The organism is Rathayibacter sp. AY1A2, from assembly GCF_002930935.1.
Lineage (GTDB): Bacteria > Actinomycetota > Actinomycetes > Actinomycetales > Microbacteriaceae > Rathayibacter.
Genome location: NZ_PSTP01000010.1, coordinates 1 through 55,657 on the forward strand (window position 1 = coordinate 1; position 55,657 = coordinate 55,657).

Sequence of the window (55,657 nt, forward strand, 5' to 3'; positions counted from 1 at the left end):
CCCCCCACCCCCTCGGCCACACAGCAGGCCGCCGAGCAGCCCTTTCCAGGGTAGGGGCGGTGCGCGCACATCCCCGGAGGTCGGGAGGACGTTCCGCCCTCGAGGCGAACGCGGGAAACGCGTGTCAGCGTTTCCCGCTAGCCGGTCGCGACCCGCTCTCCGAATCGCGACCCCTCGCGAAGCCGACCGCGGTGAGGAGAGCGCAAGCGCTCTCCTCACAGTTCAGAACAGATCCGGCGACGGCGTCGACGCGTAGCGGATGGCGACGTCGGCGTGGCGGTCGAAGCGGTAGCCGACTCCGCGGACGGTGCGCACGATCTCCTCGTAGCGGCCGAGCTTGGCGCGGAGGCGGCGGACGTGGACGTCGATGGTGCGCTCGTTCGGCGCGTCGTCGTCCGCGGCGCCCCAGAGCGAGGCGATGAGCTCGGCGCGCTCGATGGTGCGGCCCTCGCGGAGCACGAGGTACTGGAGGAGCTCGAACTCCTTGTAGGTGAGGGGGGTGGTCTCCTCGTCGAGGATGACGCGCTTGCGGGAGATGTCGATGACGACGCCGCCGGGTGCACGGTCGGGGTCGGGCTCGGCGTCGGAGCGGCGCTTGGCGACGGCGGCCGGGTCCTGCAGCGCGAGGCGGACCACGTCCACGTCCCGGCCGCCGGCGCCCTGCGGGGCGAGGGCGACGGAGGCGTACGTCTCGGCGTCGGGGGCGAGCTGCGCCGTGACGCGCTTCAGCTCCTCGACCAGGCGGCCGAGGTCGACTCCGGCGGCGCGGGCCTTGGCCTCGTCGATGCCGACGTAGAGGGCGAAGCCGCGGGCCTCGGTGCCCTGAGGGACGGCGCGGAGGCGGGGCGCTGCGGGCGCGGCGTCGGCGACCGGCTGGAGGCGGGGCGCCTCGGTGGGGGCGGTGGCGGTGGCGGTGCGGGTGTGGAGGAGGGTCATGACGAGTCCTTGGCTGGTCGGATCCGGGACGAGTGTCCGAGGGTGCGGATCCGGGTGTGCGCGATCGAGCCGGCCCGCGGTGCGCGGTGGCGGCAGAGACGGATGCGGGGCATCCAGGGGATCGTCCGCGCCTCGGACGCTCAGCCGATCGTGACGATCAGCGGGCGGAGGCGGTGCGGGGATCCGGCGAGGTCAGTTCCTCATGCACACATTCGACAGCACATGACGGGGCCACCGGCCATCATCATGCCGGCATTCCCGATGGCCTCGAGGGAGGTCAGGGCGTGCAGGGTGTCAGTCATGTCCGTCAGTAAAGCGGAGGCCGGTGCACGGCGTCAACACTTCCGTGGGGATGGACGGCGCGTCGGGGGTGGTTCCGGTGCTCGGGAGGAGGCGCGAGTCGTGACGGGGGATCGCGATGCGGCCGCTGCGCGGGCTGCTCGATCAGCAGGACGGGCGGTGCAGGACGGTCTCGCTGAGGGGGTGTCGAGACCCTCGCTGCGCCGGCCGACCGGCACGGCTCAGCGGGGCTCCCTGTTCCGGGGCGCGACGCGAGGCCCGCTCGTCCGGGGGCCGGTGGGCTCAGCCCGCGAGGCCGTAGAGGCGGTCGCCCGCGTCGCCGAGGCCGGGGACGATGTAGCCGAGCTCGTTGAGCTTCTCGTCGAGGGAGCCGAGGACGATGGTCACGTCGCGGTCGCCGAAGGCCTTCTCGACGGCGGCCAGGCCCTCGGGGGCGGCGAGCAGGCAGACGGCGGTGACGTCGACCGCTCCCCGGTCGAAGAGGAACTGGATGGCCGCGACGAGCGAGCCGCCGGTCGCGAGCATCGGGTCGAGGACGAAGCACTGGCGGTTCGACAGGTCGTCGGGCAGGCGCTCCGCGTACGTGGTCGGCTCGAGCGTCTCCTCGTTGCGCGCCATGCCCAGGAAGCCGACCTCGGCGGTCGGGATGAGCTTGACCATGCCCTCGAGCATCCCGAGGCCGGCGCGGAGGATCGGGACGACCAGCGGCTGCGGGTCGCTGAGCGCGAGGCCGGTGGTCTGCGTCACGGGGGTCTCGATGGTGACGGTGCGGGTGCGGACGCCGCGGGTGGCCTCGTAGGCGAGGAGCGTCATCAGCTCCTCGGCGAGCTGACGGAAGGTGGGGGAGGGGGTGCGCTTGTCACGCAGCACGGTGAGCTTGTGGGTGATCAGCGGGTGGTCGGCTACGTGGACGCGCATAAGCTCAATCTACTGGCCGGAGCGGCGCCCCACCGGCCGCAGCGGGCCGCCGCAGGAGGGGGAGCGATGCGCGACAGCGATCTCCGCGTCCCCCGCCGCTCCGAGGAGTGGATGGGCCTGGCGCTCGACGAGGCGCGGCGGGCCGCGGGCTGGGGCGACGTCCCCGTGGGCGCGGTGGTGCTCGACTCGGAGGGTGCGGTGCTCGGGCTCGGGCGCAACGAGCGCGAGCTGCGGCGGGATCCGACGGCGCACGCCGAGGTGGTCGCGATCCGCGCGGCGGCCGAGGCCCGCGGCGACTGGCATCTCGAGGGCTGCACGCTGGTGGTCACGCTCGAGCCGTGCGTGCTCTGCGCCGGAGCGATCCTGGCGGCGCGGATCGACCGCGTCGTCTTCGGCGCGTGGGACGAGAAGGCGGGCGCCTCCGGATCCGTGCACGACCTCCTCCGCGACCGCCGGCACAACCACGTGGTCGAGGTGTACCCCGGGGTCCGCGCCGCGGAGAGCTCGCGGCTCCTGCTCGACTTCTTCGCCGACCGCCGCTGACGCCGAGCGCCGCCGAACCCCTCAGCTCGGAGCGCCCAGCCACTCCGTCAGCGCGAGCCGCGTCGCCGCGTGCATCCGCTCGAAGCGCTCCGCCGCGACGTCGTCGGCGAGCGCGGCGGCGTCGTAGCCCGCCGCTCCTGCCCACTCCCCGTCGCCCTCGAGCCACTGCGCGGCCATCGTGCCGGTCAGCTCGGGGTGGAACTGCACGCCGAGGAGCCAGTCCTCCACGGCGAACGCCTGCACCTCGCCCGCCGGCGACGACGCCAGCAGCGCCGCTCCGCTCGGCAGCGCGAAGGTGTCGCCGTGCCACTGCATCACGTGGACGCCGGCCAGGTGCCGGAGCGGGGAGCCGGCGCCCTCCTCCGTGAGCACGACCGGCCGGAAGCCGACTTCGCGGGCCGATCCGGGATGGACGGACTCGCCCAGGGCGGTCGCGATCAGCTGCGCTCCGAAGCAGACGCCGAGCGTGGGACGGCGGTGGTGCATCCGGTCCTGCAGGAGCGCGATCTCGGGGCTGATGAAGGGGTGCCGCGAGGTCTCGTAGACGCCGGCGCTGGAGCCGAGCGTGACGACGAGGTCGGGGGCGAGGATGTCGATCGCGTCGAGGTCCGTCCCTGCGACGGCGTCGACGGCGAACCCCCGCTCGGTCAGCATCGGCTCGAGCGCGCCGAGCCCGGCACCGCGCTCGTTGACGATCGCCAGGGCCCGGCGCATCTCAGGCGCTCCCGTGCGGCGCGGCCGGCGGGGAGGCGGCGGGCGGAGCGGCGGCGGCCGGAGCGGCCGCGGCGGCCGTCCCTTCCGCCTCCGTCACGGCCGGACGGGCCGCCGGCGGTCCCGCGCGTCCGCGGTCGACGTCGGGCTCGAGGTAGATCGTGGTGGCGGCGGGAACGGCCTCGCGGATCCGCTTCTCGGCGGCGTCGATCCCGGCGGCCACGTGCTCGAGGGTCTCGGCGGCCGGGAAGGCGAGCTTCGCGGCCACGAGGATCTCGTCCGGTCCGAGGTAGAGCGTGCGCATGTGGATGACGCGCTCGACGTCGCGCCCGGCCTCGAGCGCGGCGCGGATCGAGGCGGCGTCGGCGGGAGTCGCCCCCTCTCCGACCAGCAGGCTCTTCGTCTCGACGCCCAGCACGATCGCCACCACGATCAGCAGGGTGCCGATCATGATCGTTCCGATCGCGTCGTAGACCGAGTCGCCGGTGATCACGGTCAGCCCGACTCCGAGCAGCGCGAACGTCAGACCGGTGAGCGCGGCGACGTCCTCGAGGAGCACGACCGGCAGCTCCGGCGCCTTCGCCCGGCGGATGAACTGCAACCAGGACTGCGAGCCGCGGACCCGGTTCGACTCCTTCACTCCGGTGCGCAGCGAGTAGCCCTCGAGGCAGATCGAGATCACGAGGACCAGGATCGGCAGCCAGGAATTCTCGAGCTCGTGCGGCTCGGCGATCTTCTCGATGCCCTCGTAGAGCGAGAAGACGCCGCCGACGGAGAACAGGATGATCGACACCACGAAGGCGTAGACGTAGCGCTCCCGTCCGTAGCCGAACGGGTGCTCCTCGTCGGCGGCCTTCCGCGACTTGCGGCCGCCGAGCAGCAGGAGCAGCTGATTGCCGGAGTCGGCGAGCGAGTGCACGCCCTCGGCGAGCATGGAGGCGGATCCGGAGAAGAACCAGGCGACGAACTTCGTCAGGGCGATGCCGAGGTTGGCCGCGAGCGCCGCGATGATCGCGGTGCCGCCTCCGGATGCGCTCACGTGGTCTCCTCGGGCTCGCCGCTGGATGGTCGGGCCATCCTACGAGGCGCCGGACCGCCCCTGGACCCCCTTGCCGCGGGCTCTTCGTAGGATGAGCGGCGTGACCGATGCGCCCGTCCTGCTCCCGTCCATCGCCGTCCTCGGCCTCGGCTCGATGGGGGGTGCGATCCTCCAGGGCCTGCTGGCTCCCGGCGTGCGCGTCGAGGGGGGCGTGCGGGTGACCAACCGCGACTCCGCGAAGGCCGCCGCGTGGGACGGCCACCCGGTGGTCACCGCCTTCGCCACCGCGGACGACCCGGAGGCCAACCGGCGTGCGGTCGAGGGCGCGGCGATCGTGCTCGTGGCCGTCAAGCCGCACATGGTGCCGGACCTGCTCGACGAGATCGCCGACGCGCTCGCCCCGGGCGCGGTCGTCGTCTCCGTCGCCGCCGGCGTGACCGCGGCCACGTTCGAGCGGCACCTGCCCGCGTCCGTCGCCGTGCTCCGCTCGATGCCGAACACTCCCGCGGTCGTGGGCCGCGCCGTCACCGGCCTCAGCGCGGGCACGCGGTCCGGCGACGAGGACCTGGCGCTCGTGCGCCGCCTGTTCGAGACGGTCGGCGAGGTGGTCGAGGTGCCGGAGTCGCAGCTCGACGCGCTCTCGACGATCTCCGGCTCGGGGCCCGCCTACGTGTTCCTGCTGATCGAGGAGCTCGTCGCGGCCGCTGTCGCGAAGGGCTTCACCCCGGAGCAGGCGTCGACGATGGTGGTCGGCACGTTCCGCGGCGCGGCCGAGCTGCTCGCGGACTCCGGCGAGGAGCCCGCGGAGCTGCGCCGGCGGGTCACGAGCCCGAAGGGCACCACCGAGCGGGCCGTCGCGGTCCTGCAGGAGGCCGACCTCGCCGCCCTCTTCACGCGGGCGACCGACGCCGCGCTGGCCCGCGCCCGCGAGCTCGCCGCCTCCTGACTCCGCCCTCCTCTCCGCGAGACGCCGCTCGGGTACGCGACACCCCGGAGCGGGCGTACCGGAGCGGCATCCCGCAGAGGAGGAGGAGGAAGGGGGCGCGGGTCAGGAGCCGAGGGCCGCGAAGCGCTCGATGTCACTGGGGGTGCCGCTGACCACGATGAGGTCGTGGTTCGAGACGACGGTCTGCTCGGTCGCGTAGGTGAAGGGCTTGCCCGGGCTCTTGACGCCGACGACGGTCACGCGGTGCTTGCGGCGCACGCCCGACTCCGTGAGCGTCAGCCCCCGGATCGGCTTGGGTGGGTACATCTTCGCGAGCACGAAGTCGTCGTCGAACTCGATGAAGTCGAGCATGCGGCCCGAGACAAGGTGCGCGACGCGCTCGCCCGCCTCCGCCTCGGGGTAGATCACGTGGTTCGCGCCGATCCGCTCGAGGATCTTGCCGTGCGAGCGCGAGATCGCCTTCGCCCAGATCTGCGGGATCTTGAGGTCGACGAGGTTCGCAGTGATCAGCACGGACGCCTCGATGGAGGAGCCGACCGCGACGACGGCGACCTGGAAGTCCTGCGCGCCGATCTGCGCGAGGGCGTCGAGCGAGCGGGCGTCGGCCTGCACCGCGTGGGTGACCCGCTCCGACCACTTCTGCACGAGACCGGCGTCGGCGTCGATGGCGAGGACCTCGCGGTCGAGGCGGTCGAGCTGGCCGGCCGTGGCGGCTCCGAAGCGCCCGAGGCCGATCACCAGCACCGGGGCGTCGTACCTGATGCGGTCAACCAACGATGGGCCTCTCTTCCGGTCGTCTGAACAACTGCCTCCGCTGGCTCGCGGCGAGCGCGGCGGCGAGAGTCACGGTACCAACGCGGCCCATGAACATCGTCAGCGCCAGGATGTAGACCCCGGACGGCGGCAGCTCCGCGGTGAGCCCCGTCGAGAGCCCGGAGGTCGCGAAGGCCGAGATCACGTCGAAGAGCACGTGGTCGAGCGAGGCCTTGGTGATGTGCAGGATCAGGACGCTCGACACGGCGACCGTCGTCGCGCCCCACAGCACGACCGAGACGGCCAGGCGCAGGACGTCGTTCGGGATCCGGCGGCCGAACGCCTCCATGTCGTTGTTGCCTCGGGCCTCGGCGAAGGCGGCCAGGAACAGGATCGCGAGGGTTGTGACCTTGATCCCGCCGGCCGTGGAGGCCGATCCTCCGCCGATGAACATCAGCATGTCCGTCACGAGCAGGCTCGAGCCGTTGAGGTCGGGAACCGAGATCGTCGAGAAGCCGCCCGACCGCGTCATCGTCGAGAGGAAGAAGGACTGGAAGACGGTGTCTCCCGCATCGAGGCTGCCGAAGGTCCTCGGATTGTCGAACTCGAGCACGATGTAGAGGACGGCCCCGGCGACGAGCAGGATCACGGAGGTGACCAGCGTCAGCTTCACGTGCACCGACCACTTGCGCGGGCGCCGCCAGCCGCGGGAGAAGGCGTAGATGACGGGGAAGCCGATCGAGCCGAGGAAGACGCCGAGCATCAGGATGCCGAGGAACCAGTAGTCGTCCTCGAACGGGGTGAGTCCCGCGGCGTTCGGGGCGAAGCCGGTGTTCGTGAACGCCATCGCGGAGTAGTAGAAGGAGTGCCAAACGGCCTCGCCGATCGGGATCCCGTCGATCAGCATCCGCGGGAACAGCAGGAGCGCGACGATGATCTCGATCGCGGCGGCGCTGATCGCGACGGTGGCGAGCAGTCCGCCGATCTCGCCCAGGCGCACGGCCTGGCCCTCGGCGACGGGGCCGGAGTGGATCCGCAGCGGGTTCGAGTCGCTGGCGACCATGAGCTTCGCCCGGAGCCCGAGGCGGCGCGAGATCGCCAGGCCCATGATCGAGGCGAGCGTCAGCACTCCCAGAGCGCCGATGTTCACGCCGACGAAGATGATCGAGTGGCCGAACGCCGACCAGTGCGTCGCCATGTCGACCGTCGCGAGGCCGGTCACGCAGATCACCGACATCGCGGTGAAGAAGGCGTCGTGCAGCGGAGTGACGGTGCCCGTGGTGCTCGACACCGGCAGCGAGAACAGCAGGGTGAAAACGAGCACGAGCGCCGAGAAGATGAGGATCGCGAAGCGGGACGGCGAGCGTCCGGCGAAGTCGTCGATGAGGTCGCGGGCCCGCTCGAACCCCGACCAGGGGGAGACGGGCGAGACGCCCACGGGGCTGCGGAACTGCTGCCGAACCACCACGGCGGATCCTCCACTCGATCGCGGCCATGCTACCCGCTCGGTGCCGGGCCCCCGGGGCGCTGACTAGCCTGGGCGCATGGCTGACATCTTCGGGGTGATCGCGGACGGGACCCGCCGGGACATCCTCGCCCTGCTGCTCGAGCAGCGGCGGGACGGCTCGGCCGAGGGCATGAGCGTGTCGCGGATCGTGGCGCGCCTCGAGCTGAGCCAGCCGACCGTCTCGAAGCACCTCAAGGTGCTGCGCGAGACCGGCCTCGTCACGGTGCGCGAGAGCGGACAGCACCGCTTCTACGCGCTCGAGTACGCGCCGCTGGCGGAGGTCGAGGACTGGCTGCTGCCCTTCCTCGCCGAGGACGAGGCGGCCGGCGCCCTGCTCGACGCTCCGACCGCGGCCCGGGCGGAGTCGCTGGGTCGGGCGCTCGCCGAGCGCACCCACCAGGTCAGCACCGTGGTGCAGGACATCCAGCGGGGCGTCAGCGAGGGAGCGACGAAGGTGGCGGAGGCGCTGCGCATCCGCAAGTGAGGGGCGCCGAGGAGCCGGAAACGGTGGAGCCCCGGGTCGTGTAAGCTCGCGGGAGCCAGTTTTTCGTAAGCGGCCGCCCGTCGGGCGGTCGACCCCCTGAACGTTGTGAGGTCTTCGTGGGTTCTGTCATCAAGAAGCGTCGCAAGCGTATGGCGAAGAAGAAGCACCGCAAGCTGCTTCGCAAGACTCGCCACCAGCGTCGCAACAAGAAGTAGGCTCGCGCCTCTTCCCACTCGAGCGTCCGCCCTTCCGGGGTCGGGCGCTCGTCTGCGTTCACGGATCATCCCGGCGGCGCTCGCCGTCTCGGCGCCCGTCGCCGGGGCCGCCGTACACTGACCGCATGGTGGACGTGGAGCTGACGCTCGTGGGCAAGCCGGGCTGTCATCTCTGCGACGACGCGCGGACCGTGGTCGAGCAGGTGGTCGCCGACCTGGGCGCCGAGGCGTCGGTCGCCGTCTCGGAGGTGTCGATCCTCGACGATCCCGAGCTGCACGAGCGCTTCGTCGAGGAGATCCCGGTGGTGCTGATCGACGGGCGCGTGCACACCTTCTGGCGGGTCGATCCCGTGCGGCTCCGGCGGGCCCTCCTCGATCGCGGGTGAGCTTCGACCGGGCCGTCCGGACGGAAGCACGACCGCGACGTCCCTCTGACGGGGGACAGGACGGCTCGCGATAGCTCGCCTCTCGCCCTTACCCTCGTGAGGGGGGAGTGCGCTCCTCCGTGCGCGGACGCAGATCGTCGCCCGTGGAGGAAGGAACCGCCATGCCGTCATCCCGCCGACTCGCCCTGCCCGCCGCCGCTCTCGCGGCGCTCGTGCTCGGCCTGGCCCTCCCCGGAGCGGCCGTCGCGGCCCCCTCCGCCTCGACGGTCTCGACCACGGTCGAGCAGCCGGCCGCGACGACCATCCCCGGCGTGCCGGAGGATCCCGAGCAGCCGGGCGACGGCGGCTCCGACCCCGTTCCCGGCGTCCCCGAGGAGCCCTCCGTTCCCGGAGTGCCCGAGGAGCCGGCAGAACCCGAGCAGCCCGCTCCCGTCGACCCCGCGCCCGTGGACCCCGCGCCCGTGGACCCCGCGCCGGTCGATCCGGCACCGGTCGACCCCGCGCCCCAGCAGCCGAGCCAGCCCTCCACCGGCGGCGGATCCACCGGCGGCGGATCGACCGGCGGCGGCGGCCAGCAGGGCGGCTCCGGCGGCGGCCAGCCCTCCACCGGCGGCGGATCGTCCTCCGGCGGCTCCGGCTCCGGCGGCGGCACCACCGGCGGAGCGACGTCCGGCGGCACCTCCGGCGGCGGCACCACCTCCGGCACCACCACGTCCGGCACCGCCGGCTCCTCCGGTGCGGGCGCCGTCACTCCGGCGGCGTCGGCCCCCGGACGCACCGAGCTCGGCACCTCGACCGAGGGCGCGAAGCCGGCGGCCGGTGCCGCGACCGCGGACGTCTTCCTCACCCGCGAGCTCGCCGTCCAGCCGGAGGCGCTCACCGTCGAGCTCGCCCGCTTCTACGGCGTCGGCTTCTCGTACACCGGCTTCGCGAGCGGCGAGGCCGTCTCCGCGGTCCTCCGCGACCCGAACGGCACCAAGACCCCGCTGACCCTCGAGGCGGGGAGCGGCACCGCGACCGTGCCGACCGCGCTGATCACCAAGTCGGGCGCCTTCACGGTCGACCTCACGGGCGACCAGGGCTCCGCCGCCAAGGTCGTCTTCCGGCTCGCGCCCTCCACCGGCAACGGCCTCCTGCTCGAGCCGCGCGAGCTCGGCGACGGCAGCACCGAGGCGCCCCGCGGCGCCGTCTGGGGCTTCGACGCCGACGAGGAGGTCGCCGTGGGCGCCTTCGAGACCTCCGGGGCCCGCGCCGACCTGGCCGCCGGCGACGTCGCCGTGCAGTCCGACTCCATCGGCTGGGCCGAGCTGGCGCTGGGCGACGCGGTCGTCGCCGACCCCGACCCCTCCGTCTACTGTGTCGTCGCCTTCGGTCGCGAGTCGCACCGCACGGCAGCCGTGACCGTCTCCTACCGTGACAGCGACACCACGGCCGCACCGTGGGAGGCGCAGCAGGTCTGCGGCACCGCGATCAGCGCCGCGCGCACCGCCTTCCTCAGCACGGCCGCCTCGGCGGGACCGGCCGGCATCACGCCGACCACCGCGCTGATGATCGGCGGCGGTGCGGTCGCCGCGTCGCTCGTCGCCTGCGCGGCCGTCCTGGTCGTGATGCGCCGCCGGCGCATGAACACGGACCTCTTCATCGGCGGACCGCTGCCGCGCACGCAGAGCGACTGACGCGTCCCGAGGACGAGGGAAGGCCCGCGGGACGCGATCCCGCGGGCCTTCCCTCGTCCTCTCCAGGCGCTCAGCCGGCCGCGGTGAAGCGGAGGAGGATCGTCCGCGCCTCCGGCCGCAGCTGGAAGTCGGGCCACACGTCCGGACCGCACGCGCGGGAGCCCAGGCCGTGCTGGGCGGCGTCGATCACGAGGACCGCGCGCTCCGATTCCGGCAGCTCGTGCGGGTGCGCGGCGGCCGTGATCTCCTGCGGCGTGTGCCGCGCCAGGGTGAAGCCGGGGAGGCGCCCGTGCAGGTCGCGCGCGGCTTCGATGCGGAGGCGGGGCGAGCCCGCCTCCGTCAGCGTCAGCTCGCGCACGCTGCTGCGGTGACCGCTCTCCTGCGGGCGGGCGTACGGAGTCGTCAGCCGGTCCATCTCCGCCGTGAATCGCCCCACCCGCGCGGCCCGGAGGCTGTCGGGGTAGGACTCGAGTGGGCCGGTGCCGAACCACTCCGCGCCGTCGATCGACGCGGGCAGGTCGATCAGGATGCCCAGCCGCGGCCAGACGGAGTCCCAGCCCCGGGTCGGCACGAGGTCGACGCGGAGGACCGTGCTCTCCCCGTCGACGCTCCAGCGCTCCTCCATCAGGAGTCCCGCGTCGAAGTCCGCGGCCGAGAAGCGGGTCACGCAGCGGAGCCCGGCGGAGGCGTCGACCTCCTGCACGCGGCCGACCAGGCGGTCGAGTCCGGCCTCGCGCCAGCGGGCGGCGGAGGAGGGGGCCGGCATCCCGCGGCCGTCGCCGTCGTACGGGTCGCCGGTGACGTAGCCGGGGAAGCCCGCGCCCTCGTCGTTGTCGGTCGGGGCGCGCCAGAGCTCGGCGCGCGGTCCGTCGACGGGCAGGCCGGCGAGGGAGGCGAGCCGACCGTCGCGGAACCGCGCGACTCCGAGCGCGCCGCCCTCGAGGGGCGGAGCCGAGCGGACGGCGCGGGTCCACGCGGGCACCGCCGACGGCGCGGCGAGGAGGTGCTGACCGGTGGAGAGCACGTGGCCCTCCTCCGCCCAGGCGGTCGGGGCGTCGAGGACCGCGTCGACGGTGAGCCAGGTCTCGCCGCCGGGGCGCACCTCGAGCGGGGGGAGCTCCACGTGCACGGCGTCGCCGGCCGCGATGACCGGGGCGTCGAGCACTCCCTCCGAGGTGACCCGCCCGTCCCGCTCGACCCGCCACGCGAAGCGCAGATCGGCGGTGGAGGCGTCGTGCCGGCGGTTCTCGATGACGACGCCGTCGCCGCGGACCGTGAGGCGCACCGGAGCGACGATCTGCTTCCACTCGAACAGGCCCGGGCTGGGCGTGCCGTCGGAGAGCACCATGCCGTCCATCACGAAGTTGCCGTCGTGCACCACCTCGCCGAAGTCGCCGCCGTACGCGTAGTACTCGACGCCCTCCGGCGTGCGCGCCCGCAGGCCGTGGTCGCGCCACTCCCAGACGAAGCCGCCGTGCAGCCGCGGGAAGCGGTCGACGAGGTCCTCGTACTGGTCGATCGCTCCCGGGCCGTTGCCCATCGCGTGCACGTACTCGCAGAGCAGGAAGGGCTTGGAGCGCTGCCGAGCGGACTCGCCGGGGGAGCAGCCGAGGAGCGGAGTGAGCGAGCCGTCGGTGCCGATCCGCTCGGTCTCGGGGATCGAGGAGTACATCCGCGAGTACACGTCGGTGTACGCGCCGGTGTAGTCGCCCTCGTAGTGGACGGGGCGCTCCGGGTCGCGCCCGTGCACCCAGGCGGACATCGCGGCGAGGTTCGCGCCGGTGCCCGCCTCGTTGCCGAGGGACCAGAGCACGATGCTCGGGTGGTTCTTGTCGCGCTCGACGGTCCGCTCGATGCGGTCGAGGTACGCCTCGCGCCAGGCGGGGTCGTCGCTGGGGTTGCCCGCCCAGCCGACCCGCTCGAAGCCGTGGGTCTCGAGATCGCACTCGAGGACCACCCAGAAGCCGAGCTCGTCGGCGAGGTCGAGCAGACGGGGATGCGGCGGGTAGTGGCTGGTGCGGATGGCGTTCACGTTGAAGCGCTTCATCATCGCGAGGTCCTCGCGGGCGGAGTCCTCGTCGAACGCTCGACCGCGGTCGGGGTGCGTCTCGTGGCGGTTGACGCCGTGGAAGACGACGCGCTCGCCGTTGACCAGGAAGCGGTCGCCGCGGATCTCGACCGTGCGGAAGCCGAGCCGCAGCGAGACCGTCTCACCGGCGGAGGCGAGCGTCGCGTCGTAGAGGCGCGGAGCCTCCGCCGACCACGGCTCGACCTCGGGGACCTCGATCGCGGCGATCTCCTCCGCCGAGGCCCAGACCGTCTCGATCCCGAGCCCGGGCACGCGCAGCGTCAGCGGGAACGCGTCGGCCGCGGCGGTCACCTCCGCCTCGATCCGGCCCGCGCCGCCGGTGAAGGAGGAGCGCAGCCACACGTCCTCGATCCCGCCGACGGGGCGCGCGAGCAGGTGCACCGAGCGGAAGATCCCCGGCAGCCACCACTGGTCCTGGTCCTCCACGTAGCTCGAGGCCGACCACTGGTGCACGCGGACCACGACGAGGTTCTCGCCCGGGCGGACGACGCCGGTGACGTCGAACTCCTGCGCGAGCCGGCTGCCGGAGCCGATCCCGATCTCGACGCCGTTGACCCAGACGCGGTACCGCGACTCGACGCCGTCGAAGCGCAGGACGACCGCCTCGGCGGAGTCCCACTCCTCCGGGACCACGACGGTGCGGCGGTAGTCGCCCGTCGGGTTCGCGTCCGGAACGAACGGCGGCTCGGTCGGGAACGGGAACTGCACGTTCGTGTAGGCCGGCAGTCCGTAGCGCCCGTCGCCCTGCAGCACCCAGTGCGAGGGCACCGGCATCAGGTCCCAGCCGGAGTCGTCGAACGACTCGTCCCCGACGGCGTCCACGCCCTCGCCCTCCGGCAGCACGCCGGCGCCGCCCGGGGTCCCCGGAGCGGCGGGGAGCAGGCGGAAGCGCCACTCCCCGTCCAGCGGGAGCGCCGGGGCGTCGGTGTGCAGCCACGAGCGGGGGGCCCGGCGGCGGCCGGAGCCCGGTCCGGTGTCCGTCAGGTAGTGGGAGGTCGTCGGGGGAGTCGTCACTTCACGGAGCCTTCCGTCAGGCCGCCGCGCCAGAAGCGCTGCAGCACGATCATGGCGATGGCGAGCGGGATGATCGACAGCAGGACGCCGCCGGTCGTCAGCTCGTAGAACTCGGGCAGGCGGTCGACCTGTCCGAGCCAGTTGTTCAGTCCCAGTGTGATCGGGAACAGGTTCGTGTCCGAGAGCATCACCAGGGGCAGGAAGTAGTTGTTCCAGATCCCGACCAGCTGGAAGAGGAACACGGTGACCAGCGCGGGAGTCAGGATGCGCAGCCCGAGCGTGTGGAAGATCCGCAGCTCCCCGGCGCCGTCGATGCGCGCCGCCTCGATGATCGCGGTGTCCACGGTCGCCTGAGCGTAGATCCGGCAGAGGAACAGCCCGAACGGCGAGACGAGCGAGGGGATCAGCACGCTCCAGTAGGTGTTCGCGATGCCCATCTGGCTGAAGAGCAGGAACAGCGGCAGAGCGGTCGCGGTGCCCGGCACCAGGACGCCCGCGAGGATCGTCCCGAACACGAGCCTGCTGCCGCGGAACTCGTACTTGGCCAGCGCGTAGCCGCCCGCCGCGGCGAGGTAGGTCGCGAGCAGGGCGCCCACTCCGGCGTAGAGGACGGAGTTGAGGAACCAGCGGACGAAGATGCCGTCGCCGTAGGTCAGCACCTGCGTCAGGTTGTCCCAGAGCGCGAACGTCGGGGCGAACCAGAAGCCGTAGGTGGCGAAGAGGTCCTCGGTCGTCTTGGTCGCCGCGACGACGACCCAGTAGACGGGGATGAGGAAGTAGACCGCCACGACGACGAGGATCGCGGTGACGATGATGGTCGAGGCGCGGTTGCGGCCGGCCGAGCGGTCGGGCCCGCGTCCGGCCTTCACGGGGCGGTCGGCGGTGACGACTCCGGTGGTCGTGGTCGGCGGGGTCTCGGTGCGGCTCATGACGACCTCCTGTTCGAGATCGAGAGGAACGTGAAGGAGAGCAGGAACGCGACCAGCGCGATCAGGACGGCCTGGGCGGCGGCGACGTTGTAGTCGTTGTAGGCGAAGGCCGTGGTGTACGCGCTGAGGTTCGGCGTGTACTGGCTGTCGATCGCCGGAGCGACCGTCTTCAGCACCTGCGCCTCGGCGAACAGCTGGAGCGTTCCGATGATCGAGAAGATCGTCGTCAGCACCAGCGCGGGGCGGATGAGCGGCAGCTGGATGCTGCGGGCGACGCGCCAGGTGGAGGCGCCGTCGACCTTCGCCGCCTCGTAGAGCTCGACCGGGATCGCCTTGAGCTGGGCGACGATGATCAGCATGTTGTAGCCGGTGTAGCTCCAGAGCGAGATGTTCGCGATCGACCAGAGCACCGTGTCCGCACCGAGGAAGTCGGGCTGGAGCCCGACCACGTTCGCCGCGTCGATGAGCGGGCTGAGGCCGGGCACGTAGAGGAACGACCACAGGATCGTCGCGATCACTCCGGGCACTCCGTAGGGGAGGAAGTAGGCCGCCCGGAAGAAGCCGGGGAACTTCGCCGACGCCGACTCGAGCATCAGCGCGAGGACGGTGCAGAGGGCGATCATCACCGGCACCTGGACGACGCCGAAGAGGAACATCCGCCCGATGGAGGCGATGAAGTTGCCGTCGGCGAGGGCCTGCGCGTAGTTGTCGAAGCCCGCGAACCCGCTGGTGACCCCGGCCTCGCCGAAGAGGCCGGAGCGCGTCACCTTCGTGAAGCTGGAGCCGACGGCGACGACGATCGGGACGATGAACGTGAGGACGAACAGGGCCAGGAAGGGTCCGAGGAGGATCCACGGGGCGCGGGCGACCGCGCGGCTGCGCCGGGGCGCGCCCGGCGTCCGCGTGGTGGCCGCGACCGCGGCGGCGGCGGGGGAGGTCGTGGTGGTCATGCGGAGGCCCTCCTGATGCTCAGGCCCTTGTTCTCGAAGACCGTGATGATCTGCTGCTCCGCCTCGGCGACCGCGTCCACGAGCGAGAGCCCGGACGCCTTCTTCCGGAAGCCGTCGCTGAGGATGTTGAAGGACTGCTGCGTGACGGGCCACCAGGACCAGTCGGGGTTCTGCTCCTTCGATGCGGGCACGAGGACGTCCTCGTTGTAGTTCTGCCCGCTGAAGAAGTCGCTCGGACCCTTACGGGCCGTGCCGATCTCGCCGACCGCGGGAGACCAGCCGATGCCGCTGTTGGCGATCATCGCGTCGATGCCCTCCTGCGTGGTGGTCATCCAGACGGCGAACTCGATCGCCTCCTCCGGGTGCTTGCTGCTCGAGAACACCGACGCGGTCGATCCGCCGAGGAAGCTCGAGCCGAAGCCGGTGTCGCCCCAGACGGGCATGGGAGCCGCGCGCCACTTGCCCGCGCCTCCGCTGACCCCCTCGATCAGGGCGTCGCCCCAGCTGCCGGTGGCGCAGGAGGCGATGCCGCCCTTCGCCGCGGCCGCGAACCACGCGGGGGAGTAGGCGCCGTAGCCGGTCTGCACCAGGTCCTGGTCGATGGCCGTGTCGAAGAAGGAGGCGACGCGCGTCGTGGCGTCGTCGGTCATGTCGATGACCCAGCCGTCCTCCTCCGGGCGCAGCCACTGCGCGCCGGCCTGCGTCGCGAACGCGGCGAAGACCGAGGCGTCGGCGAGCGGGAAGCAGTCGATGTAGGAGCCGGCTCCGCGCAGCTCCGTCGCCACCGCAGCCCAGTCGTCCCAGGTCGTCGGCGGCTCCGCACCCACCTTCCCGAACACCTCGGGCTGGTAGAAGAGCGCCATCGGGCCGCTGTCCTGAGGGATGCCGTAGACGCCGCCCGTGTAGCTGACCTGGCCCCAGAGCGTGGGGTCGTACAGGTCGCGGTACTGCTCGACGCCGTACCGGGTGAGGTCGACCAGGCCGTTGACGAGCATGAACTCGGGGACGGAGCGGATCTCGACCTGGCCGAGGTCCGGCCCGCCGCCCGCGGCGAGGGCCGAGTAGAGCTTCTGGTACCCGCCCGCGTTGCCGCCGGGGATCCAGACGGCCTCGACCTGGATCTCGGGGTGCGAGGCGTTCCAGACGTCGCAGACCTTCTGCAGGTCCTTCAGCCAGCCCCAGTACTGCAGGCGGACCGGGCCGGTGGCCGGGGCGATCGTCGGCGCCGTGTTGACCGACACGGTGCCCGGTGTCGCGCAGGCCGTCAGGCTCCCGAGTGCCGCGGTGCCGAGACCGGCGGCGATGAGCTGTCTCCGGGTGAACGGATGCATCTTCCCTCACTTCGTCGTGGTGGAGAGCCGGGGAGTCTCACCCGGCGATGATCGGGACGCTACCACGAATTCGAGTAGGTACTCGAAATTGGAGGCACTGCTCCTCCGCCGCCGCTACGCTGGCCGTTCGAGGGGCACGGCGAGGCGCCTCCAGTGCTGAGGAGGGGTCGATGGCGGAGGCGACGAGGCGACGCGGCCCGTACGCGAAGTCGGCCGAGCGCCGGCGAGCCATCATCGAGGCCGCGCACCAGGTCTTCGCCGCGCGGGGCTACGCCCGCGGCTCCCTCCAGGAGGTCGCCGACCGCGTCGGGCTCAGCCAGACGAGCCTCTTGCACTACTTCCCGTCGAAGACCGACCTGCTCTTCGCGGTCCTCGAGCACCGCGACCTGATCACGGGCGACGGTTCCTCGCCGCCGGACCCGGAGGAGGGGCTGGTCGCCGGCATCCTGCGGCAGACCCGCTACAACGAGACGGCGCCCGGAGTGATCGAGCTGTACGCCGTGCTCTGCGGCGAGTCGACTACGCAGGAGCACCCAGGGCGCGACTTCTTCGCCGCGCGGTTCCGCCGGCTCCGCAGCGAGTACACGGCCGAGCTGCGCGAGCTCCAGGCCGCCGGGCGCCTCCGCGAGGGGTCCGATCCGGAGCGGGTGGCGGCGTCGATCATCGCGCTCTGGGACGGCGTGCAGCTGCAGTGGCTGCTCGAGCGCGACGCGGTGGACATGGTGGCGTGCCTGGCCGACTACCTCGACCTCGTGGTGCTGCCGGCTCCCTAGCCGCTGGCGCGAGGGAACCCCGGCCCGTCGAGGGGACCCGCCGTCCGCGGCGGTCTCGATGGTCCGGGGTTCCCTCGACCGTGGTGCGCGCCTAGGGCAGCAGGCGGGTCGGGCCGCGGAACAGGTAGGTGACCTCGCGGAGGTTCGCCTGGTTCAGCATCAGCATGATCACGCGCGAGAGGCCCATGCCGAAGCCGCCGTGCGGCGGGACGCCGTAGCGGAAGAAGTCGAGGTAGAACTCGAGCTCCTCCGGGTCCAGGCCCTTCTCGCGGGCCTGCTCGACGAGGACGTCGACGCGGTGCTCGCGCTGGGCTCCGGTCGAGATCTCGACGCCGTTGTAGATGAGGTCGTAGCTGTTGGTGATCGTCCCGTCGCCCTCGCGGCGCATGTGGTAGAACGGCCGGATGCTCGACGCGTAGTCGGTGAGGAACACGAAGTCGTGCCCGAACTCCTCCTGCACGTAGGCCGCGATGCGGCGCTCGCCCTCGGGGTCCATGTCGTCGTCGGCGCGGGGCACCTCGTAGCCGCGCTCGGCGACGAGGCGCTTGGCCTCGGCGAGCGGGATGCGCGGGAACGGCGTGGTCGGGACGGTCAGGTCGATGTCGAAGAGCGCCTTGACCTCGGCGCCGTGCTTCTCGACGACGGCGGTGAGGCCGGCGACCATCAGCTGCTCGTGCAGCTCCATGACGTCCTCGTGCGAGTCGATCCAGGAGACCTCGGCGTCGACGCTCGTGAACTCGGTCGCGTGACGCGAGGTGAAGCTGGGGTCGGCGCGGAAGGCGGGGCCGACCTCGAAGACCTTGCCGAAGCCGGCGGGCTGCGCCATCTGCTTGAAGAACTGGGGGCTCTGCGCCAGGTAGGCCTTCGTCTCGAAGTACTCGACCTCGAAGAGCTCGGCCCGCGACTCCGAGGCGCTCGCCATGAGCTTCGGGGTGTGGATCTCGATGAAGTCGTGCTCGATCCAGTACGTGCGCAGCGCGTGCTCGAACGTGGTCTGCACACGGGCGATGAGGTTCTGCTCGGGACGGCGCAGGTCGAGGAAGCGCCAGTCCATGCGCTTGTCGATGCCGGAGTCGGGCGCGATCGGCGCCTCCGGGATCGACGCGGCGACGACCTCGAGCGTCTCGAGCTTGACCTCGATGCCGCCGAGCTTCACGCGCTCGTCGTGCTTGAGCGCACCGGTGACGGTGATGAAGGAGCCCTGGGCGAGGCCGGAGATCTCCTCGGTGATTGCGAGGCGCGCAGCCGACGCGTCGTCGCCCTCGACGGCCTCGCGCACGGCCGGGTTCACCAGCTGCACGGCACCCGACTCGTCGCGCAGGACGACGAACTGCACCTTCTTCTGGTCGCGCACGGTCTCGACCCAGCCGGACACGCGGACGGGTCCGTCCTCGAGCGCGGCGAGCTTCTTGACAGTGGTTCGGGGGAGGCGGGTCTCGTCGGTCACGGTAGGGGAGTCTACTCGGGGGCCGCCGGGCGGCGCGGAGCAGGAGCACGCGCCGGCCCGCGGCCTCCGGCGCGGCACGAAAGGGGGTCCAGTCGGTCCCCCTGCGTGCTCCGGCGTCGGGCTAGCATCGCGGAGCGAGCGCGCGGGCTCGAGAGGATCCGAGGGGGATGTGCCATGGCGGGACCGGGATTCGCGGTCATCGACTTCGAGACGACGGGGGTCCGTCCCGAGCGGGGCGACCGCGTCATCGAGGTCGCTGTCGTCCATCTCGATGCGGAGGGGCGCTTCGAGGCGGCGTTCGAGACGCTCGTGAACCCGGACCGCGATCTCGGCGCGCAGAGGATCCACGGCATCTCGGCGCGCGAGATACTGGACGCACCGTCCTTCGCCGCGATCGCCGCCGATCTGCTGGCACATCTCGACGGCCGGGTGGTCGTCGCCCACAATGCGAGCTTCGAGCGGCGGTTCCTGACAGCGGAACTGGCCCGACTCGGCGTCGAGACGGCACTCTCGAGCGAGATGCTGCTGTGCACGATGCAGCTCGCACGCGAGTTCCTGCCGGGTGCGGGGCGCTCGCTCGCCGACTGCTGCGCCGCGTTCGACATCCCGCTGGAGAACGCTCACCGAGCCGTCGTCGATGCGACCGCCACGGGCCGCCTGCTCGCGGAGTACATCGCCGTCTCCGGTGGTCGCGACCGCTGGGACGATCACCTGAGAGAGGCACTCGCCTACGGCTGGCCTCCTGTTCCGCGGAGGCGCACACTGTGGACGCCCCGACCCGCGACCGCCGTGGCTCCCGCCTCCTTCCTGGAGCGCGTCGTCCAGCGGATGCCCGACCACTCCGGACCCGTGGAGCACGGCGAGTACCTCGCCCTCCTGGACCGCTGCCTCCTGGACCGCGTCATCTCGGCGCACGAGGAGCGCGAACTGGTCACCGCGGCCGACGACCTCGGAATCGGTCGTGCGGTCGTGCGCGTCCTCCACGACCGCTACTTCGACGACCTGACCGCGGTCGCCTGGTCGGACGGCGTCCTCGCCGACGACGAGCTGATGGACCTCGCGACTGTCGCCGATCTGCTCGGCATCGATCACGAGCGGCTCGTCGCGGCCACGGAGCCGCGGGACGCCGTCGAACAGCCCGCGCCCGTCGTCGACCGCTTCTCGCTCGAGCCGGGCGACCTCGTCGTCCTGACCGGGGAGATGCGCCGGACCCGCCAGGAGTGGACGACCGTCCTCGAGGACTGCGGGCTGATCGCCCACCCCGGAGTGACGAAGAAGGTCAAGCTGGTCGTCGCCGCCGATCCCGACTCCCTGTCCGGCAAGGCGAGGAAGGCCCGCGACTACGGGATCCCCGTCGTGAGCGAGGACGGCCTCGCCGCCCTCCTGCGCGCATGAGCGCCGCACTGATCACCGGCGCGTCCTCCGGCATCGGCCTCGCGTTCGCCCGGGCGTTCGCGCGCCGCGGCTGGAGCCTCGTCCTCGTCGCCCGCAGCGAGCAGCGCCTCCAGGAGGCGGCGGCCGGACTGCGCGGCCTCGGCGCCGCGGCGGTCGAGGTCCTGCCCGCCGACCTCGGCGACCGCGAGCAGGTCGAGCAGGTGCGAGCGCGGCTCGTCGATCCTGCCCGGCCCGTCCGCGTCCTCGTCAACAACGCCGGCTTCGGGATCGACGGGACCTTCGCCGAGCCGGACGTCGCCGCTCAGGACCACGCCTTCGAGGTGATGGTGCGCTCGGTCGCCGTGCTCTCGGGTGCGGCGGCCGAGGCGATGACCGCCCGCGGTCGCGGCGCGATCCTCACGGTGTCGAGCGTCGCGGGCTTCGTGCACCTCGGCCCCTACTCCGCGGTGAAGGCGTGGGCGACCGCCTTCGCGCAGTCGCTGGCCGTCGAGCTGCGGGGCACCGGCGTCCGCTCGGCCGCGCTCTGCCCGGGCTGGGTGCGCACCGAGTTCCACGAGCGGGCGGCGATGGACACCTCCTCCATCCCCTCCTTCCTCTGGCTCGATGCGGACGCGGTGGTGGAGGAGTTCCTCCGCGACGTCGCGCGCGGCTCCGTCGTCTCGGTGCCGTCGGTGCGCTTCGGAGTCCCGATGGCCGTGGTGCGGCACCTGCCCGGACCGCTCGTGCGGCGGCTGTCGGCGGCGGTCTCGGCGCGGCGCTGAGGCTCCGCTCAGGTCCGGCTCAGGCGACCCTTTTCCCGGCGTTCCCCCACGCCGCGTTCCGTACACTTGACGCTCGTGGTTGCCGATCAGATCCATCTCGTGCGGCACGGCGAGGTGTTCAACCCCGACCGGGTCCTCTACGGGCGACTCCCGAACTTCCGGCTCTCGGATCTGGGCCACCGCATGGCCCGCTCCGCCGCCGACGACCTGCTCGAGCGCCGGCGCCACGTCACGGCGCTGATCGCCTCGCCGCTCCAGCGCACGCAGGAGTCCGCGCAGCCCATCTCGCAGGCGTTCGAGCTCGAGATCCGCACCGATGAGCGGGTGATCGAGCCGAGCAACCGCTTCGAGGGGAAGTCCCTCGCCGCGCGCAGCTCCGCCCTGCGGAACCCCAAGCACTGGCCCTGGCTCCGCAACCCCTTCGAGCCCAGCTGGGGCGAGCCGTACCTCTCCATCTCGGCGCGGATGTACGCGGCGGTCGAGTCGGCGTGGGAGAGCACGGAGGAGGGCGACGCCGCGATCGTCAGCCACCAGCTCCCCATCTGGACGGTCCACCGCGCCCTCGCCGGCGAGCGCCTCTTCCACGATCCGCGCAAGCGCCGCTGCGCGCTCTCGAGCATCACGACCCTCGAGCGGCGCGGGGACGGCTTCGTCGAGGTCGGCTACTCCGACCCGGCCGCCGGCCTGCAGGGCCTGGCCACCGACGTGGGAGCGGTCTGATGCGCCGGACGGGGCGGCTCCGCGCAGCGGGCGTCCTCGCGCTGGCCGCCGCGCTCGCGCTGACGGGCTGCTCCGAGGATCCGCTCGCCGACCAGTACCGCAACGGCAGCAACAAGGGCTACATCTCGGGGGACGGCACCGTCACCGAGATCGCCGCCGCCGACCGGGACGACCCCATCGTCTTCTCCGGCACCGACGAGACCGGCGCCACCATCGACTCCGCCGACCTCGCCGGGCAGGTCGTCGTCGTCAACTTCTGGTACGCCAGCTGCGCCCCGTGCCGCGCCGAGGCCGCTGACCTCGAGACGGTGAACACGGAGTTCGCCGACAAGGGCGTGTCGTTCGTCGGCGTCAACGTGCGCGATCAGGCCCCCACCGCGGCCGCCTTCGCCGAGACCTTCGGGCTCGGCTACCCCTCCATCGTCGACACGGACTCGTCAGTGCAGCTCGCCTTCACCGGCACCGTCCCGCCCAACGCCGTGCCCACGACGCTCGTCCTCGACAGGGAGGGGCGCGTCGCGTCGCGCATCCTCGGCCAGCTCCAGGAGGCGTCGATCCTCTCGACCCTCGTGGGCGACACGCTCGCCGAGGGGGAGTAGCGGCGTGGGCGACATCGTCGTCAGCGGTCAGCTCCTGCTGGCCGTGCCGATCGCGCTCCTGGCCGGGCTCGTGTCCTTCGCGTCGCCCTGCGTGCTCCCGCTGGTGCCCGGCTACCTCGCCTACGTCGGCGGATTCACGGACGCCGACGAGCGGGCGGCCCGCGGACGCCGCCGGGTCGTGCTGGGCGTCCTCCTCTTCGTGCTCGGATTCTCGCTGGTGTTCGTCCTCTACGGGGCGGCGGCGGGCACGGTCGGCTTCTGGCTGCGCCAGTACACCGACCTGATCACCCGCGTCCTCGGGCTCGTCGTGATCGCGATGGGGCTCGTCTTCATCGGCCAGTTCTCGTTCCTCCAGCGCACGCTCCGACCCGGGATCCGTCCCGCCACCGGGCTGATCGGAGCGCCGCTGCTCGGCATCGTCTTCGGCGTCGGCTGGACGCCCTGCCTCGGCCCGACGCTGAGCTCGATCCTCGCCCTCAGCTACGGCGTGGGCTCGCCCTGGCGCGGCGCCCTCCTCGCCCTGGTCTACTGCCTCGGACTCGGCATCCCCTTCCTCCTCGTCGCCTTCGGCTTCAGCTGGGTGACCAGCACGCTCGCCTTCGTGAAGCGCCACATCCGCGTGGTCAACATCCTCGGCGGCGCCGCCCTCGTCCTGATCGGAGTCCTGATGGTCACGGGCATCTGGAACACCCTCGTCTACGGATCCCTCTCGGCGGTGATCGATGGCTTCCAGCCGGCGATCTGAGCCCGAGGAGAGCACGCGCCGCCCCGACGAGGCCGCGCAGCGGAGGACGGACGCCTCCTTCCGCCCCGCCGACCACTACGACTCCGACGGCACCGTCACGCAGCCGGCGCTCGGGTTCACCGGCTGGCTCCGCTGGATGTGGCGCCAGCTCACCAGCATGCGCACGGCGCTGTTCCTGCTGCTGCTGCTGGCGATCGCGGCGGTCCCCGGATCGCTCGTGCCGCAGCGCTCCTCCGACCCCAACGGCGTGACCCAGTACTTCGTCGACAACCCCGACCTCGCGCCCCTGCTCGACAGGGTGCAGGCGTTCGACACCTACACCTCCGCCTGGTTCTCGAGCATCTACCTGCTGCTGTTCATCTCCCTGATCGGCTGCATCGTCCCGCGCACGCGTCACCACTTCCAGGCGATGCGATCGCGGCCGCCGCGCACCCCGGTGCGCCTGCAGCGCCTCGCCGGCTACACCGTCCGCGAGGTCGAGGGCGCGACGGAGGAGGAGGCCGTCGCCTCCGCCCACTCCGTCCTGCGCCGGGCGGGCTACCGCGTCGAGCGCTACGACGACCCGCGCGGCCGCTGGTCGAGCGTCTCGGCCGAGCGCGGCTACCTCCGCGAGACCGGCAACCTGGTCTTCCACTCCGCCCTGGTCGGCATCCTCGTCGCCGTCGGAGTGGGCGGCGGATTCGGCTACAGCGGGCAGCGCGTGCTGGTCGAGGGCTCCCAGGGGTTCGCGAACAACCTCGCGGCCTACGACTCCTTCAACCCCGGTCGCTTCTTCGACAGCAGCCAGCTCGACCCGTACCAGCTGACCCTCGACAGCCTCGACGTGAAGTACGAGGAGCAGAACCAGTCGGCGCTCGGCCAGCCCGTCGACTTCACCGCGAACGTCACGACCTCCGAGCGCGGCGGGCGCACCGAGGACCGCACGATCAAGGTCAACGACCCGCTGGCGATCGGCGGCACGAACGTCTACCTCCTCGGCAACGGCTACGCCCCGACGATCACGGTCCGGGACCCCTCGGGCCGGGCGATCTTCACCGACTCGGTGCCGTTCCTCCCGCAGGACGCGAACCTGACCTCCGTCGGTGTCGTGAAGGTGCCGGACGGGCTCTCGGAGCAGCTGGGCCTCACCGGCTTCTTCTACCCGACGCAGGACACGCTGGCCTCCGGGGCGTCGACCTCGATCTTCCCCGACCTGCAGTACCCCGTGCTCTCGCTGAACGTCTTCGCTGGCGACCTCGGCCTCGACGGGGGAGTGCCCACATCCGTCTACGTGCTCAACACCGACTCGCTGACCCGGCTCACCGGCGGCACCACCGGCGTCGCGCCGATCACTCTCAAGCCCGGCGACACGGCCGAGCTCCCGAACGGGCTCGGCAGCGTGACCTTCGACAACACGGGCGCCGACCCGACGCGGATCGGCACCGACAGCGTCAAGCGCTTCGCCTCGTTCGACATCCACCACGACGCGACCCAGGGCTGGGTGCTGCTCTTCGCGATCCTCGTGCTCGCCGGACTCCTCACCTCGCTGTTCGTTCCGCGGCGCCGCGTATGGGTGAAGGCGACCGCTCAGGACGACGGCGGCCTGCTCCTCGAGTACGCGGGACTCGCCCGCGGCGAGGACCCGCAGCTGGTGCGCGCCGTTCGGACGATCGCCGACCGGCACGCCCCGCTCGACTGACCCGCCTCCCGGACGCCCCGGAGGCCCCTCCACAGGCGCCGCCCGGCTGGGCAGGGGCCGAGTCTGTGCAAGCGCGAAGGGGCGGGCGGGGCGGCGAGCGATTACCCTGAGGAGGTGATCGCGACCCTCTCGCAGTACTCGGTGCTGTGCCTCTCCTCCGCCATGGGCATCTACGCCATGGCGTTCGTCTTCTTCGCGATCGACCTCGCCCGCCGCGCCTCCCTGGCCGACGGCGAGTCGATCGAGGTCGTGCAGGAGGCGGAGCGCGTCGCCTCCGCGGCCGCCGCCGACCGCGCGGCCAGCGGCAAGGCCACCGTCGCCGCCGCAGGCTCCGGACGCACCGCGACGCTCTCCCGCATCGGCAGCCGCGTCGAGGACGAGGTCTACCGCGCCCCCGCCCGCTCGAAGACCATGCGCATCGGGTTCTCGCTCACGCTCCTCGGCTTCGTGCTGCACCTCGCCGCGACCGTCCTCCGCGGCGTCGCCGCCGGCCGCGTCCCCTGGGCGAACATGTACGAGTTCTCGATGACCGGGACGCTCATCATCATCGGCGTCTTCCTCGCCGTCCAGCTGCGCTGGGACCTCCGCTTCCTCGGAGCGTTCATCACCGGCCTCGTCCTGGTGCTCCTCGGCATCGCGACCGTCAACTACTACGTCGCCGTCGTCCCGCTCCCGCCGGCACTCCAGTCCTACTGGCTGGTCATCCACGTGCTCGTCGCGATCCTCGGCACCGCGTTCTTCGCCCTCGGCTTCGCGCTCTCGGTCACCCAGCTCCTCCAGGCACGCCGCGAATCCTCCGGCGACAGCCCCCGCTCGGTCCTCCGCTTCCTGCGCACCCTGCCCAGCTCCCTCACCCTCGAGAACCTCGCCTACCGCGTCACGATCCTCGGCTTCATCCTCTGGACCTTCACGCTCATCGCCGGCGCCGTCTGGGCCGAGAAGGCCTGGGGCCGCTACTGGGGCTGGGACACCAAGGAGGTCTGGACCTTCATCATCTGGACCATCTACGCCGGCTACATCCACGCCCGCGCCACCCGCGGCTGGCGCGGCACCCCCTCCGCCTGGCTCGCCATCGTCGGCTTCGCCGCCGTCATGTTCAACTTCGGCGTCGTCAATGTGTTCTTCAAGGGACTCCACGCCTACTCCGGCCTCGACACCGGCATGTGATCGGCGGGGCCTGGCGGGCTCCCTCGCGGCGTTGTCGGCGACGAACGTAGCGCCGCTACGCCCGACCCCTCCGCCTTGCGATCGGGTCGGCGGGGCCTGGCGGGGCCGCTCGCGGCGTTGTCGGCGACGTACGTAGCTCCCGCTACGCCCGACGCCTCCGCCTTGCGATCGACCACAGGCCCCGCCGACCGCCCACCAGGACACGCTTTGAGGACGGCTCCGCTTCGCGGTCGCCGCGGGGGCCTCAGCGTCGCGGTCGGGTCTGGCCGGGCTTCGCTTCGCGATCGGGTACCGGGTGGGCTCCGCTTCGCGGTCGGGTCCGGGTGGGCTCCGCTTCGCGGTCGGGTCCGGGTGGGCTCCGCTTCGCGGGAGGGCCGGGGGGACGGCGGCCGACGGGTCATGCTGATCGAGTAGCGAGCAGCGCGCGTATCGAGATCCCATGGCGCGAACGTGGAGCGAGTCGGTTGAGTTCCCGCAGATGGACGCGCATGGGCGGTGCCTGCTGGCCGAGTAGTGCGCGGAGCGGGCGTGTCGCGCACAGGGGGCATGGACGGGCTGCGGGCGGATCCGTGCCTGTCGAGTGGCGATGGTGGACGCCGGGGGCGACGGCGGAAGGGTCAGACGGCGGTGACGACGGCGATGAGGTGGGGGGCGAAAGGGGCGTCGAGGGCGAGGACGATGCGGGTGCGGGCGTCGGAGGGATGGACGCCGCGGTAGATGCCGCGGAGGTCGGCGACGGTCTGGCCGCGGCCGGGGCCGTGGGTGACGTCGACAGTGACGTGGACGCGCGGGGCGGAGGTGAGGGCGACGGCGTCGACGGCGATCGCGGCGGCCATGGGGTCGTGCATGGCAGCGGTGCGCTCGCCGAAGTGGCCGACGTAGAAGTCGAAGTAGAAGTCGAGCGCCTGCCCGATGGCCTGCGCGAGGGGATCGGGCGACGCGAGCAGGACGGCGCGATCCTCCTCCGTCAGCAGGTGCCGCATGGTCACGTCCAGGGGCACGAGCGTCAGATCCCAGTCGGCCGCGACGACCTCGGCGGCGGCCGCAGGGTCGTGCCAGATGTTGGCCTCCGCCACGGCGGTCACGTTGCCGGGGACCAGCGCGGCTCCGCCCATCACGGTCACCGAGTGGACGAGGGACGCGATCTCCGGGTGCGCACGGAGGGCGATCGCGAGATTCGTCAGCGGGCCGATCGCGACCAGCCGCAGCTCGCCCTCGTGCTCACGGGCGAGACGGAGGAGGAGGTCGGCCGGATCCTCGTCGACCGGCTCGCCGCCCTCGGGCAGCGCGACCCCGCCGATGCCGTCGTCGCCGTGCACGTGCGGAGATCCGCCGGCGTAGTCCTCCTCGAGGAAGTGGTGCGCCCCCACGGCGACCGGCACGTCGTCGCGGCCGGCCAGCGCCAGCAGGCCGAGGCTGTTGACCGCGGCCCGGCGGGCGTCGGTGTTGCCGCTGACCGTGCTGATCCCGACGAGGCGGGCCCGGGGCGAGCGGAGGAGGTACGCCAGGGCGAGCGAGTCGTCGATGCCGGTGTCGCAGTCGAGGAAGACGGGGACGGGGACGGTCGATGCGCTCACGGTGCTCCGATGCTCGAGGGTGGGGGATGCGTCGGGCACCGACGGCCGACGCTCCCATTCTGCCGCTCCTCGGACGCGGCGCCCGCCGCCGACGATCAGAGCAGCGCGTAGGAGTCGCGGAGCCGCGCCCGCCACCAGGCGAGCCGCTCCGGCGACACGGCGTGACGGGAGAGGAGCTCCTCCGAGACCTCCACGCGGCCGACGGGGATGCTGCCGTCGACCGGCCGCAGCGGCCGCTCCGTGACGTCCGCGGCGAGGAGGGACGCGGTGCCGAGTCCGCAGTCGAAGGGCAGCTCGGGGAGCGCCGCTGCCAGGGCGGCGCCCATGGCGAGTCCGACCGAGCTGTCGATCGCGCTCGAGACCACCGCCGGCAGCCCCGCCTCGGCGACGAGGGCCAGCGCCCGGCGCGTCCCCCCGAGCGGCTGGACCTTCACGACCAGCAGGTCCGCGGCTCTTGCCCGGGCGACGGCGAGTGGATCGGCGGCCTTGCGGACGCTCTCGTCGGCGGCGATCGGGATGCCCATGTACTTCACCCGGTAGCGCAGCTCCGCCAGCTCGTCGACGCTCGCGCACGGCTGCTCGACGTACTCGAGGTCGGACTCCGCGAGGGCGTGGACGGCGTGCTCGGCCTCGTCGAGGTTCCAGCCGCCGTTCGCGTCCACGCGGATCCGGCCCTCCGGACCGAGCAGGCGGCGGACCTCGACGACCCGGGCCACGTCGTCGGCCAGCGTCTGGCCGCGCTCGGCGACCTTCACCTTCGCCGTGCGGCAGCCGTGGTAGCTCGCGAGCACGGCGGCGACCTCGTGCGGTGCGACGGCCGGGATGGTCGCGTTCACCGGGATGCGGTCGCGCAGCGGTGCCGGCTGCTCGCTCCAGCCGTAGTCGATCGCCGCCCGGAGCCACGCCGCCGACTCCTCTGCGCCGTACTCGAGGAAGGGCGAGAACTCGGTCCAGCCCTCGGGGCCGCGCACGAGCGCGATCTCGCGGTGGTCCACACCGCGGAAGCGGGTGCGCAGCGGCAGAGCGACGACGCGGAGTCCCGCGTCGATCTCGCCGAGGGAGGGGAGCGGGGAGGCGGGCACGACGTCGTCCATCCGGCCATTGTCCACCGGCCGGGGCGACGCGGCGGCCACCCGGGCGCAGGAGGTCGGCGACGCGCGCGCAAGCCCCCGGGGTCCCTCCTCCGAGCGCCCGCCGAGGTGCCAGACTGACGAGGCTGCCGTTGGAGTCCGGAGGAGTGCGATGAGCCAGATGCCGATGAGCCCGCCGCCCGCGCCCGCCCCGGGCCCGACGCAGGGCTCCGTCCCCTCCCACCGCCCGCTCGGCAGGGGCGCCTGGATCGCGCTGGGCACGAGCCTCCTCGTGGGCGTCGTCTACACCGGCGTGCTCGGCACGCTCGTCGCCGTCGGAGTGGGCGGCGCGCTCGACTCCGCCGCCGGCAGCGCGTCGACGAGCGCTCCGTCCGAGCCGTTCGGCGACCCGACGGACGACCCGTTCGGCAGCGGGGACCCGTCCGATCCGCTCTACGACTACCCCGGCTACCAGGACGGCGACGCCGCGACGATCCTCGGCCAGCCGTCCGCGGAGGACGTGCGCGCGAGTGCCGAGAAGGCCGTCGCGGCCGTCGAGGGCGCCGTCCCCGAGGAGTGGACCTCGGCCGACGACGAGTACTACGAGCAGTCGCAGAACGCCTACGGCGGGCCCTCCCTCCTCTACGACTACATCTCGGCGACCGAGTACGCCGCCGCCGACGTCTCGACCGACGCCGACAGGCAGGCGGCGGTCGACCGTTTCACCGCAGCGCTCTCGCCTCTCGGCTTCGACGACGTCGAGGTGGCCGACACCCCCGAGGAGTGGTCGGAGGCGGGCTACGAGCTCGACGGCGACCTCTCGGACGAGGAGGCCTCGGCCGCGCTCTGGATCGTCACCGCCCGCTCATCCGCCGACCTCGTGCCCGCGATCGAGCTGGGCCTCGTCGACCTCGACGCCGATCCGACCGGCCTGGTCGCCGACATGCTCGACGGAGTCGGCCTCTCGCCGGACCCGCAGGGCGCGTTCCTGGCGGGGTACGCGAACGGGGTCCTCCAGGACGAGGACCGCGGCGAGTTCACCGACCGCCTCGAGGAGTACGGCGGAGTCGCCACGACCTGACCGGGCGCTACAAGCAAGCCCGTCCGCCCGCAAGCCCGAATCGGTGCACCGCCCGCGCCCTACGGTGAGGGGATGGCTGCACCCCGCTCGACCAGGCCCCTGCGCGACTACGCCGCGATCGGAGACGGTCGCACGGTCGCCCTGATCGCGAAGGACGGCAGCGTCGACTGGATGCCCGTCCCGGACCTCGGCTCCACCCCCGCCTTCGCCGCCCTGATCGACGCCGAGTCCGGCGGCTGCGTCGAGCTCGCCCCCGAGGAGCCCGCCGAGGTCTCGCGCGCCTACATCCGCGACACGAACGTCCTCGAGACCACCTTCACCACCGAGTCGGGGACCGTCCGCGTGACGGACGCGCTCGTCACCGGGATCGCGGGCCGCCTCCCGTGGGCCGAGCTCGCGCGCCGCGTGGACGGTGTCGACGGCGAGGTGCGGATGCGGTGGGCCGTGCGTCCCGGAACGGGACTCGGCCGGTTCTCCCCGTGGATCCAGAACGCCGACGGCCGCTCGCTCATCCGCGCCGGAGACATCACCATCGGCGTCACCGGGCAGGAGCACGGGCCCGACGGCGACGACGCGCCCTCCGGCGCCGGCGACGAGCTGACGGGCTCCTTCGTCGTGACCGCGGGGAAGGACGCCGTGCGGCACGTCCTGGTCGTGTCGGCCACGCATGACGAGCCGCTGCACTTCCCGGTCGCGAAGAACGTCGACCGCGGCATCGACCGCACCATCCGCAGCTGGCAGAACTGGTCGGAGGAGTTCTCCTACGACGGCCCGTGGTCCGAGGCCGTCCAGCGCAGCGCCCTCGCGCTCAAGCTGCTGATCTACTCGCCCACAGGAGCCATCGCCGCGGCCGCGACCACGTCGCTCCCGGAGTCGCCCAACGGCGGCAAGAACTGGGACTACCGCTTCGCCTGGGTGCGCGACGCCGCGTACACGATGCACGCGCTGGTGCGCTTCGGCCTGCGCGAGGAGACGCACGCCGCGCTGTCCTGGCTCCTCCGCACGATCAAGGAGCACGGGCCGGACCTGCACATCTTCTACGGACTCGACGGCTCCATGCCGACCGTCCTCGAGGAGTTCGACGTCCCGGGCTACGCCGGCATCGGCCCGGTCGTCGCCGGCAACGCAGCGCAGAGCCAGCTGCAGCTGGGCGTCTTCGGCGACCTCTTCGACATCTGCCGCATCTACGTCGACGAGGGCAACGTCCTCGACATCCAGACCGGTCGGCTCCTCGCCCGCGTCGCCGACACCACCTGCGACCTGTGGCGGAACCGCGATGCGGGCATGTGGGAGCTGGAGGAGGAGCAGCACTACACCTCCTCGAAGATGGGCTGCTGGCAGGCGCTCGACGCGGCCGTGCACCTGGCGGAGCTCGGCCAGGTCGCGGGCAGCCCCGACCGCTGGCGCTTCGAGCGCGACCGCATCCGGGAGTGGATCGAGGAGCACTGCTGGTCCGAGGAGCTCGGCTCCTACGTGATGTACCCGGGCAGCGAGGAGCTGGACGCCTCGGTGCTCCTGCACGCGCCCAGCGGCTACGAGCGCGGCGAGCGGATGATCTCGACCATCGACGCCCTGGTGAAGGAGCTGGGCCGCGGCGCGCTGCTGTTCCGCTACTCCGGCATGGAGGGCGAGGAGCACCCGTTCGTGGCCTGCTCGTTCTGGCTCGCCTCCGCCCTGGCCTGCGTCGGTCGGCACGACGAGTCGGTCGCCCTGATGGACGAGCTCGTCGCCACGGTCCCGAACGACGTCGGGATCATGTCCGAGATGATCGCGGTCGACGACCTGGCCTTCTGGGGCAACCTGCCGCAGGGGCTCAGCCACCTCGCGTTGATCAACGCGGCCATCACCATCGAGGAGCTGGCGCCGAAGAAGGTCGGCCGCGCGTAACCCCGCCGACGGCGTCCGCGCAACCCGTTGAGGGCCGGCTCCGAGGGGCGTAGACCGGTACCACCCCCTCGCACCGCACCCACAAGGAGCACCTCAGCATGGATCTCGGGATCACCGGCCGCACCGCCCTCCTCACCGGAGGCGACTCCGGCATCGGCCTGGCCACGGCGCAGCTCCTCCTCGCCGAGGGCGCGACCGTCGTGATCACCGACAAGGACCAGGCGGAGCTGGACCGGGCGGCGGCCGGGCTCGACGCTCCGGAGGGCCGCCTGCACGCCTTCGCCGCCGACGTCACCAGCACGGAGCAGCTCGTCGAGCTGCATCGCCGCGTGGCCGGAGCGGTCGGCGCGATCGACATCCTCGTGCAGTGCGCCGGAGTCACGGGGGCGCAGGGCCTCTTCCACGAGATCGACGACGAGGGCTGGACCAGCACCCTCGAGGTCGATCTGGTCGGGCCTGTGCGGCTCGTGCGCGAGTTCCTCCCCGACCTCCGCACCGGAGGCTGGGGCCGGCTCGTGCTCACCGCCTCCGAGGACGCCGTGCAGCCCTACGACGACGAACTGCCCTACTGCGCCGCGAAGGCGGGCGTCCTCGCCTTCGCCAAGGGCCTCTCGCGCTCCTACGCGCAGGAGGGCCTGCTCGTGAACACGGTCTCGCCCGCGTTCATCCGCACTCCGATGACCGACGCGATGATGTCCAAGCGCGCCGAGCAGCGGGGCACCTCGGTCGACGAGGCGATCTCGTCCTTCCTCGACGAGGAGCGCCCGTACATGGAGCTGAAGCGCCGGGGCGAGGCCGAGGAGGTCGCAGCCGTGATCGCCTTCCTCTGCTCCGACCGCGCCTCGTTCGTGAACGGCTCGAACTACCGCGTCGACTCCGGATCCGTCGCCACGATCTGATCCCCGCAACCACGGGCCCCGTCCAGCGCGCGCACCCCGCGCGTGCGGGCGCCGTCCAGCCGAAGAAGCCAGACTCGGGGCGGGACACCGCACCCGGCACTGCAAGAGAAAGGAACGGTCCATGACCACCACCCTCGAACGCCACGTCGAAGCCCCCGCGGGCTCCGGTGCCAAGACCAGCCGCCGTCAGAACGCCGAGAAGGGCTTCAAGGCCTCCAAGGAGCTGCTCGACAGCCTCCAGATCGTCCTCGTCGACCTGATCGAGCTCCACGTCCAGGGCAAGCAGGCCCACTGGAACGTCGTCGGCAAGAACTTCCGCGACCTCCACCTGCAGCTCGACGAGATCATCGAGGCCGCGCGCGAGTTCAGCGACGACATCGCCGAGCGCATGCGCGCCCTCCACGGGATCCCGGACGGCCGCAGCGACACCGTCGCCGCGACCACCACCCTCCCCGAGTACCCGCACGGCGAGATCGACACGGCCGAGACCGTCGACCTGGTCACGATCCGCCTCGAGAACACCGCCGCCACCATGCGCGAGGTCCACGACCAGGTGGACGAGGAGGACCCGACCAGCGCGGACCTCCTCCACGCGATCATCCAGAGCCTCGAGCAGTACGCCTGGATGGTGTCGGCCGAGAACCGCACCACCTCCGCCGCCAAGTAGGGGCGAGCACCGGGAAGGGGACTCCGCGTCAGCGGGGTCCCCTTCCGTCTGCCCGAGCGGTGTCGAGTCGCCGTGCAGTCCGGATCAGTAGGGTCGTGGCATGAGCACGCAGGTCTCCGAACTGTTCGACGCGCACCGCTGGGCGGCCGTCGACGGCTTCGACGCACTCGAGGACATCACCTACCACCACGACCGCTCCGGCCGCATCGCGCGGGTCGCGTTCGACCGGCCCGAGGTCCGCAACGCGTTCCGGCCGCGCACGGTCGACGAGCTGTTCCGCGCCCTCGAGGACGCCCGGACGAACCCGCGCGTCGGCGTCGTCATCCTCACCGGCAACGGCCCGAGCCCGCGCGACGGAGGCTGGGCGTTCTGCTCCGGGGGAGACCAGCGGATCCGCGGCCGCGACGGCTACCGGTACTCCGACGGCGAGACCGCCGAGGGCATCGACTCCGCGCGGAACGGCCGCCTGCACATCCTCGAGGTGCAGCGCCTCATCCGCTTCATGCCGAAGGTCGTCATCGCGGCCGTCCCCGGCTGGGCCGCGGGAGGCGGGCACTCGCTGCACGTGGTCTGCGACCTCACCCTCGCCTCCGCCGAGCACGGGCGCTTCAAGCAGACGGACGCCGACGTCGGCTCCTTCGACGCGGGCTACGGCTCGGCGTACTTCGCCCGCCAGATCGGGCAGAAGGCCGCGCGCGAGGTGTTCTTCCTCGCGCGGGAGTACTCCGCGCAGCGCGCCTACGAGATGGGCGCCGTGAACGCGGTCGTCCCGCACGCCGAGCTCGAGACGACCGCGGTGGAGTGGGCCGAGACGATCCTCACCAAGTCGCCCACGGCCATCCGGATGCTGAAGTACGCGTTCAACGCCGTGGACGACGGCCTCGTGGGCCAGCAGCTCTTCGCGGGCGAGACCACGCGCCTCGCCTACGGCACCGACGAGGCCGTCGAGGGACGCGACTCCTTCCTCGAGAAGCGCGAGCCCGACTGGTCGCCGTTCCCGTGGCAGTTCTGAGCCGGAGGGCACGCAGGTGACCCGCCCGCTCGCCGGTGTCGACGCGACGGTCGAGGCCGTCCTCCTCGCTCTGCGCGCGGCCCTGGACGGCAGCGGCCCGGCGATCCGCGTCTCCGCCCCCGGCGCTGCGACCGCCTCCGAGGATGCCGTCGTGCCGCAGCGCGTCGCCGCCGTCGTCGAGACCTCGGGCTCGTCGGGGCCGCCCAAGCGGGTCGCGCTCTCGACAGCGGCCCTGCTCACCAGCGCCTCCGCGACCCTCGCCGAGCTCGGCGGGCCGGGACGCTGGCTGCTCTGCCTGCCGACGCACTACGTCGCGGGACTGCAGGTGCTCGTCCGCTCGCTGACCGCGGAGTCCGACCCGGTCGTCCTCCCGGCCGGCGGCTTCGACGCGGCGGCCTTCCTCGCTCTCGCTCGGACGATGCCGGCGGGGGAGCGGCGGTACTCCTCGCTGGTCCCCGTGCAGCTCGCGCGGCTGCTGGACCTCGCCGAGCGCGATCCGGCCGCGGCCGAGGCGCTCCGCTCGTTCGACGCGCTCCTGATCGGCGGCCAGGCGACGCCGCAGCCGTTGCGGGACCGCGCCGCCGCCCTCGGTGCGCGCATCCGCCTGACCTACGGATCGAGCGAGACGTCCGGCGGCTGCGTCTATGACGGCGTCCCGCTCCACGACGTGCGGATGCGCGTCGAGGACGGGCAGGTGCTGCTCGGCGGGCCGACCCTCGCGGAGGGCTACCTCGACGCCGACGGCGCGATCGACCACGAGCGCAGCGCCTCCGCCTTCCTCGAGCTCGACGGGGAGCGCTGGTACCGCACGGGCGACGCGGGGTCGATCGTCGACGGGCGCCTCCGGGTGACCGGTCGGCTCGACCGCGTGATCGTGTCGGGCGGGGAGAAGGTGTCGCTCGACGCCGTCGAGGCCGTGCTGCGCGAGGGGACCGTCCCCGACGCGGTCGTCGTGCGGCGGGCGGACGAGCAGTGGGGCGAGGTCCCGGTCGTCGTGACGGCGGAGGAGGCTCCCGCGCTCACCGACCTGCGCGCCCTGATCGCCGACCGCCTCGGGCGCGCCGCCGCTCCCGCGGCCGTGCTGCCCGTCGGCCGCATCCCCCTCCTCGCCTCCGGGAAGCCCGACCGCCGCGCCCTCGAGGTGCTCGCCGAGCAGGCCTGACCGGCTCCGAGCGTCGACGGGCCGGTGGGTAGGATTCCCTCCGTGTCGAGTACGAGTCGCAAGAAGAAGTCCTCCAGCGGCCGCCCCGGGGGCAGCCCGCGAGCGGTCGTCGTGAAGCCCGCCGGTCCCCGCGAGTGGATCGCCGGCGCCCGCCTCCGCACCCTCCCGCTGGCCGTCGCCCCCGTGCTCATCGGCACCGGAGCGACCCAGGTCGTCGACGAGGGCTGGCACTGGGTGCGCGCCCTGCTCTGCCTGGCCGTCTCGCTCGCCCTGCAGATCGCCGTCAACTACGCCAACGACTACTCCGACGGCGTGCGCGGCACCGACGCCAACCGCGTCGGACCCTCGCGGCTGACCGGCTCCGGAGCGGCGAAGCCCCGCCAGGTGCTCACCGTCGCCCTGGTCTTCTTCGGGATCGCGGCCGTCGCCGGCCTCGTGCTCACCGCCCTCTCGGGGCAGTGGTGGTTCCTGATCGTCGGCGCGGCGGCGATCGCGGCCGGCTGGTTCTACACCGGCGGACGCCGCCCCTACGGCTACCTCGGGCTCGGCGAGCTCTTCGTCTTCGTGTTCTTCGGCCTGGTCGCCACCGTCGGCACCACGTTCGTGCAGATCGGCCGCACCAACCAGGAGTCGTGGCTCGGCGCCGTGGCGGCGGGCCTGTTCGCCTGCGCCGTGCTCATGGTCAACAACATCCGCGACATCCCGACCGACCGCCTCTCGGGCAAGCGGACCCTCGCGGTCCTCGCGGGACCGGCCGTGTCCCGGGCGATCTACACGGGCTTCGTGCTGATCCCGTTCGGCATCGCGGTGATCCTCGCGCTGTTCTACCCGCTGGCATGGCTGACGCTCTTCGTGCTTCTGATGATCCTGCCGGCCATCCTGATCACCCTGACGGCGAAGACGGCGAAGGAGCTCATCCTGGCGCTGCAGCTGACCAGCCTGGGCGGGCTCGCCTACGCGGTCATCCTCGGGGCGGCGCTGGCGTTCTAGAGCGGCGGCTCGCACGAGGCGGGCTCGGGTGGGCCGGATTCGGGTGAGAACTGCTGTTGCGTGCCGGGCCTGGTGCGAGCGGGGTCAGTGCGTCCGAGGGGAGCCCTCGCCGGCGGGAGCGCCCGGCTCAGCGGTCGTCGCGGGTCGCGTCGACCGCGGCGTCCTCGACGTCGTCGTCGGTCGGGGCGCGCGGGACATCCTTGCGGCGCTCGTAGATCGCCTCCGCGATGCGCTCGCGGGGCTTCCTCAGCAGGATGTAGGAGAGGGACAGGCTCGCGATCGCGGCGACGAAGCCCGCGGTGACCGCGGCCGTCAGCTCCGAGTCGACGAAGGTGCGCGCCGGCAGGTACACCAGCACGAAGACGCCGGCGAACATCGCCAGGCGCAGGAGCGAGTAGACGACGACCGCGCGGCTCAGTTTCACCGGGACAGTGTACGTCGGCCCCTGCACGCGCTTCCGTGAGCACCGTGGGAGCCTCCTGTCCAGCGTCCGTGCGGACCCTTCCCGACGGGGGTGCCGGACGTAGACTCGTGTCCATGATCCGCCTCGTCATCGGCCTGCTCGTGGCCCTCGCCGTCTTCACGGTCTACACCGTGATCGACGTCGCGATGAGCAACCGTCACGCCGTGCGGGCGATCCCGAAGTGGTCCTGGCTCCTGGTGGTGCTGATCCTCCCGGTCATCGGTGCGGGACTGTGGTTCTGGATCGGCCGCCCCCGAAAGCAGCGCGCCGCCGGCCGCCGCTACACCGCTCCGGACGACGACCCCGACTTCCTCGGCACCCTCCGCACCGAGCGCGACCCCGAGGAGGAACGCCTGCAGGCCGAGCGCATCGCCCAGCTCGAGCGCGACCTCGCCGACATGGACGAGCAGGGCGAGGCCGACGGCCCCGGCCGCCGGGATGCCTGAGCACCGGCCGGTCGCCCCCTCCACCCGATTCGCGGTCGACCTCCTCACCCGCTTCGTCGCGCTCGGCGTCCGCGACGTCGTCGTCGCTCCGGGCTCCCGCTCGCAGGCGCTCGCCCTGGTGGCGGCCGAGCTCGAGACCCGCGGCGACGTCCGGCTGCACGTGCGGATCGACGAGCGCTCCGCGGGGTTCCTGGCGCTGGGCCTCGCCCTCGAATCCGGGATGCCGGCGCTCGTCATCACGACCTCCGGCACGGCGACCGCGAACCTGCACCCGGCCGTGCTCGAGGCGGACGCCTCGGACGTGCCGATGATCGTCCTGACCGCCGACCGGCCCGACGAGCTGCGCGGCATCCGCTCGAACCAGACGGCCGAGCAGCGCGAGCTGTACGGGCGAGCCGCGCGGCTGTTCGAGGACGTCGCTGCTCCGGACGACGCCTCCCTGCCCGAGGACACGCGGGCGCTCGCCGATCGTGCCGTCACCGCGGCGCGCCGCGGGCCGGTCCACCTGAACCTCTCCTTCCGCGATCCGCTCTCCTCCGCTCTGCCGGACATCGAGCGGATCGAACCGGTCTCGTCGCCCGCCGTCGGATCCGGGATCCCGCGTGCCGTCGTGACCGCCGGCCCTGATGAGCCGCTCACGGTCGTCATCGCCGGGGACAAGGCGGGCGCCGCGGCCGAGGAGATCGCTCGCGCCGGCGACTGGCCGCTGCTCGCCGAGGTCTCCTCCGGCGCCCGCTTCGGACCGCAGCTCGTCGTCGCCTGGCGGGGCCTGCTCGGCGAGCCCGACTTCGGCGGACGCATCCGCCGGGCGATCGTGCTCGGACACCCGACGCTCTCCCGCGAGGTCCCCGAGCTGCTGCGGCGCGAGGACGTCGAGGTCATCGTCGTGGACGCCGTGCGCGAGCAGTTCTACAACCCCGGCCGGCGCGCCCGCCGCGTCGGAGGCGTCGACGTGGTCCGACCCGAGGGGTCGCCGCGTCCCGAGCGCGGCGAGCGCGCCTGGGCCGGATCCTGGGTGTCCGCGAGCCGCGCCCTGACGGTCGACCCCGACGAGCTGGACGAGGTCCCCGACGCCGGGTCGATGTCGGTCGAGGACCGCCGCGGCTACGCGCGCAACGCCCTCGCCGCGATCAGGGCACCGCTCACCCGCGACTTCGTCGTCGCCGCGGTCTGGAAGGTCACCTGGCCGCACGACCGGCTGCTGTTCGGAGCGTCGCGGCTGATCCGCGTCGCCGACGGGACCCTGCCTGGCAAGCGGATATCCGTCCTGGCGAACCGCGGCCTCGCCGGCATCGACGGCACGATCTCGACGGCTCTCGGGATCGCGGTGGCTTCGCAGGCGACCGAGCAGGGAGCCGGCGGAGTCACCCGGGCGGTCCTCGGCGATCTCACTCTGCTCCACGAGGCCGGCGGCCTCCTCCTCCCGCCCGGAGAGCGACGCCCGCGCGTGCAGCTCGTCGTCGTGAACGACGGGGGCGGCACGATCTTCGACGGACTCGAGGTCGCGTCGAGCTCGCATCCCGATGCGTTCGACCGCGTGCAGTTCACCCCGCAGAGCGCCGATCTGGAGGCTCTCGCGCGCGCCTACGGGTGGGGCCACCGTCGTGCGGCGACGCGCGGCGAGCTGGAGCAGGCGCTGACCTCGCCGGGTGACGGGCCGGGCATCGTGGAGATCCGGCTCGAGCGCTGAGTCCGCGCGGGTCCGGTCGGACGGTCCTCCACAGGTCGTCGTCGGACGCTGTTCTCCCGGGGACGCCTCGTTCGAGCTCCGCAGCTCGTCAGCTGCTGCTTCGCTGGAGGCATGGCTGATGCGGAGACCGTGCGAGGAGAGGTCCTCGCCCTCGGCGACCGGGCGGCGGCGCTCGCGAGGAGCGCCTCCCCGGTGCTCCTGTCCGCGGCGGAGGCGCTGCACGCGGGACACTGCGCGGCGCTGACCTGTCCCGACGCGTTCGCCCGAGGCTCCTCGGCGGACAGCGAGGATGCGACGGACCTCGTCGAACGGTCGATCCGAGCGGAGTTCGCCGTCGCCCTCGGGGTCTCCGAGCGCACCGCCGCCAGGGAGCTGCTGCACGCCTCGCTCCTGATGGAGGAGCTGCCGCGGACCCGGTCCGCGCTCGCCGACGCCAGGATGCGCTGGGAGGCCGGCCAGCTCGTCTGCTCCGTCGCGGCGACCCTCCCGGCAGCGGCGCGCGCGGCCTACGACGACCGGGCCGTCGACCTCGCGGAGACGCTGACCCCGGGGCAGCTGCGCCACGCCCTCGCGCGGGTGCGGGAGGAGCTGCACGACGAGCCCCTCGCCGAGCGGCACGCTCGCGCCCGCGAGGACCGCCGGGTGTGGATGACAGCCGGGATCGACGGCATGGCGACGGTGTGCGCGCACGTCCCCGCGCCCGAGGCCGTCGGAGCGCTCGCCCGACTCGACCGCATCGCGAGGGATCTGCGGGACGGCGCCGGAGGGGACCGCGATCTGCGGACGCTGGCGCAGCTCCGCGCCGATGCGTGGGCCGACCTGCTCTGCCGCGGGGACGTGGCGGGGACCACTCCGGAGGGCGCCGCGGCGCCCTCGACCGGGCTGCGCGCCGAGGTGAGAGTCACCGTGGCGGCGAGCACCGCCGCGGGTGACGACGAGGCGGCCGCCGAGCTCGACGGCTACGGGCCGATCCCCGCCGAGGCGGTGCGAGCGCTCATCGACGACGCCGCCGCCTTCACTCCCGTGCTGACCGACGAGGAGACCGGCGCGGTCGTCTCCGTCGGGCGCCGCCACCGCCTCCCGCCGCCGAGGATGAGGCTGCTGGTCCGCCTCCGCGACCAGACGTGCCGCTTCCCGGGCTGCACCCGGCCGGCGTCCTCGACGGAGACCGACCACAGCGTCGAATGGCGGAACGGGGGAGAGACGACTCCCGACAACCTCGCCTCCCTCTGCGTCGCCCACCACCACGTGCGCCACGGCGACCGCTGGACGTATCTGCTCCATCCGGACGGCACAGCGGACTGGACCACACCGACCGGCCGTCGCGTGACGACCCGGCCGCCGGCGCTGCCCGGGCGTCCGCCGGTGGGCGCAGGACGACGGCCGGGTGCTCCCCGGCTCGAGAGCGACCCGGCGGGGTAGCCGACGGCTTCAGCGACTCCCGACGTGCGTCATGCCAGCGCGTCGGTGATCGGGCGGAACTTCATGCGGGTCTCGGCGAGCTCGGACTCGGGAACGCTGTCGGCCACGATGCCGGCGCCCGCCCAGGCCGTGACCGCGCCCTCGGCCGTGACCTCGGCGCTGCGGAGTCCGACAGCCCACTCGCCGTCGCCGTTGCCGTCGATCCAGCCGACGGGTCCTGCGTACCGACCGCGGTCGAAGGGCTCCAGGTGCTCGATGAGCGCAAGGGCGTCGGCGGTCGGAGTGCCGGCCACTGCGGCGGTCGGGTGAAGAGCATCGACGAGATCGAGCGCGCTGGAGGAGTCGTCCAGAATTCCTCGCACGTCCGTCGCGAGGTGCCAGAGGTTCGGCAGGCGGAGCGTGAACGGGGCGGCGCCGGCCGTCAGCTCCCGTGTGTGGGGCTCGAGCTCCCGGACCAGACTGGCGAGAGCGAAAGCGTGCTCTGAGCGGTCCTTCGGACTCTCGAGCAGAGCGGCTTCCACGTCCGCGTCGGCGAGGGGGTCCGCTCCGCGTGCAGCCGTGCCGGCCAACACCCTCGCCGAGATCTCGCCCCGATCGACCGCGACCAGCGTCTCCGGACTGGCGCCGAGGAATCCGTCCACGGCGAAGCCCCAGCAGTCCGGGTAACGCTCGGTGAGCGCACCCAGCATCCGACGCAGGTCCGCCCCCGGCGGGAGCCGCCCCTGCAGATCGCGCGCGATCACGACCTTGGACAGCTCGCCCGACCGGATCGTCTCCACCGCGGCAGCGACCGCCGCGCGGTACCCGTCCGGCGGCAGCGCACCCGGCGAGAGCGGCACGTGGTACTCCGCCCCCAGCGGCTCCTCGCCCGGCGTATCCGGTCCCTCCGCCTCGCCGATCGTGATCCGCGTCAGCCATGACCGGCCGTCGCGCGTCCCGATCACGGTGCGCGGCACGATCAGCACGCTCGTCGCCTCGGATCGGCTCGAGAAAGCGAAGGTCCCGAACGCGACCAGCCCCGTCCCGGGCAGTCCGACCCGGTCCTCCACCGACGCCGCGTCGCAGAGCCGCCGCCAGGCCGCCGCCGCATCCCGCAGCCGTTCCGGGCCCGAGAACTCGAGGCGCAGGGCCTCGCCGCGTCCGCTGAGGCCGGCGCCGTCGCGCTGCCAGAGGAGGGGCCGCCTCGGGTCGGAGTGGGAGAGGAGCGACTGCGGAGAGTCCAGTGGAGTCGTCTCCGCACGCAGCAGGGGGGTTCCAGCGCCGATGAGCGTCACCTCAGCAGGGTACGCCCGCGCCAGAAGTTGGGACGTCCCATGCCGCGGGGCTCGGGGCGCAGAGCTCCGTTGCTACCGTGATCCGGTCCGGGGCCGCCGCGCGAGGCGGAGCGGGGCGGTCCCGGCGCTTCCCCATGGGGGAGCGCGCCGACCGGGCGCGGGACGGCGGATGCACAGCCGCCGTCCCGCGTCTCGCCGTAGACTTGCGGATCGTGACGAAGGCAGACCTCACCAAACGGCCCGACGAGGTCGCCTCGATGTTCGACACCGTGGCTCCCGCCTACGACCTGGTGAACGGACTCCTCTCGGTGGGGAACGACCGGCTCTGGCGGATCGCGACGACTCGCGCCGTCAACCCTGCGCCCGGTGAGCGCATCCTCGACATCGCGGCCGGCACCGGCACGTCGAGCGCGTCGCTGGCGCGGTCGGGCGCCCAGGTCGTCGCAGCCGACTTCTCCCCGGGGATGATCGCCGTCGGCCGTCGCCGTCAGGCGGGCAACGACCGGATCGAGTTCGTCCAGGCCGACGCGATGGACCTCCCGTTCGAGGACGAGTCGTTCGACGCCGTGACCATCTCGTTCGGTCTGCGCAACGTGGCCGAGCCGAGGACGGCGCTCGCCGAGTTCCTGCGTGTGCTGAAGCCCGGCGGCCGGGTCGTGATCTGCGAGTTCTCGACTCCGCCGATCGCTCCGCTGGCCGCCGCGTACGACTTCTACCTGTCGACGGTCATGCCCGCCGTCGTGCGCCTCGCGTCGTCGAACAATCCTGCGTACGACTATCTCGGCGATTCCATCCGGGCCTGGCCGGAGCAGAGCGTCGTCGCCGCCTGGCTCCGCGCGGCGGGCTTCGAGCGCGTGGCCTACCGCGATCTGACCGCGGGCATCGTGGCGCTGCACCGCGGCGTCAAGCCGATCGCGGCGACCCGATGACGACCGGGGTCCGCACAGGCCGAGACGTTAGGGTTTCCCTGTGAACGCCACTGCGCCCGTCGCCCGTCGCAGCCCGTCTCTGACGGCGCAGCTCGGCCTCTCCGAGCGCATCTTCTCCTCCTCGTCGGACCGCGCTCTCGCCCGCACGATCGACGCGGGTCTGGAGCAGGTCGAGGAGGGTCTCGTCCGGCAGCTGTCCTTCGCGGACGCCGTGGCCGACGTCTCCACCCGGTACCTCCTCGAGGCGGGCGGCAAGCGCGTGCGCCCGATGCTCACCCTCCTGGCCGCGTCGCTGGGCCGCGGCAACACGCCGCAGGTCCTGCTCGGTGCGCAGGCGATCGAGATCACGCATCTCGCATCGCTCTACCACGACGACGTCATGGACGAGGCGGAGAAGCGCCGCGGCGTCCCGTCGGCGCAGACCGTGTGGGGCAACAACGTGGCCATCCTGACGGGCGATCTGCTCTTCGCCCGCGCGAACCAGCTGATGGTCGAGCTCGGCGACAAGGCGATCCGGCTCCAGGCCGACACGTTCGAGCGGCTCGTCCTCGGGCAGCTGCACGAGACGGTCGGCCCGACCGACGGCGAGGACCCGGTCGAGCACTACCTGTCCGTCCTGGCCGACAAGACCGGGTCCCTGATCGCAGCGGCGGGCCGCACGGGAGTCGCGTTCTCGGAGGCTCCGGAGGAGTACGAGGAGGCCATGCGCGTCTTCGGCGAGAAGATCGGCGTCGCCTTCCAGATCGTCGACGACGTGATCGACCTCTCTCCCCAGCCGGAGGAGACCGGCAAGAACCCCGGCACGGACATCCGCGCCGGCGTGTCGACGCTGCCGATCCTGCGCCTGCGCGAGCGCGCCTCCTCGGACAGGGAGGCCGCGGCTCTCCTCGCCCGCATCGAGAGCTATGTGAGCCGCTCGAACGACGCCATCGCGCACACGGAGGAGCAGAGCGCCGACATCTCGGACGCCATCGCTCAGCTGCGCGATCACGACGTCACCGCGCAGACCCTCGCCGAGGCCCACCGGTGGGCCGACGAGGCCGTCGCCGCCCTCGCTCCGCTGCCCGACGGCTCCGTCCGCAAGGCGCTGACGCGCTTCGCCGACACCGTCGTCGAGCGCAACGGCTGACCCCGATCGTCGCGGCGCGCCCTGCGCCGCAGGAATGAGACCGGTTGTGCGCTGCGGCGCCCCGGCAGGAGGAACGCAATGACCAAGCTCAGGCTGGCCATCGTCGGCGCGGGTCCCGCGGGCATCTACGCCGCCGACCTCATGATCAAGGCCGAGAAGAAGTACGACGTCTCGATCGATCTGTTCGAGCACCTGCCCGCGCCCTACGGCCTGGTCCGCTACGGCGTGGCGCCCGATCACCCGCGCATCAAGGGGATCATCACCGCGCTGCGGGAGGTGCTCGACCGGGGCGACATCCGCATCTTCGGCAACGTGCACTTCGGGACCGACATCACGCTCGAGGATCTCAAGCGGCACTACCACGCCGTGATCTTCGCGACCGGCGCCGTCCGGGACGCTCCGCTCGACGTCCCGGGTGTCGAGCTCGAGGGCTCCTACGGTGCGGCCGACTTCGTCAGCTGGTTCGACGGCCACCCCGACGTGTCGCGCACCTGGCCGCTGGAGGCGTCCTCCGTCGCCGTCATCGGCAACGGCAACGTGGCGCTCGACGTCTCGCGGATGCTGGCGAAGCACGCCGAGGACCTCCTGCCCACCGAGGTCCCGCCGAACGTCTACGAGGGGCTGAAGGCTTCTCCCGTCACCGACGTGCACGTCTTCGGGCGCCGCGGTCCCGCTCAGGTGAAGTTCACGCCGCTGGAGCTGCGCGAGCTGGGCGAGCTGCGCGACGTCGACATGATCGTCGCCGACGAGGACTTCGACCTCGATCCCGCTTCGGAGGCCGCCATCGCGACCAACAAGCAGGTCATGGTCATCAACCGGGTGCTCAACCAGTGGCGCACCCGCGAGGTCGGGAGCGCCTCGCGTCGTCTCCACCTGCACTTCTGGGCGAAGCCGCTCGAGTTCGTGGACGACGGATCGGGTCGGGTCGGCGCGATCCGGTACGAGCGCACCGAGCCGGACGGCGAGGGCGGAGTGCGCGGCACGGGTGAGATCCGCGAGGTCCCCGTGCAGGCCGTGTACCGCGCGGTCGGCTACTTCGGCTCGCCGCTCGACGGCCTCCCGTTCGACGAGATGCGCGGCGTGATCCCGAACCGCGAGGGCCAGGTCCTGGACGACGAGGACCAGCAGGTCCACGGCGTCTACGCGACCGGCTGGATCAAGCGCGGACCGGTGGGCCTCATCGGGCACACCAAGTCCGACGCCATGGAGACCGTCGCGCACGTGCTCAACGACCAGGCGTCCTGGTGGACGCCCGAGCACCCCGAGGAGGCAGCCGTGGTCGCCCTGCTCGAGGAGCGGGAGATCGCCTACACGGATCTCGACGGCTGGCACCGGCTGGACGAGCACGAGATGGCGCTCGGCGAGCCCGAGGGCCGTGCGCGGGTGAAGGTCGTTCCCCGCGAGGACATGATCGCGATCTCGCGGGCGGAGCCGGTAGCGCTCTGACGCGTGGTCTCCGAACGGCCCTCCGGTGCAGTCCGGAGGGCCGTTCGTCGTTCCGGCGTGGACGCCTTGCGCCTCCTCTAGGATTCGGGCACCGCTCTGGACGGAGACAGCATGACCACGGCCGCGCCCCACGACGTCATCCGGGTGCGCGGTGCGCGCCAGAACAACCTCCGGGGGATCGACGTCGATATCCCGAAGCGGAGGATCACCGTGTTCACCGGGGTCTCGGGCTCCGGCAAGTCGTCGCTGGTCTTCGGCACCATCGCGGCCGAGTCCCAGCGCCTCATCAACGAGACCTACTCCGCCTTCGTGCAGCAGTTCATGGGGTCGCCGGCTCGCCCGGACGTGGAGTCGCTCGACGGACTGTCGGCCACGATCGTCGTCGATCAGGAGCGGATGGGGTCGAACGGCCGGTCCACGGTCGGCACGGCGACCGACGCGTACACGATGCTGCGGATCCTCTTCAGCCGGATCGGCGATCCGCACGCGGGCACGAGCGGTGCGTTCTCCTTCAACCTGCCGGAGGGGATGTGCCCGCGGTGCGAGGGGACGGGCCGGGTGTCGAGCATCGACCTCGACGCGCTGATCGACCGCTCGAAGTCGCTCGAGGGCGGCGCTCTCGACGCGATCCCGAACTTCGTCGTCGGCGGCTGGTACTGGAAGGGCCTCGCCGAGTCGGGCCTCTATCCGGCCGATGTGCCGATCGCCGATTTCACGCCCGAGCAGATGGACGCGTTCCTCCACCGTCCGGCCACGAAGATGGCCATCGCCGGGATGACGATGACCTACGAGGGCCTCCTGGTGAAGGTCACCCGCCTCTACCTGGCCAAGGAGGCGGCGCAGCCGCACATCCGCGCCTTCGCCGAGCGGGTGGCCACCTTCGCCGCCTGTCCCGAGTGCGGAGGCGGCCGGCTCACCCGCGCGGCACTGGAGTCGCGCATCGGGGGCCGGAACATCGCCGAGTGCGCCGCGCTGCAGGCGACCGACCTCGCCGCGTGGCTCCGCGGGCTGCAGGCGCCGTCCGTCGCTCCTATCGTCGAGACCCTCCTCGGGACGCTCGACGCCCTCGTCCAGGTCGGGCTGGGCTACCTGTCGCTCGATCGGGAGTCGGGCACCCTCTCGGGCGGCGAGGCGCAGCGGGTCAAGATGGTGCGGCATCTGGGGTCGAGCCTCACGGACGTCACCTACGTCTTCGACGAGCCGACGGCGGGTCTGCATCCGCACGACGTCTCGCGGATGATCGAGCTGCTGCGCCGCCTGCGGGACAAGGGCAACACCGTTCTGGTGGTCGAGCACAAGCCGGAGATCATCGAGATCGCCGATCACGTGGTCGACCTCGGTCCGAGGGCCGGCGCGCACGGCGGCGAGCTGCGGTTCGAGGGGACGGTGGCGCAGCTGCGCACGTCGGACACCCTGACGGGCCGTCATCTCGGTCACCGCGTCCCGCTGAAGGAGGCCGTGCGCCGTCCGACCGGGGCGGTGGAGATCCGCGGGGCCTCCACGCACAACCTCCGCGGCGTCGACGTGGACGTCCCGCTGGGCGTGCTGACCGTCGTCACCGGAGTCGCCGGCTCGGGCAAGTCGTCGCTCCTGCACGGCTCGCTCGCGGGTCGGCCCGGCGTGGTGGTGGCCGACCAGTCGCCGATCCGCGGGTCGCGGCGCAGCAATCCGGCGACCTACACCGGGGTCCTCGACGTGATCCGGGCGGCCTTCGCGAAGGCGAACGGTGTGAGACCGGCGCTCTTCAGCGCGAACTCGGCAGGCGCCTGCCCCGTCTGCAAGGGGGCCGGGATGATCTTCACCGAGCTGGGCCCCGCCGCGACGGTCTCGTCGGTCTGCGAGGAGTGCGACGGCAAGCGGTTCACCGCTGAGGTGCTCGAGTACCGCCTCCGCGGGAGGAACATCCACGAGGTGCTCTCGATGCCGATCGTCGACGCCGCGGAGTTCTTCGCGAGCGGACCGGCGCACACGGTGCTCGCCCGTCTCGTCGACGTCGGTCTCGGCTACCTCACGCTCGGACAGCCGTTGAACACGCTGTCCGGGGGCGAGCGCCAGCGCCTCAAGCTCGCGATCAACATGGCCTCGTCCGGATCCGTCTACCTGCTCGACGAGCCGACCACGGGCCTGCACCTCGCGGACGTCGACACACTGCTCGGACTGCTCGACCGGCTGGTCGACTCCGGGAACTCGGTCGTGGTGATCGAGCACCACCGCGCCCTGATGGCGCACGCGGACTGGATCATCGACGTGGGGCCCGGAGCCGGGCACGACGGAGGGACGATCGTCTTCGAGGGGACCCCGGTCGGGCTCGCGGCGGCGGACACGCTGACCGGACGCGCCCTCGCCGAGTACGCGCGCTGAGGCGCACGGAGCCGCGACGTCCGCGGGTCAGCGCGAGAACGGGCCGGACAGGGCCGCCCACTGCAGGAGCATGATCGTCTTCGCGTCGACGATCTGCACGCCGATCTGGGTCAGCGCCTCGTCGAACGAGAGCTCGAGGACCTCGATGTCCTCGCCCTCGTCGGCGAGTCCCGCGAACGCTCCGCTGCGGGTCCCCGCGCGGTAGCGCCCGGCGTAGAAGTGCAGCTTCTCGGTGACCGAGCCGGGGCTCATGAACGCGTCGAACACGTGCTCGAGCCGGCCGACCTCGAGTCCGGTCTCCTCGGACGCCTCGCGGCGGGCGCCCTCCTCGGGCCCGTCCTCGTCCAGGAGACCGGCGGGCACTTCGAGGAGCATCCCGTCGAGGTCGCCGTTCACGTACGCGGGGTAGCGGAACTGCCGGATCAGGACGACGGTGCGCGCGTCGGCGTCGTAGAGCAGGACCGCCGCGCCGTTCCCCCGGTCGTACGTCTCGCGCTGCTCGCTCGTCCAGCTGCCGTCGCGGTGCCGGTAGTCGAAGCGGGTGGTGCGGAGGACGTACCAGTCGCTCGAGAGGAGGGTGACCTCCTTCACGACCACGTCGGGGTTCCCGACGAGGTCGAGGCCCTCCCGGTCGAGTCCGGTGCGGCCCCGCCGGTCGGGCTCGTCGATGCCGGCGGTCACGCGCGTGCTCCCGTGTGCGTCATTCCTCAGCGGAAGTTGACGAACTGGAGGTCGAGCTCGAGGCCGGCCCCGCGCAGGAGCGCCATGGTCGCCTGGAGGTCGTCGCGGCTCTTCGAGGAGACGCGGAGCTCGTCGCCCTGGATCTGCGACTTGACCGACTTCGGCGCCTCGTCGCGGATGATCTTGTTGATCTTCTTCGCGTGCTCCTGGTCGATGCCCTCCTTGAGGGTGGCCTCGATCCGGTACTCCTTGCCGGACGCGAAGGGCTCGCCCGCATCGAGGCTCTTGAGGCTGATGCCGCGCTTGATCAGCTTCGACTGGAAGACGTCGAGGATGGCGTTCGCCCGCTCCTCGGTGTTGGCCTTGATCAGGATCTTCTCGCCGCTCCAGGCGATCGAGGCGCCGACGTTCTTGAAGTCGTAGCGCTGCTCGACCTCCTTGTGGGCCTGGTTCAGGGCGTTGTCCGCCTCCATCTTGTCGATCTTGCTGACGACGTCGAACGTTGAATCTGCCATGGCTCCGAGTTTAGCTTTCAGGCGTGGCGGAGCCCGGCCCCAGGCGCGGCTGGTACCTCTGAGGGGTGCGCCGCCTCCCCGTTCTCGTCCTCGTCCCGCTCGCCGGCCTCCTCCTGGCCGGCTGCGGCCAGCGGCCGCCCGCGCTGACGGTCGAGGAGGGCCTGTCCACCGTCCCTCCCGCGGCGACCGCTCCCGTCGCGGCGGACCCCGTCGTATTGGCGGATCCCGAGCAGGCCGCGGCGACGCCGGTGCGACTGCTCGCCGACGAGGCGTGGCTGGGCACGGCGTCCGAGGGGAGCGGCATCCCGCTGCGTGCGCTCACCGCCTACGCGGGCACAGCCCTCCTCACGGCGTCGGTCGACCCCGACTGCCGGTTGGACTGGGCGACCCTGGCCGGCATCGGCTACGTCGAGAGCAGGCACGGCACGATCGACGGCGGCGAGCTGGGCGAGGACGGGCGGCCGACGGAGCCGATCTACGGTCCGCGCCTGGACGGAACGCGCTTCGACCGGGTCCCCGACAACGACGGCGGGGCTCTGGACGGCGACGCCGAGGTCGACCGGGCGATGGGTCCGCTGCAGATCATCCCGGCGACGTGGATGGCGTGGGCGTCGAGCGGGTGGGATCCGCAGAACGTGGACCAGCAGGCGGTGACCGCCGCCCGGTACCTCTGCGACGCCGGCGGCGACCTCTCGACGGAGTCGGGATGGCGGGCGGCGATCGCGGCCTACAACCCGGCCGGGAGCTACGCGGGGAAGGTCGCGGAGGCGGCGTCCCGCTACGCGGCGGAGGCGGACTGAGGCCGCGCGGCATCGATTTCCGATCCGCCGGTCGCGTGGGTATCCTTGCTGAGCGCCTCCGGTTGTGAACACGCGATCGGGTGCGCCACGGCGAGTTACCCTAGCGGCCAAAGGGATCTGACTGTAAATCAGACGGCGTAGCCTTCGGGGGTTCGAATCCCTCACTCGCCACCGAGCAGGAACACCCAGCAGACGCCCCGGCATCACGAGATGCGCGGGGCGTTCCGCATGTCGGGGGATCGCCCTTCCGGCGGAGCGCCTTTCCGGGGGAGTGCCTTTCCGGGGGAGCACCGGTCCGGCGGATCGCCGGACCCGGCCTCTTCGTCCCGTCGCACCTCGCGCGCCGTCGGTCCGGCCCGCGCCGTCGCCTCAGCCCCGCGCCTCCTGCTCCAGGAACCCCGCGAGGGAGAGCGGCGGCCGTCCGGTGAGCCGCTCGACGTCGCCCGACACGTGCTCCAGCTGTCCGGCGGCGATCGCGGAGTAGGTGCTGACCCAGGCGTCCAGCTGCCAGTCCGGTGCGTTCCACCGGCGGCGAGACGCGTACGCCTCCTCGAGGGTCTCGTCGACGAACACGGCGGGGCGGCCGGCCGCCGTCAGTGTCGCGGCGACCTCGTCGAGGGTGAGGGCCTCGGGCCCGGTCAGCTCGTAGGCGGCTCCGCGGTGCTCGGAGGGGGAACGGAGGACCGCGGCGGCGGCGCGGGCCACGTCCTCGCGCGCGACGACGGCGGCCCGGCCCGTTCCCGCGGGTCCGCGGATCGCGCCGTCCTCGCCGAGCATCGCGGGCAGGAAGTCGAGGTAGAGGTTGTCGCGGAGGAACGTCCAGCCCATGCCGGAGCGGCGGATCGCGTCCTCGGTGGCCGCGTGGTCTCGGGCGAGGGTGAAGACCGCGTCGGGTGCGGCTCCGGCGAAGGAGGTGTAGACGACGTGCTCGACACCCGCGGCGGCGGCTGCGTCGACGAATGCGAGGTGCTCGGCGCGGCGCTCCTCGTTCTCGGAGGCGGAGACCATCAGGAGGAGGCGCACGCCCTCGAGCGAGTCGCCCGCGTCGGCGAAGGAGGAGCGCACCACCTCGGCCCCGGGGAGCTCGGGCGCGCGGGACGGGTCGCGGACCAGCAGGCGGAGGGCGTGACCGGCGTCGGCGAGCTCGCGCGCGACGCGGCCGCCGACGGCTCCGGTGGCTCCGGTGAGGGCGATAGGGGTGCTCATCCCCTCATGATGGGCCCGATCCCTAGGCTGGGGCCATGAGCGACAACGCCCCCCTCCTCGCCATCGCCCGCTCGATCGCCGTCGAGGCGGCGCACCTCGCCCGCCAGCGGCGGGAGGACGGTGTCGAGATCGCCGCGTCGAAGTCGTCTCCGGAGGACGTGGTGACGGCCGCGGACCGGGAGGTCGAGGAGCTGATCCGCCGGCGCCTGGCCGAGGCGCGTCCGGACGACGGCTTCCTCGGCGAGGAGTCGGGGTCGGGGGGCGGCACGAGCGGGCTGACCTGGGTCGTCGATCCGATCGACGGGACCGTCAACTACCTCTACGGCATCCCCTCCTACGCGGTCAGCATCGCTGTGGTGGAGGGGGAGCCGGATCCCGCGACCTGGACCGCGCTCGCCGGCGCGGTCGTGAACGGAGCGACGGGCGAGGTGACCACGGCCAGCCGAGGCGGGGGAGCCGAGCGGGACGGAGTCGCGCTGCAGGTCTCGGCTCCCTCCTCCCTCTCGCTCGCGCTGGTCGGCACCGGCTTCGGCTACGACGCGGGCCGCCGGATGCGTCAGGGCGCCGTGGTGCAGGAGCTCCTGGGCTCGGTCCGCGACATCCGCCGCATCGGCTCGGCGGCGCTCGACCTGTGCTCGGTGGCCACCGGGCAGCTGAACGCGTACTACGAGCGGGGCCTGAACCCGTGGGACCTCGCTGCGGGCGCCCTCATCGCCGAGGAGGCGGGCGCGCGGGTCGCGGGACTCGACGGCGCGCCCTTCGGCTCCGGCCTGCTCATCGCGGCACCGGATCCTCTCTTCGCCGAGCTGGAGGATCTGCTGCGCCGCCTGCGCGCGGACGAGGTGTAACCGCTCTCCCAGGCCGGGCCGACAAGGATTCCGTGCGCCGAGAGGCGGATCGGCGCAGGATCCCGCCGGGGCTCGCCGCGCGTCGTGCCCCGATCGCGCCTGTGCGCGGCGGCCTCTGGCCGGATCCCGCCGGCCGTGGTTATCCTTTATGAATTCGTGATGTTCGCACAGGCTGCGCTCACGTAACCGAGCGGTGCCTCTCCCTGGAGGCCCGCTCGTCCCCTGCCCCCGACGGAAGACATCGATTTCGTGAGCCCCGATTCGCCCGCCCCCGCTGCCCCTGCATCGACCCCCGGCGAATCGACTCCACCCCTCTCCCGTCGCGAGCTCCGCGAGCGCGAGCGCGCTCTGGCCCTCGCCTCCGACGTCTCGCTGGCGAGCGGCTCCGACGACCTCCTCGCGGCACCCACGGCGGAGCAGCTGCGCGAGGCGGAGCGCCGCGTCGCCTCGGTCCGCAACGCCCCGGCCCCCGTCCCCGCACCGCGCGCGACGCCGCTCCGGCCCGTGCGCCGGGCCCGGGTCGGCGGACTCGTCGCCCTCTCCTTCGTCGCGGCCATCGTGGCGGCGACCTCTCTGCCGGCCACATCGCTCCTGACCGCGGAGGACGTGCAGGCGCAGAGCCTCTCGACCCCCTTCGGCGCCGACGCCCGCCGCGGCGCGCAGTCGTTCGTCGCCGGCGAGGTCAGCGCCGAGACGGTCGCCCGCGACGGCTTCGGCGTGCAGGAGCGCAAGACGCAGACCAACGTCGCCGACATCGTCCGCACCTCCGACACCGGCTTCACGAACGACCCGAACGCGTCCATCCAGTGGCCCTTCGCCGTCGGCGTGCCGGTGGGCGACCGCTTCGGCTACCGCAACTGCGCGGGCTGCTCGGTGAACCACGGCGGCACCGACTTCAACCCGGGCGACGGCTCGCCCATCCAGGCGATCGCCGACGGCGTCGTGCGCACGGTCATCGACGGCGAGGGCTCGCTCGGCGTGCACGTGATAGTCGACCACGAGATCGACGGGCAGCTCGTCTCGAGCGTGTACGCGCACATGCAGCACGGCTCGGCGGCCGTGTCCGAGGGCGACCCGGTGAAGGTCGGCCAGCTGCTCGGCCTGGTGGGCACGACCGGCATGTCGACCGGCCCGCACCTGCACTTCGAGATCCGCCTCGACGGCGTGACGAAGGTCGACTCCTACCTCTGGCTCAAGGCCAACGCCGGGCGCTGATCCGGCGGCGGGACGCGGGAGCCGCCGGGCGGACCCCGCGGCCCGCTACTCCGCGCGCAGCCAGACCGTGGTGTCGGCGGGCAGCGCCGGCTCGTGCAGCTCCTCCGAGGACAGCACCACGGAGCCGACGGGCAGCTCGACCGGAGCCTCGCCGAGGTTCGCGATCACCGTGACGGCTCCGTTGCGGAACGCCACGACGTCCTCCGGGTAGCCCTCGAGCCATTCGACGGCACCGGAGCCCAGGTCCTCGGCGCGGCGCACCGCGAGCAGGGACCGGTACAGCTCGAGCGTCGAGCCCGCGACACCGCGCTGGCGGTCGCGCGCGAGCGGCGCCCAGTCGCCGGGCTGCGGCAGCCAGGAGTCGCCGGTGCCGCTGAAGCCGTACGCGGGTGCGTCCGCCTCCCACGGGATCGGCACCCGGCAGCCGTCACGGCCGTAGCGCTCGCCGCCCGTGCGGAACCAGGTCGGGTCCTGACGCGCCGAGTCCGGCAGGTCGATCGCCTCGGGGAGCCCTAGCTCCTCGCCCTGGTAGACGTAGGCGGAGCCGGGGAGCGCGAGCATGAGGGCGGTCGCGGCACGAGCGCGGCGCAGCCCCAGGACGGGGTCGGGGAGTCCCTGTGTGCGCGGGCCGATGCCGTAGCCCTGCGGGTTGTCGGACGTCAGTGCCAGGCGGCTCGCGTGGCGCACGACGTCGTGGTTCGACAGCACCCAGGTCGACGGGGCGCCGACGGCGGCGAAGGCCTCGACGGAGGAGTCGATGATGTCGCGGAGGGCGGGTGCGCTCCACGGGGTCTCGAGGTAGGCGAAGTTGAAGGCCTGGTGCATCTCGTCGGGGCGGACCCAGCGGGCGAGCTTGGAGAGGGGCTGCACCCACGCCTCGGCGCAGAGCACGCGGTCGTCCGGGTACTCGGCGAGCAGGGAGTGCCAGTCGCGGTAGATCTCGTGGACGCCGTCCTGCGCCCAGTAGGGGGCGGTGGCGGGCTCCTCGCCGTCGGCGGGAGCGACTCCGCCCATCGACCCGCTGTCGGCGGGCGGCGTGTAGTCGGGCAGCCCCTCGGCCTTGATCATCCCGTGCGCGACGTCGACGCGGAAGCCGTCGACGCCGCGGTCGAGCCAGAAGCGGAGGACCTCCCGGAAGCGCTCGCGCACCCACTCGTTCGTCCAGTCGAAGTCGGGCTGCGAGGTGTCGAAGAGGTGCAGGTACCACTGGCCGGCCGAGCCGTCGGGCTCCATGACGCGGGTCCACGCGGGGCCGCCGAAGACAGACTCCCAGTTGTTCGGGGGCAGCTCGCCCGACTCGCCCCGGCCGTCGCGGAACAGGTAGCGCGCCCGCTCGGCGCTGCCCGCGGGAGCGGCGAGCGCCTCCTGGAACCAGCGGTGGGCGCTGGAGGAGTGGTTGGGGACGAGGTCGACGATGATGCGGATGCCCAGGGCGTGAGCGCGGGCGAGCATCGCGTCGAAGTCGGCGAGGGTGCCGAAGAGCGGATCGACGTCGCAGTAGTCGGCGACGTCGTAGCCCGCGTCCTTCTGCGGCGAGGTCATGAAGGGCGAGAGCCAGATCGCGTCGACGCCGAGCTCGGCGAGGCTCTCGAGGCGCGAGGCGATGCCGGGCAGGTCGCCGATGCCGTCGCCGTCCGCGTCCGCGAAGGAGCGCGGGTAGATCTGGTAGATGACGGCGGTGCGCCACCACTCGGCTCCCCGGCGGTGCTCGGCCTCGGAGTCGGGGCCGGGGGAGTTCTCGGGCACGCCGGAGAGAGCGGAGTCCAGGGTCATGGGGTCGAGTTTATCGGGCGGCTCAGAGGCGCCGGGGGCACGCCCTCCGCCGTCCCGTACAGTCGACGGGTGATCGATGAGACGCCGGACGAGGCCCGAGCCCGACGCCGACGGGCGCTGCTGTGGGTGGTGCCGCTGCTGGTGCTGCTGGTCGGCGGCCTGGTCGCCGTCACCCTCGCGATCGGCGGATTCGCGCTGCGCAGCATGACCGGCGCCTCCGCCGTGCAGCTCGTCCTCGTCGCCTAGGCGGTCGCGGCCGGGCCGTCCTCGTCCTCGGGCGGGGGCGCGGAGGAGGTGCGCGCCCGCTCCTCGGACGCGTGCGCGGTCTCGGGCCCGGTCGCGCGGGCCTGCTCGTCGGCGCGGGTGACCGCCTCCGCGAGCTCGTCGGCGACGAGGTACCCGGGAGAGACGGCCTCGGCCCGGTAGGCCGCCCGGCCGACCATGTGCGCCGAGACGGGCACGGTCAGCAGCTGGAAGCCGATCACCAGCACGATGGTCCCCGCGGCGGCGAAGCCGGGGTTCCGGATGGCGACCGCGAGCATCACGCAGATCAGTCCGAGCACCTGCGGCTTCGTGCCCGCGTGCATCCGGGAGAGCAGGTCGTCGAACCGCATCAGGCCGATCGCGGCCAGCAGCGAGAGCAGGGCGCCGACCAGCAGCAGCACAGCGGTGAGCACGTCGAAGAACAGGTCCATGTCAGTCCTCCTCGCGGTTGGCCATGAACTTGGCGACGCTGATCGATCCGAAGACGGCGAACAGCGCGAGCCCGAGCGCGACGGGCAGGGTCCGCGCGTGGTGGTTGACCGCCATCTCGGCGCCGATCCCGCAGATGATCGTCGCGACGAGCACGTCGGCCGCGACGACCCGGTCGAGCACGGACGGACCTCGGAGGATCCGCACGAGCGCGAGCAGGCAGGCGGCGCCGAAGACCGGCACCAGGATCCAGATCAGCCAGTCGATCACCGGACCACCCCCGATCCGGCCTCGATCGGCCGATTCACGCGCTGCACGTCCTCGCGGGAGCCGATGGCCCGGACGATGCGCGCTTCCGTCCGGAGGACCGTCCGGCGCACCTCGTCGATCCGCTCGCCCTCGTCGTGGG

Annotated in this window: 54 protein-coding genes and 1 tRNA gene (1 of these 55 cut by a window edge); 33 read left to right on the forward strand and 22 right to left on the reverse strand. The window is 72.5% G+C overall.

Annotation, left to right across the window (positions count from 1 at the left end; all coding sequences use genetic code 11):
• Positions 1-222: 222 nt before the first annotated feature.
• Both C5B93_RS09925 and upp read right to left on the reverse strand, forming a co-directional pair.
• Positions 223-936 (reverse strand): winged helix-turn-helix domain-containing protein, encoded by a 714-nt coding sequence (locus tag C5B93_RS09925; RefSeq protein WP_104292394.1) that lies wholly within the window; start codon positions 934-936, stop codon positions 223-225.
• Positions 937-1,518: 582 nt separating this feature from the next.
• Positions 1,519-2,154 (reverse strand): uracil phosphoribosyltransferase, encoded by a 636-nt coding sequence (gene upp / locus C5B93_RS09930; protein ID WP_104224850.1) that lies wholly within the window; start codon positions 2,152-2,154, stop codon positions 1,519-1,521.
• A 66-nt stretch (positions 2,155-2,220) separates the two neighbouring features.
• On the opposite strand from upp, the gene C5B93_RS09935 reads away from it, so the two are divergent.
• Positions 2,221-2,697, forward strand: a complete 477-nt coding sequence (locus C5B93_RS09935) for a nucleoside deaminase (protein ID WP_104254860.1) — start codon at positions 2,221-2,223, stop codon at positions 2,695-2,697.
• A gap of 21 nt (positions 2,698-2,718) precedes the next feature.
• On the opposite strand, the gene C5B93_RS09940 is transcribed toward C5B93_RS09935, so the two are convergent.
• Both C5B93_RS09940 and C5B93_RS09945 read right to left on the reverse strand, forming a co-directional pair.
• The gene (locus C5B93_RS09940; RefSeq protein WP_104292395.1) at positions 2,719-3,411 is read right to left on the reverse strand and encodes a gamma-glutamyl-gamma-aminobutyrate hydrolase family protein; all 693 of its coding nucleotides are present in this window, start codon (positions 3,409-3,411) and stop codon (positions 2,719-2,721) included.
• Between the two features lies 1 nt (position 3,412).
• Positions 3,413-4,447, reverse strand: coding sequence for a cation diffusion facilitator family transporter (locus tag C5B93_RS09945; protein ID WP_104257150.1), 1,035 nt, complete (start codon positions 4,445-4,447; stop codon positions 3,413-3,415).
• 91 nt (positions 4,448-4,538) lie between these two features.
• Between C5B93_RS09945 and proC the strand changes: the two genes are divergently transcribed.
• Positions 4,539-5,393 carry a pyrroline-5-carboxylate reductase gene (gene proC / locus C5B93_RS09950; protein ID WP_104292396.1) on the forward strand — a complete coding sequence of 285 codons (855 nt, stop codon included), beginning with the start codon at positions 4,539-4,541 and terminating at the stop codon, positions 5,391-5,393.
• A gap of 102 nt (positions 5,394-5,495) precedes the next feature.
• Here the strand turns inward: proC and C5B93_RS09955 are convergent, their stop codons facing one another.
• Both C5B93_RS09955 and C5B93_RS09960 read right to left on the reverse strand, forming a co-directional pair.
• Positions 5,496-6,167 (reverse strand): TrkA family potassium uptake protein, encoded by a 672-nt coding sequence (locus C5B93_RS09955; protein WP_068255410.1) that lies wholly within the window; start codon positions 6,165-6,167, stop codon positions 5,496-5,498.
• Entirely contained in the window at positions 6,160-7,530 is a 1,371-nt protein-coding gene (locus C5B93_RS09960) for a TrkH family potassium uptake protein (protein ID WP_244229642.1), read from the reverse strand. Before C5B93_RS09960 ends, C5B93_RS09955 begins: the two co-directional genes overlap by 8 nt.
• A 160-nt stretch (positions 7,531-7,690) precedes the next feature.
• Here C5B93_RS09960 and C5B93_RS09965 point away from each other — a divergent pair, with 160 nt between their 5' ends.
• The 4 genes from C5B93_RS09965 (at position 7,691) to C5B93_RS09980 (ending at position 10,414) form a co-directional block, all read left to right on the forward strand.
• Positions 7,691-8,137, forward strand: a complete 447-nt coding sequence (locus tag C5B93_RS09965; protein WP_104224854.1) for a helix-turn-helix transcriptional regulator — start codon at positions 7,691-7,693, stop codon at positions 8,135-8,137.
• A 116-nt stretch (positions 8,138-8,253) separates the two neighbouring features.
• Positions 8,254-8,352: a 30S ribosomal protein bS22 gene (locus C5B93_RS09970; RefSeq protein ID WP_003792170.1), complete on the forward strand. Its 99-nt coding sequence runs from the start codon at positions 8,254-8,256 to the stop codon at positions 8,350-8,352.
• Between the two features lie 125 nt (positions 8,353-8,477).
• On the forward strand, positions 8,478-8,738 hold the full coding sequence (locus tag C5B93_RS09975; RefSeq protein ID WP_104233428.1) for a glutaredoxin family protein: 261 nt from the start codon (positions 8,478-8,480) through the stop codon (positions 8,736-8,738).
• Between the two features lie 161 nt (positions 8,739-8,899).
• Positions 8,900-10,414 (forward strand): hypothetical protein, encoded by a 1,515-nt coding sequence (locus C5B93_RS09980; protein ID WP_104292397.1) that lies wholly within the window; start codon positions 8,900-8,902, stop codon positions 10,412-10,414.
• Between the two features lie 70 nt (positions 10,415-10,484).
• On the opposite strand, the gene C5B93_RS09985 is transcribed toward C5B93_RS09980, so the two are convergent.
• Genes C5B93_RS09985 through C5B93_RS10000 form a run of 4 tightly spaced genes read right to left on the reverse strand, consistent with a single transcriptional unit; the run spans position 10,485 to position 16,727 of the window.
• Positions 10,485-13,517, reverse strand: coding sequence for a glycoside hydrolase family 2 TIM barrel-domain containing protein (locus C5B93_RS09985; RefSeq protein ID WP_219814037.1), 3,033 nt, complete (start codon positions 13,515-13,517; stop codon positions 10,485-10,487).
• Positions 13,514-14,446: a carbohydrate ABC transporter permease gene (locus tag C5B93_RS09990; RefSeq protein WP_104225919.1), complete on the reverse strand. Its 933-nt coding sequence runs from the start codon at positions 14,444-14,446 to the stop codon at positions 13,514-13,516. The genes C5B93_RS09985 and C5B93_RS09990 overlap by 4 nt, the downstream gene beginning before the upstream one ends.
• On the reverse strand, positions 14,443-15,396 hold the full coding sequence (locus C5B93_RS09995; RefSeq protein ID WP_104266728.1) for a carbohydrate ABC transporter permease: 954 nt from the start codon (positions 15,394-15,396) through the stop codon (positions 14,443-14,445). The genes C5B93_RS09990 and C5B93_RS09995 overlap by 4 nt, the downstream gene beginning before the upstream one ends.
• Entirely contained in the window at positions 15,393-16,727 is a 1,335-nt protein-coding gene (locus C5B93_RS10000) for an ABC transporter substrate-binding protein (protein ID WP_104292398.1), read from the reverse strand. The genes C5B93_RS09995 and C5B93_RS10000 overlap by 4 nt, the downstream gene beginning before the upstream one ends.
• Before the next feature lie 170 nt (positions 16,728-16,897).
• Between C5B93_RS10000 and C5B93_RS10005 the strand changes: the two genes are divergently transcribed.
• Complete coding sequence (locus C5B93_RS10005; RefSeq protein ID WP_244230513.1) at positions 16,898-17,500, forward strand: TetR/AcrR family transcriptional regulator; 603 nt, start codon at positions 16,898-16,900, stop codon at positions 17,498-17,500.
• Positions 17,501-17,591: 91 nt separating this feature from the next.
• Here the strand turns inward: C5B93_RS10005 and aspS are convergent, their stop codons facing one another.
• Complete coding sequence (gene aspS / locus C5B93_RS10010; protein WP_258068196.1) at positions 17,592-18,947, reverse strand: aspartate--tRNA(Asn) ligase; 1,356 nt, start codon at positions 18,945-18,947, stop codon at positions 17,592-17,594.
• Between the two features lie 174 nt (positions 18,948-19,121).
• On the opposite strand from aspS, the gene C5B93_RS10015 reads away from it, so the two are divergent.
• From C5B93_RS10015 to ccsB, 7 genes are all read left to right on the forward strand, one after another.
• Positions 19,122-20,342 carry an exonuclease domain-containing protein gene (locus C5B93_RS10015; RefSeq protein ID WP_104233425.1) on the forward strand — a complete coding sequence of 407 codons (1,221 nt, stop codon included), beginning with the start codon at positions 19,122-19,124 and terminating at the stop codon, positions 20,340-20,342.
• Positions 20,339-21,103 (forward strand): SDR family oxidoreductase, encoded by a 765-nt coding sequence (locus tag C5B93_RS10020; protein WP_104292399.1) that lies wholly within the window; start codon positions 20,339-20,341, stop codon positions 21,101-21,103. Before C5B93_RS10015 ends, C5B93_RS10020 begins: the two co-directional genes overlap by 4 nt.
• Positions 21,104-21,178: 75 nt before the next feature.
• The gene (locus tag C5B93_RS10025) at positions 21,179-21,823 is read left to right on the forward strand and encodes a histidine phosphatase family protein (RefSeq protein ID WP_104266731.1); all 645 of its coding nucleotides are present in this window, start codon (positions 21,179-21,181) and stop codon (positions 21,821-21,823) included.
• Positions 21,823-22,422 (forward strand): TlpA disulfide reductase family protein, encoded by a 600-nt coding sequence (locus C5B93_RS10030; protein ID WP_104249773.1) that lies wholly within the window; start codon positions 21,823-21,825, stop codon positions 22,420-22,422. Before C5B93_RS10025 ends, C5B93_RS10030 begins: the two co-directional genes overlap by 1 nt.
• A gap of 4 nt (positions 22,423-22,426) precedes the next feature.
• Entirely contained in the window at positions 22,427-23,167 is a 741-nt protein-coding gene (locus C5B93_RS10035) for a cytochrome c biogenesis CcdA family protein (RefSeq protein ID WP_244230512.1), read from the forward strand.
• Entirely contained in the window at positions 23,145-24,845 is a 1,701-nt protein-coding gene (locus tag C5B93_RS10040) for a cytochrome c biogenesis protein ResB (RefSeq protein WP_104292400.1), read from the forward strand. The genes C5B93_RS10035 and C5B93_RS10040 overlap by 23 nt, the downstream gene beginning before the upstream one ends.
• A gap of 162 nt (positions 24,846-25,007) precedes the next feature.
• Positions 25,008-26,012, forward strand: a complete 1,005-nt coding sequence (gene ccsB / locus C5B93_RS10045; RefSeq protein ID WP_104249832.1) for a c-type cytochrome biogenesis protein CcsB — start codon at positions 25,008-25,010, stop codon at positions 26,010-26,012.
• A 617-nt stretch (positions 26,013-26,629) separates the two neighbouring features.
• On the opposite strand, the gene C5B93_RS10050 is transcribed toward ccsB, so the two are convergent.
• Both C5B93_RS10050 and C5B93_RS10055 read right to left on the reverse strand, forming a co-directional pair.
• Positions 26,630-27,589 (reverse strand): nucleoside hydrolase, encoded by a 960-nt coding sequence (locus C5B93_RS10050; RefSeq protein ID WP_104292427.1) that lies wholly within the window; start codon positions 27,587-27,589, stop codon positions 26,630-26,632.
• A gap of 95 nt (positions 27,590-27,684) precedes the next feature.
• Complete coding sequence (locus tag C5B93_RS10055; RefSeq protein ID WP_104233421.1) at positions 27,685-28,683, reverse strand: o-succinylbenzoate synthase; 999 nt, start codon at positions 28,681-28,683, stop codon at positions 27,685-27,687.
• 148 nt (positions 28,684-28,831) lie between these two features.
• Between C5B93_RS10055 and C5B93_RS10060 the strand changes: the two genes are divergently transcribed.
• The 7 genes from C5B93_RS10060 to C5B93_RS10090 all read left to right on the forward strand — a co-directional run bounded on the left by C5B93_RS10060 (position 28,832) and on the right by C5B93_RS10090 (position 36,357).
• Entirely contained in the window at positions 28,832-29,740 is a 909-nt protein-coding gene (locus C5B93_RS10060; RefSeq protein ID WP_104233420.1) for a hypothetical protein, read from the forward strand.
• A 72-nt stretch (positions 29,741-29,812) separates the two neighbouring features.
• Positions 29,813-31,627, forward strand: a complete 1,815-nt coding sequence (locus C5B93_RS10065) for a glycoside hydrolase family 15 protein (RefSeq protein ID WP_104233419.1) — start codon at positions 29,813-29,815, stop codon at positions 31,625-31,627.
• A gap of 98 nt (positions 31,628-31,725) precedes the next feature.
• Positions 31,726-32,526, forward strand: coding sequence for an SDR family NAD(P)-dependent oxidoreductase (locus C5B93_RS10070; RefSeq protein WP_104292401.1), 801 nt, complete (start codon positions 31,726-31,728; stop codon positions 32,524-32,526).
• A gap of 121 nt (positions 32,527-32,647) precedes the next feature.
• A complete protein-coding gene (locus C5B93_RS10075) occupies positions 32,648-33,193 on the forward strand; it encodes a Dps family protein (RefSeq protein ID WP_104223596.1) in 546 nt (181 codons plus the stop codon).
• A gap of 100 nt (positions 33,194-33,293) precedes the next feature.
• Positions 33,294-34,205, forward strand: coding sequence for a 1,4-dihydroxy-2-naphthoyl-CoA synthase (locus C5B93_RS10080; protein ID WP_104249778.1), 912 nt, complete (start codon positions 33,294-33,296; stop codon positions 34,203-34,205).
• A 16-nt stretch (positions 34,206-34,221) separates the two neighbouring features.
• Complete coding sequence (locus C5B93_RS10085) at positions 34,222-35,367, forward strand: AMP-binding protein (RefSeq protein ID WP_104292402.1); 1,146 nt, start codon at positions 34,222-34,224, stop codon at positions 35,365-35,367.
• Between the two features lie 42 nt (positions 35,368-35,409).
• On the forward strand, positions 35,410-36,357 hold the full coding sequence (locus C5B93_RS10090) for a 1,4-dihydroxy-2-naphthoate polyprenyltransferase (RefSeq protein WP_374953116.1): 948 nt from the start codon (positions 35,410-35,412) through the stop codon (positions 36,355-36,357).
• Positions 36,358-36,484: 127 nt separating this feature from the next.
• On the opposite strand, the gene C5B93_RS10095 is transcribed toward C5B93_RS10090, so the two are convergent.
• Complete coding sequence (locus tag C5B93_RS10095) at positions 36,485-36,781, reverse strand: DUF4229 domain-containing protein (RefSeq protein WP_104239140.1); 297 nt, start codon at positions 36,779-36,781, stop codon at positions 36,485-36,487.
• A 113-nt stretch (positions 36,782-36,894) separates the two neighbouring features.
• On the opposite strand from C5B93_RS10095, the gene C5B93_RS10100 reads away from it, so the two are divergent.
• The 3 genes from C5B93_RS10100 (at position 36,895) to C5B93_RS10110 (ending at position 40,378) form a co-directional block, all read left to right on the forward strand.
• Complete coding sequence (locus tag C5B93_RS10100; RefSeq protein ID WP_104225908.1) at positions 36,895-37,266, forward strand: PLD nuclease N-terminal domain-containing protein; 372 nt, start codon at positions 36,895-36,897, stop codon at positions 37,264-37,266.
• Entirely contained in the window at positions 37,259-38,956 is a 1,698-nt protein-coding gene (gene menD, locus C5B93_RS10105; protein WP_104292403.1) for a 2-succinyl-5-enolpyruvyl-6-hydroxy-3-cyclohexene-1-carboxylic-acid synthase, read from the forward strand. The genes C5B93_RS10100 and menD overlap by 8 nt, the downstream gene beginning before the upstream one ends.
• Before the next feature lie 111 nt (positions 38,957-39,067).
• Positions 39,068-40,378 carry an HNH endonuclease signature motif containing protein gene (locus tag C5B93_RS10110; RefSeq protein WP_104292404.1) on the forward strand — a complete coding sequence of 437 codons (1,311 nt, stop codon included), beginning with the start codon at positions 39,068-39,070 and terminating at the stop codon, positions 40,376-40,378.
• 29 nt (positions 40,379-40,407) lie between these two features.
• Here the strand turns inward: C5B93_RS10110 and C5B93_RS10115 are convergent, their stop codons facing one another.
• Positions 40,408-41,652, reverse strand: a complete 1,245-nt coding sequence (locus tag C5B93_RS10115) for an isochorismate synthase MenF (RefSeq protein ID WP_374953142.1) — start codon at positions 41,650-41,652, stop codon at positions 40,408-40,410.
• Between the two features lie 212 nt (positions 41,653-41,864).
• Between C5B93_RS10115 and ubiE the strand changes: the two genes are divergently transcribed.
• The 4 genes from ubiE (at position 41,865) to C5B93_RS10135 (ending at position 47,517) form a co-directional block, all read left to right on the forward strand.
• Entirely contained in the window at positions 41,865-42,581 is a 717-nt protein-coding gene (ubiE, locus tag C5B93_RS10120; RefSeq protein WP_104226060.1) for a bifunctional demethylmenaquinone methyltransferase/2-methoxy-6-polyprenyl-1,4-benzoquinol methylase UbiE, read from the forward strand.
• 40 nt (positions 42,582-42,621) lie between these two features.
• Positions 42,622-43,710, forward strand: coding sequence for a polyprenyl synthetase family protein (locus C5B93_RS10125; protein ID WP_104249782.1), 1,089 nt, complete (start codon positions 42,622-42,624; stop codon positions 43,708-43,710).
• Between the two features lie 78 nt (positions 43,711-43,788).
• Positions 43,789-45,156, forward strand: coding sequence for an FAD-dependent oxidoreductase (locus C5B93_RS10130; RefSeq protein WP_104223603.1), 1,368 nt, complete (start codon positions 43,789-43,791; stop codon positions 45,154-45,156).
• Between the two features lie 111 nt (positions 45,157-45,267).
• Positions 45,268-47,517, forward strand: coding sequence for an excinuclease ABC subunit UvrA (locus C5B93_RS10135; RefSeq protein ID WP_104292406.1), 2,250 nt, complete (start codon positions 45,268-45,270; stop codon positions 47,515-47,517).
• 27 nt (positions 47,518-47,544) lie between these two features.
• Here the strand turns inward: C5B93_RS10135 and C5B93_RS10140 are convergent, their stop codons facing one another.
• Together C5B93_RS10140 and C5B93_RS10145 are read right to left on the reverse strand one after the other, a co-directional pair.
• Complete coding sequence (locus C5B93_RS10140) at positions 47,545-48,198, reverse strand: NUDIX domain-containing protein (RefSeq protein WP_104282427.1); 654 nt, start codon at positions 48,196-48,198, stop codon at positions 47,545-47,547.
• Between the two features lie 26 nt (positions 48,199-48,224).
• A complete protein-coding gene (locus C5B93_RS10145) occupies positions 48,225-48,713 on the reverse strand; it encodes a YajQ family cyclic di-GMP-binding protein (RefSeq protein ID WP_104292407.1) in 489 nt (162 codons plus the stop codon).
• Between the two features lie 65 nt (positions 48,714-48,778).
• Between C5B93_RS10145 and C5B93_RS10150 the strand changes: the two genes are divergently transcribed.
• Together C5B93_RS10150 and C5B93_RS10155 are read left to right on the forward strand one after the other, a co-directional pair.
• Positions 48,779-49,513 (forward strand): hypothetical protein, encoded by a 735-nt coding sequence (locus C5B93_RS10150; RefSeq protein ID WP_104266743.1) that lies wholly within the window; start codon positions 48,779-48,781, stop codon positions 49,511-49,513.
• A gap of 89 nt (positions 49,514-49,602) precedes the next feature.
• A tRNA-Tyr gene (locus C5B93_RS10155) sits at positions 49,603-49,684 on the forward strand.
• Between the two features lie 198 nt (positions 49,685-49,882).
• Here the strand turns inward: C5B93_RS10155 and C5B93_RS10160 are convergent.
• On the reverse strand, positions 49,883-50,719 hold the full coding sequence (locus C5B93_RS10160) for an SDR family oxidoreductase (protein WP_104292408.1): 837 nt from the start codon (positions 50,717-50,719) through the stop codon (positions 49,883-49,885).
• A gap of 35 nt (positions 50,720-50,754) precedes the next feature.
• Here C5B93_RS10160 and C5B93_RS10165 point away from each other — a divergent pair, with 35 nt between their 5' ends.
• Positions 50,755-51,567 (forward strand): inositol monophosphatase family protein, encoded by an 813-nt coding sequence (locus C5B93_RS10165; RefSeq protein ID WP_104233409.1) that lies wholly within the window; start codon positions 50,755-50,757, stop codon positions 51,565-51,567.
• Positions 51,568-51,816: 249 nt separating this feature from the next.
• Positions 51,817-52,782 (forward strand): M23 family metallopeptidase, encoded by a 966-nt coding sequence (locus C5B93_RS17810; protein WP_104295595.1) that lies wholly within the window; start codon positions 51,817-51,819, stop codon positions 52,780-52,782.
• 45 nt (positions 52,783-52,827) lie between these two features.
• On the opposite strand, the gene C5B93_RS10175 is transcribed toward C5B93_RS17810, so the two are convergent.
• Positions 52,828-54,555 (reverse strand): glycoside hydrolase family 13 protein, encoded by a 1,728-nt coding sequence (locus C5B93_RS10175; RefSeq protein WP_104292409.1) that lies wholly within the window; start codon positions 54,553-54,555, stop codon positions 52,828-52,830.
• A gap of 69 nt (positions 54,556-54,624) precedes the next feature.
• On the opposite strand from C5B93_RS10175, the gene C5B93_RS17270 reads away from it, so the two are divergent.
• Positions 54,625-54,801, forward strand: coding sequence for a hypothetical protein (locus C5B93_RS17270; protein WP_159939698.1), 177 nt, complete (start codon positions 54,625-54,627; stop codon positions 54,799-54,801).
• Here the strand turns inward: C5B93_RS17270 and mnhG are convergent.
• The 3 genes in view from mnhG to C5B93_RS10190 are tightly spaced (at most 1 nt apart) and all read right to left on the reverse strand, a layout consistent with a single transcriptional unit that may run on beyond the window.
• Positions 54,798-55,250 carry a monovalent cation/H(+) antiporter subunit G gene (gene mnhG / locus C5B93_RS10180; RefSeq protein ID WP_244229587.1) on the reverse strand — a complete coding sequence of 151 codons (453 nt, stop codon included), beginning with the start codon at positions 55,248-55,250 and terminating at the stop codon, positions 54,798-54,800. The two genes, C5B93_RS17270 and mnhG, sit on opposite strands and share 4 nt — an antisense overlap.
• Before the next feature lies 1 nt (position 55,251).
• Positions 55,252-55,518: a monovalent cation/H+ antiporter complex subunit F gene (locus C5B93_RS10185; protein ID WP_308470711.1), complete on the reverse strand. Its 267-nt coding sequence runs from the start codon at positions 55,516-55,518 to the stop codon at positions 55,252-55,254.
• On the reverse strand, positions 55,515-55,657 hold the 3' portion of the coding sequence (locus C5B93_RS10190; RefSeq protein WP_104234245.1) for a Na+/H+ antiporter subunit E. It continues 430 nt past the right edge of the window; 143 of the gene's 573 nt are visible here — the last part of the coding sequence; the start codon falls outside the window, past its right edge — the gene reads right to left on this strand; its stop codon occupies positions 55,515-55,517. The genes C5B93_RS10185 and C5B93_RS10190 overlap by 4 nt, the downstream gene beginning before the upstream one ends.

What these genes read in the sequence shown, in the direction of transcription:
- C5B93_RS09925 (WP_104292394.1), bottom strand. Translation starts at nt 936, where the DNA reads ATGACCCTCCTCCACACCCGCACCGCCACCGCCACCGCCCCCACCGAG.
- upp (WP_104224850.1), bottom strand. Translation starts at nt 2,154, where the DNA reads ATGCGCGTCCACGTAGCCGACCACCCGCTGATCACCCACAAGCTCACC.
- C5B93_RS09935 (WP_104254860.1), top strand. Translation starts at nt 2,221, where the DNA reads ATGCGCGACAGCGATCTCCGCGTCCCCCGCCGCTCCGAGGAGTGGATG.
- C5B93_RS09940 (WP_104292395.1), bottom strand. Translation starts at nt 3,411, where the DNA reads ATGCGCCGGGCCCTGGCGATCGTCAACGAGCGCGGTGCCGGGCTCGGC.
- proC (WP_104292396.1), top strand. Translation starts at nt 4,539, where the DNA reads ATGAGCGGCGTGACCGATGCGCCCGTCCTGCTCCCGTCCATCGCCGTC.
- C5B93_RS09965 (WP_104224854.1), top strand. Translation starts at nt 7,691, where the DNA reads ATGGCTGACATCTTCGGGGTGATCGCGGACGGGACCCGCCGGGACATC.
- C5B93_RS09975 (WP_104233428.1), top strand. Translation starts at nt 8,478, where the DNA reads ATGGTGGACGTGGAGCTGACGCTCGTGGGCAAGCCGGGCTGTCATCTC.
- C5B93_RS09980 (WP_104292397.1), top strand. Translation starts at nt 8,900, where the DNA reads ATGCCGTCATCCCGCCGACTCGCCCTGCCCGCCGCCGCTCTCGCGGCG.
- C5B93_RS09990 (WP_104225919.1), bottom strand. Translation starts at nt 14,446, where the DNA reads ATGAGCCGCACCGAGACCCCGCCGACCACGACCACCGGAGTCGTCACC.
- C5B93_RS09995 (WP_104266728.1), bottom strand. Translation starts at nt 15,396, where the DNA reads ATGACCACCACGACCTCCCCCGCCGCCGCCGCGGTCGCGGCCACCACG.
- C5B93_RS10000 (WP_104292398.1), bottom strand. Translation starts at nt 16,727, where the DNA reads ATGCATCCGTTCACCCGGAGACAGCTCATCGCCGCCGGTCTCGGCACC.
- C5B93_RS10005 (WP_244230513.1), top strand. Translation starts at nt 16,898, where the DNA reads ATGGCGGAGGCGACGAGGCGACGCGGCCCGTACGCGAAGTCGGCCGAG.
- C5B93_RS10015 (WP_104233425.1), top strand. Translation starts at nt 19,122, where the DNA reads ATGGCGGGACCGGGATTCGCGGTCATCGACTTCGAGACGACGGGGGTC.
- C5B93_RS10020 (WP_104292399.1), top strand. Translation starts at nt 20,339, where the DNA reads ATGAGCGCCGCACTGATCACCGGCGCGTCCTCCGGCATCGGCCTCGCG.
- C5B93_RS10030 (WP_104249773.1), top strand. Translation starts at nt 21,823, where the DNA reads ATGCGCCGGACGGGGCGGCTCCGCGCAGCGGGCGTCCTCGCGCTGGCC.
- C5B93_RS10040 (WP_104292400.1), top strand. Translation starts at nt 23,145, where the DNA reads ATGGCTTCCAGCCGGCGATCTGAGCCCGAGGAGAGCACGCGCCGCCCC.
- ccsB (WP_104249832.1), top strand. Translation starts at nt 25,008, where the DNA reads ATGGGCATCTACGCCATGGCGTTCGTCTTCTTCGCGATCGACCTCGCC.
- C5B93_RS10055 (WP_104233421.1), bottom strand. Translation starts at nt 28,683, where the DNA reads ATGGACGACGTCGTGCCCGCCTCCCCGCTCCCCTCCCTCGGCGAGATC.
- C5B93_RS10060 (WP_104233420.1), top strand. Translation starts at nt 28,832, where the DNA reads ATGAGCCAGATGCCGATGAGCCCGCCGCCCGCGCCCGCCCCGGGCCCG.
- C5B93_RS10065 (WP_104233419.1), top strand. Translation starts at nt 29,813, where the DNA reads ATGGCTGCACCCCGCTCGACCAGGCCCCTGCGCGACTACGCCGCGATC.
- C5B93_RS10070 (WP_104292401.1), top strand. Translation starts at nt 31,726, where the DNA reads ATGGATCTCGGGATCACCGGCCGCACCGCCCTCCTCACCGGAGGCGAC.
- C5B93_RS10075 (WP_104223596.1), top strand. Translation starts at nt 32,648, where the DNA reads ATGACCACCACCCTCGAACGCCACGTCGAAGCCCCCGCGGGCTCCGGT.
- C5B93_RS10080 (WP_104249778.1), top strand. Translation starts at nt 33,294, where the DNA reads ATGAGCACGCAGGTCTCCGAACTGTTCGACGCGCACCGCTGGGCGGCC.
- C5B93_RS10100 (WP_104225908.1), top strand. Translation starts at nt 36,895, where the DNA reads ATGATCCGCCTCGTCATCGGCCTGCTCGTGGCCCTCGCCGTCTTCACG.
- menD (WP_104292403.1), top strand. Translation starts at nt 37,259, where the DNA reads ATGCCTGAGCACCGGCCGGTCGCCCCCTCCACCCGATTCGCGGTCGAC.
- C5B93_RS10110 (WP_104292404.1), top strand. Translation starts at nt 39,068, where the DNA reads ATGGCTGATGCGGAGACCGTGCGAGGAGAGGTCCTCGCCCTCGGCGAC.
- C5B93_RS10130 (WP_104223603.1), top strand. Translation starts at nt 43,789, where the DNA reads ATGACCAAGCTCAGGCTGGCCATCGTCGGCGCGGGTCCCGCGGGCATC.
- C5B93_RS10135 (WP_104292406.1), top strand. Translation starts at nt 45,268, where the DNA reads ATGACCACGGCCGCGCCCCACGACGTCATCCGGGTGCGCGGTGCGCGC.
- C5B93_RS10145 (WP_104292407.1), bottom strand. Translation starts at nt 48,713, where the DNA reads ATGGCAGATTCAACGTTCGACGTCGTCAGCAAGATCGACAAGATGGAG.
- C5B93_RS10160 (WP_104292408.1), bottom strand. Translation starts at nt 50,719, where the DNA reads ATGAGCACCCCTATCGCCCTCACCGGAGCCACCGGAGCCGTCGGCGGC.
- C5B93_RS10165 (WP_104233409.1), top strand. Translation starts at nt 50,755, where the DNA reads ATGAGCGACAACGCCCCCCTCCTCGCCATCGCCCGCTCGATCGCCGTC.
- C5B93_RS10175 (WP_104292409.1), bottom strand. Translation starts at nt 54,555, where the DNA reads ATGACCCTGGACTCCGCTCTCTCCGGCGTGCCCGAGAACTCCCCCGGC.
- mnhG (WP_244229587.1), bottom strand. Translation starts at nt 55,250, where the DNA reads ATGGACCTGTTCTTCGACGTGCTCACCGCTGTGCTGCTGCTGGTCGGC.